This is a genomic window from Amphritea pacifica (genome assembly GCF_016924145.1).
Lineage (GTDB): Bacteria > Pseudomonadota > Gammaproteobacteria > Pseudomonadales > Balneatricaceae > Amphritea > Amphritea pacifica.
Genome location: NZ_JAFFZO010000042.1, coordinates 1 through 42,479, shown reverse-complemented (window position 1 = coordinate 42,479; position 42,479 = coordinate 1). Strand labels below are relative to the sequence as shown.

Sequence of the window (42,479 nt, the reverse complement as noted above, 5' to 3'; positions counted from 1 at the left end):
CCAGCACGGCGGCAGCCACCGCCCGGCATACATCAACGTCCAGACCTTTCCAGTTACCTTGATCATCAGGCACCGAGAAGCCAGGGACACCACTCGTTACACCACACTGAAGTGCGTCACGCTCCTTTACTGTTTCCAAAGTACCCGCCATGGCGGTACCTGTCATTGCAACCATCAGGACGGCAGCAGATATCAGGGTTTTCTTCATTGGATGCTTCCTCTTTGTAACGAATTAATGAATAACAAAAGCGGGCTGTGTTCAGCAGCACAGCTACAGTGCTATGCAAAGCAAAGAGCGTTCCACTTCTTTATTCTTTTAATCCATATAGTTAACTTTCAGTCTATTAGTGTAGCAACTGTTTTCCGACTGTACAGAAAGCAGCTAATTAACTAACTCTTTTCATGAAACTTTTAAATAATGTTGTAATAAAATTACAATTAAACTGTCAAAATAGATCAAAATAACTGACATTTTCGATCACAAAAAAATAGTGCGCACCAAAAAAAACCACCCGAATGGGTGGTTTTCAATGTGCGGTTTATATTCAGTGCGTTATTCGGATGGGTTAATATCCAGTAACTCAACCTCAAACACCAGCGTCTCATTGGGTCCGATCGCGTCACCCATCCCGCCGGGGCCGTATGCCAGATCAGCCGGAAGTACAAGGCGGGCTTTCCCCCCCACTTTCATCAGCTGAAGTCCTTCAGTCCAGCCCGGAATCACACCATTCAGAGGGAAGGAAACCGGTTCACCACGACTATAGGAACTATCAAAGTCGGTACCGCTGATCAGCGAACCACGATAATGTACTTTTACAGTATCTTCAGGCTTAGGACTGGCTCCCTCACCGGCGGTCAACTCTTCATACTGCAGCCCGGATTCGGTGGTGATAACGCCCTCTTTTTTGCCATTTTCAGCCAGGAACGCCTCACCTTTCTTCAGGTTTTCATCTGCCAGCTTATTAAACTCGGCCTGCTTCTCTTCCATTTTTTTCTTCTGGAAGGCCATCATTGTGGCTTCAACCTCATCCGGTTTCAGCAGCGGCTCTTCACCAGAGTACACCGTTTCTACAGCACGTCGCAGCGCATCAACATCAAGCTCAGCCACATCGGCTTTCAGCCGTTCGCCCAACATCAGACCCAGACTGTATCCCAGTTTCTGCTGATCAGTCTCCAGGGTGTACGGTTTTTCAGCCTTTGCGACGGCTTTATCATCTTTGTCAGGGCCACATCCCACCAACACAATACTTGCTACGGCCACGGCCACCAGCGTTTTCTTCATTGTCATTCCTTAATCCCTAGGGGTCAGTTATCTGCTGTTAGTAAACCATTAAACTGAAAAGTTCAGTTAATTACCACCGCACCCGATTGCTTTCTCAACTAATTGTTGTAAATGAGCCTGCAGATCTCCAGTCATAACAGGGTCGGTCCCCGCCGCAGTACACAGATTAACATAGCCCAGTTGATTCACATCACCTGCTGAACCAGAAACATCAGGACAGCGATCTCTCAGATCATAGAGCAAACCTGATTCCACTATTTCTGCGGCCAGTTCTGCTTTTTTCAACCGCTGATAACACTCCTCTTCTGCGGTTGAACGCCTTGACTGACGCAGCTGATAGCGCAGCAGACGCAGGGGTTCAAGCATCTTGATACGCCACTCCCGGACACCCGCATCATCCAGAGTCTCAGGCAGTTGCCGCCCCAGATGCGCCAGCCATAAGGCAAACAACAGATCGTTTACGCTCAATTGATAACGGTTTTGCAACCGCAAACACAGCTGCTCTATAGCCGGGTTAGAATAGATCGCTACGGCATAGCTCCAAAAGGCATTATTTTCTGACATCTGTGATAAAATCCGCCGCCATGATTCAGTTAAACCAGCTTAGCTTACAACGAGGACCCCTGCGCCTGCTAGACAGAGCGCAGTTGACGATTCACGCCAATCAGAAAGTCGGCATTGTGGGTGCCAACGGCGTTGGTAAGTCCTCACTCTTTAAATTGATTCTCGGTCAGCTGCAGCCCGATGAAGGCGACCTGCAGCTGCCGGGCAATCTGACCATCGCCCATATGGCTCAGGAGGTCGCCGACAGTGATCAGCGCGCCATCGATTATGTACTCGATGGCGACCAGCGACTGCGTGCCATTCAACAGGCGCTGACCGAGGCAGAGCACAGCGATAATCATCACCGCATCGGTGAGCTGCACGCTCAACTCGATGCCATTAATGGCTACAGTGCAGAAGCCCGCGGGCATCAGTTACTAAGTGGCCTGAGTTTTGCTCCCCGAGATGCCGAACGCCCCGTCAACACGTTTTCCGGAGGCTGGCGTATCCGCCTCAACCTGGCACAGGCTCTGATGAGTCATTCCGATATCCTGCTGTTGGATGAGCCAACCAACCACCTGGATCTGGATGCTACGATCTGGCTGGAGCAGTGGCTGCGTAACTATCAGGGTACCCTGCTGCTGATCTCCCACGACCGCGACTTTCTCGATGCGGTCAGCACCCATATTGTGCATATGCATCAGCAGAAAACCGAGCTGTATAAAGGCGGCTATAGCGACTTTGAAAAGCGTCGGGCTGAACGACTGGCCCAGCAGCAGTCACAATTTGAAAAACAGCAGGTCAGAATCGCCGAGATAGAAAGCTTTGTCCGTCGTTTTAAAGCCAAGGCGACCAAAGCCAAGCAGGCGCAAAGCCGGGTTAAAGAACTTGAGCGGATGGAGCTGATCGCGCCCGCCCATGTGGACAGCCCGTTCAGTTTTACCTTTCAGTCATCGGATAAGATATCTTTTCCACTGATGAGTCTGAATCACTGTCAGCTCGGCTATAGCCAGCCGATTCTTAGCGACGTAAAGCTGACGCTCTCTCCGGGAGACCGGATCGGCCTGCTGGGGCCGAATGGCGCGGGTAAATCCACCCTGATTAAAACCCTCACCCGGGACCTGCCGCTGATTGATGGTCTGTATCAGGCCGGGGAACATCTGAAGATTGGCTATTTTGCCCAGCATCAGCTCGAAGCCCTGGATCTGGAAGCCTCTCCCGCCCTGCATATCCAGCGAATATCACCAAAAGCCAGTGATCAGGAGATTCGTAACTACCTGGGCAGCTTTGACTTTAATGGCGACCGGGCACTGGAACCGGTGAAACGCTTTTCCGGCGGTGAAAAAGCCCGGGTTGCGCTGGCACTGATCGCCTGGCAACGGCCCAACCTGCTGTTACTGGATGAACCGACCAACCATCTGGACCTGGAGGTTCGCCATGCGCTGACGCTGGCGTTGCAAAACTTTGATGGCGCTCTGATTCTGGTGTCTCATGACCGCCACCTGCTGCGCAATACTGTTGATCAGTTCCTGCTGGTAGCCAACGGTCAGGTATCCCCCTTTAACGGTGATATGGACGACTACCAGCAGTGGCTGACAGCCCAGCGCCGGACTCAGAATCAGATCATTGAGGAGCCGAAAGAAAACCGCTCCCTCAGTGCTGCAGAGAAGAAAGAGCAGAAACGACTCGATGCTGAACGTCGTAACGCCCTGCGTCCGCTGCGAAAAGCGATTGAAAAGCTGGAGGCGGATTTAGACAACGTGACTCAGACGTTGCAGCAGATTGAAACCACCCTGGCAGATGTTTCGCTGTATGAAGAGAGTAATAAAGAGCAGCTGAAACAGCAGTTGCAGCGCCAGGGCGAGCTGCAGCAGAAGGCCGATGCGATTGAATCCGAATGGATGGAAAAGGTTGAACAACTGGAACAGCTGGAGAGCGAGACCGCAATCTGAAACGCAATGATTAGCGGATCAATATTGTAGTCTCACTCGTCTTATCGGAATTAGTACATCTTAGCCCGGCTTAATGGGCGTGCATAATGGTATGCACCAGGGCATCCAGTTCACCACGGCTCGCCACAATGTGGTCGAGGACCTCATCCACGTCCTCCTGCGTTATCCGTAACTCACTGAGCACCGAATCAGGAATGGCCTCAACCGGACCATCCGCCAGTTCCTTGCTGCGCAGCGCCCGGCTAACTACATAGATCAGCTTCGCCTCATGGCTCGCCAGCCCCTCATAGTCCAGATCATTATGGTAGCGTACCGCCTCAACCACCACCTCGGGTAATCCCCAGTTATCCAATAGCCAGCCGCCAATCTGTTCGCGGGTGACATTCAACACCTGTTTCTCAATAAACTCCAGCGCCATATGGGGGTTCGCTTCGATATAGCGGGACAACAAAGAGAAATGGGGAGGAAACAGGTACGCCAATATCAGGTAACCAAAGTTTTGTAACAACCCGGCCAGATAAACCAGCCCCGGTTTTGGCCTGATCTCGACAGGCATCTTTTTACACATCAGTTCAGAGGCAGCGGCAATGTAGACTGACTGTTTCCAGTAGGGAATGCCATCACGCGGCGTATCATCAGGTACCTTGAGGGTTTTACCCATCGCGACCCCCAACGCCAGATTCACCACGAGATCAAACCCTAATACCCGGATGACGGCATCTTCAACCGAATGCACCTCGCCCGGAGCGGCATAATAGGGTGATGCTGCCCAGCTCATGACCTGTGCCGCCAGACTGGCATCCCCCCGCACCAAAGGCACCAGATCATCAATCCCCGCAGAGGGATCGGAACGCAGCTCTACCAGACGCTTCATTGACGGCGGTAACGGCGGTAACCCAAGCGTATCCTCCAGACGCTGCTGAATCCGCAGCGTGGTAAAACGTTCAACCGCCCGGGTAATCACCTGTTCATCACTGCCGTCCTGCTGATGCTGAGCAATCGTCTGGGAGGTCAGCCCTAACGAGCAGAGGGACATGTGATCCCCGAACCACTCACTCCGGGCCTCAAAAGCGAGCCCGGTATAAGACTCCACCACATCAAACCGCTCATAATCCGCCAGCGACTGATCGATAAATACCGGCAGCCGGAAAAGCTTTTCCTGGCCAGCCTGCGACTTCAGGGCGGCCTGATTGAAAAATTTTGAAGCGTCTTTACATCTGACTGGTTGCAGATGTCGACCGGAATGCTTCCAGATACTCACCAGATTTAACAGCATATTCGCCGGTAACAGCACCAGAGCCTTGCCTTCATGATCATTCAATAACACCATGCGGATCACTCTGGAATCTTTATCCGAGCTGTAGATAGATTTAACTGCTATAGACAAAGGGCATTCTCCAAATCACAGGCCATCGAAGAGCTATCGGCCTGAAAAATACTATCTTTAATAGGTTCCAGTATAGTTAGCGCCCAGTCAGCCGGCAGCAATAAGCTCACCATTTCGGGTTACTCTGAACAGAGAAACCGCTGCTGTCTGTGCACCGACAGCCAACTAATTGAGTTATATGATATTTTTTAAAAAGAGAGCCCCTTTTATTGAATATCTGCTTTAATTACAGCTCAGCCCCTTTCTGACGGATAAACCAGAATCAGGAATTCAGTTATGCGCAACGTGCTTCTCACTGTTATTTTAACGACTACCGCCCTGTTCCCATCGTTTCTTTATGCGGTTAATGAAGATCTGGCCCCGGAGTCAGCCACAGGGGTTCAGACGCAGGCAACGGTCAGAGCCCGCCAGCAGTTGGTTGTCACCGCCCATCCTCTCGCAACACAGGCGGGATACAACATACTGCAACAGGGCGGCAGTGCAGCGGATGCCGCCGTAGCGGTCCAGGCGATGCTAACACTGGTTGAGCCCCAGTCGTCTGGTATAGGCGGCGGTGCGTTTATGCTCTACTGGGATAACAGTGCGAAAAAGGTCACCGCGTTTGATGGCCGGGAGACAGCCCCTGCTGCTGCCACTGAAGATCTGTTTCTCACAACCAGCGGCACCCCCATGAATTGGTGGGATGCCATGGTGGGAGGACGCTCAGTCGGTACGCCCGGGGTTCTGGCAATGCTGGAGCTGAGCCAGAAAAATTATGGCAAGCTACCCTGGGGAAAGCTGTTTGATGATGCAATTTCGACCTCAGAAGCCGGTTTTAACGTGACCCCTAGATTACATCAGCTGCTGGCCTCAAAGATCAATCCAGGGCTTGGACGCTATCCGCAAGCACGCCAATACTTCTTTACTGCAGATGGGGAGCCTCTGCCCGAAGGGTATCTGTTAACCAATCCGGCACAGGCGGACTCTCTGCGGCAGATTGCACAGCAAGGTGCTACGGCACTCTATCGGGGACCACTGGCTGACAAAATCATCACAGCGATAAAACAGGCAAAAGATAACCCGGGCAAACTAACCCTGAGCGATCTGCAGAATTATCAGGCGGTTGAACGCCAGGCGATCTGCCAGCCGTTCAGACAGTATCGGGTCTGTGGTTTTCCGCCACCGACCTCAGGCGGAGTCACCATCCTGCAGATCCTTCTACTGATGGCGTTAGCTGAACCGCAACCGTTGCCACCGGATAGCCTCGAGTTCTATCACCTGTTTACACAGGCAAGCCGGCTGGCCTATGCCGACCGGGCCCGTTATCTGGCGGACAGTGATTTTGTCGGGGTACCCGTCGATCAGTTGCTGGATGCCGACTATCTGCAACAACGCAGTCAACTGATTAACCCACATAGAGATATGGGCCAGGCCCACCCGGGTGAGTTGCCAGTTGCGATCAGCCAGGCGGACGACCAATCGCCGGAACTCCCCTGCACCAGCCACTTTGTGATCGTTGATCGCTGGGGCAACGCGGTTTCGATGACCACCAGTATAGAGATGGCCTTTGGCTCCACCCTGATGGCAGGCGGCTTTCTGCTGAACAATCAGTTAACTGACTTCTCATTTGTTGCCGAGGTTGACGGGAAGCCGGTGGCAAACCGGGTTCAACCCGGCAAGCGTCCCCGCAGTTCGATGTCGCCGATGATGGTATTTGATGAAAATAATCAGTTAATCGCTGCACTGGGCTCCCCCGGTGGCAGCCGGATCATCAGCTATGTCGCTGAAAACCTCTATCGTAAACTCAGCTCTGATATTTCGCTGCAACAGGCGTTTAACAGTCCCCATGTGGTTAATCGCAATGGTGTTACAGAACTGGAAGCAGGCACTACTGCAGAACGGTTTGCCGAACCACTCAAAGCGCTGGGTCATGAGATTAAGATCCGGGATCAGAACAGCGGATTACATGGATTTTTCCGCCAGAGTGATGGCTCATGGGGCAGCGCGGCAGACCCCCGTAGAGAGGGCACCGCACTGGGCAACTAACCCCCTCTCAGCCGATCTGGCCTGAGCGGTCGGCCAGATCGAGCCCCCCAATAAACTGTCAAAGCGTTTACGGCGCAGGTAGATACTCATTTTAAGGGGAATTCCCCTCTACATATTTAGACTTTAGTCGTTATAATAACTTCAGCAATTGTGCATAGCACAAACTCTCGAAGCGACACAGATTCAACTAATAAAAATAGCCTTTCATAATTCTGAAATCAGCCTCGTATAACCTAACTTATTGATTTTTTTAAAAAGGGTGAGCCAAGATGTCTAACTTATTGATGGCTGGGAAAAAAGTACTAATTGTCGGAATCGCCAACGACAAAAGCATCGCTTACGGCGTTGCAAAAAAATTGCATGAACAGGGTGCTGAACTCGCTATAACCTACCTGAATGACAAAGCAGAGCGTTTTGTCCGCCCGCTGGCTGAAGAGTTGCAAGCGTCGATTATCATGCCTCTGGATGTGACTCAGGAACAACAGATGGTTGATCTGTTTAATGCGATCAAAGAGGCCTGGGGCTCTCTGGACGGTCTGGTTCACTCGCTGGCATTTTGCCCGCTGGAAGACCTGCATGCGCCCATATCTGAGTGTTCCCGCGAAGGTTTTGCCCAGGCTATGGATGTCTCCTGCTACTCCTTTATCCATATGGCTTCGTTTGCCAGGGAGCTGATGAAAGATGGCGGTTCGATGATCAATTTCTCCTATCTGGGCAGTGCGCTGACCACCGGGGATTACAACATCATGGGCTGCGCCAAAGCCGCACTGGAAGCGGCTACCCGTTATCTGGCCCGGGATCTGGGTCCATTACATATCCGGGTCAACTGTATCTCTCCCGGCACCATTGCAACCCGGGCTGCTGGCGGTATTAAAGATTTCGCCACCATGCTGGAATACAACCAGCACAAAGCCGTTGACCATCAGCTACCCACCATCGAAGAGGTTGGTGATGCGGCGATGTTCTTCCTCAGCGATCTGTCCAAAGGGACTTCAGGCAGCATCCACTATGTTGACCATGGGGTGGGTATTGTCGGCTAAGCCAAATACTGACGCTAAAAAACACCGCACTGCGGTGTTTTTTATATCCAGCCTTCGCTATCAGTATGTTTTGTAAGGTAAAAACTTACCCGAGAAAACAACATTCACCCGGTCACCGTTGGGGTTGGGTTCCCGCTGAATGTCCATTGAGAAGTCGATCGCACTCATAATGCCATCGCCAAACTCTTCATGAATTAACTCTTTGATTGTGCTTCCATAAACATTGACTAGCTCATACCAGCGATAGATCAGAGGGTCGGTTGGCACCGCTGTCGGCAGTGAGCCTTTATATGGCGCGATCTGCAGCCAGGCTACCGCTTCGTCAGCTAATTCAAAGATCTCACCTATTCGGGTGGCCTGCTCTTTATCAAGGGCCATCTGTCCGAGGCACGCGGCAGTTGTCCACTCTTTTGATAAACCGACGGTTTCAGCGACAGCGCTCCACTTGATACCTTTGGCAACTTTCTGTGCAAGGATCTGAGCAGTTACTTCTTCACGGCTACTTATCATAGTAGTGACTCCTTATATGATCGTTTTATTGAGTAAGATTGTGGATTTGAACCAGAAGCGCAGCGACCGTCACCGCTAGCATCAGTGAAATACTTTTCCAGAACAGCAACGGGTTGCGATCCAGCAGTGGTGGACGGGTTTCGCTAAGAAACGTTTGGTTCGGATACCTAAGGTCATAAAGAAACTCCGAGAGTTCTTCATAACGCTTATACGGGTTAGGATTGAGCGCTTTGCGCAAGGTATAGTCGATCCACCCGGGGATCTCACGCTCATCATCAAGCACACTGTGGTACCGCAGTCGTTTCTGAGCAGAAACTGTGCGCGACTTCGCAACCTGAGTATCGTAGGGGAAGCGCCCTGAGAGCATATGGTAAGTGAGTACAGCCAATGAAAACTGATCCGAGCGTCTGGAAATGATCTCTCCAACAAAATATTCGGGCGCCATATACAGCGCTGTACCCTGCATTTCATCCTGTTCCAGTGTATTCTCTGCTTCGACAATACCGGCGATTCTGACACCACCAAAATCGATGATCTTCACCGTACCGCTGGTGTCGATCATGACGTTATCAGGTTTAAGATCCTGATGCAGAATCTCCATGCGATGCATCGCCTGTAAGCCTTTCGCCACCTGTTCGATGATACCTCGCACGGTTTCAATATCCGGGTTCGGGTTATCTATCAGCCACTGTTTAAGGGTAATTCCCTCGATATATTCCGTAACACTGTAAAGATAGTGACGCTGGCGGTTCTGCAAGCCTGCCTTCATCACGTGGGCGCTATTGATCCGCCGCGCAACCCACTCTTCCATCAAAAACCGTTCCAGGTACGCGGGATTGTTGCGCAGTTCAACAGAGGGAATTTTGATGACAACACGTGCCCCGTCCTCAAGATCCTCAGCCAGATAAACATGGCTGCGACTGTTGGCATGCATCTCTCGCAGGATCAGATAACCATCAAACGCCTGGCGGGCATGCAAAACCGGTGGTAACTCCAACTCTTCGACCTGCTGCTGCAGCGTACTTGCTTCCATAGAAGGCAACTGATCGACCCTGGCAATCTGCAACGTCAGGTTATCATCACTCCCTTGTGCCAGGGCTCGCTGAACCAGGGTTTCGGCAGCCAGGTTCAGATCATCTGCATGTTCACTGAGGACTTCCAGAACATCCTCAGTGTCAATAAACTCATAAACTCCGTCCGTACAAAGCAGGAAATAATCACCCTGTTTTAGTGCAACCGCCTGATAATCAAACTCAACGTCCAGTGCAACACCCATCGCCCGGCTGAGGTAACTTTTCTCTTTCGAAATCCAGCTGCGGTGGTCTTTGGTTAACTGCTCCAGTCCCTGACCTCGCAACCGATAAACCCGGCTATCACCGGCATGAAACAGGTGCACCGTCGCTGCTTTAAAAACGGCCGCACTCAATGTGCAGACATAACCTTGATCTTTGTTATAACGAAACTCACTACGTTGCGTCTGTGAGCATAACCAACCATTAACCGCTTCAAGTACTTTCAGGCCAGACGTGTAAACCGTCCAGGTATCTGAAGTACAGAAATAGTCATTCAGAAAGCTTTTTACCGCGGCTTCACTGGCAACCTGGCTGACACTACTGGTACTAATACCATCTGCCAGGACCAATGCGGCACCTTTGAGACTAAGCTGCGGTTCGCGTGGAATAACTGCGCCATGAAAATCCTGATTGATCTCTTTGACGCCTTTATCACTGAACTGTCCCAGACTGAGCTTAAGCTGGCTACTCATACGACCTACGATTCTTCCAGAAATCAGGAGTTAACTTAGAAGACAACGACATAGTTATCTGCACTGAATAAGAAATCCCGGTGATCGAAACAATCACCGGGATTTCTACTGGTCATTCAACTTTTTAAATACCCGGATTACAGAGCAGCGACTGTATGACCAGACGCTTTACTGCTCTTGCTTTCCTTAACATGAGTCAGGTACAAAGGCAGCCCCACCAGCAGGAAACCACCTGCCAGGTTACCCAGAGCCGTTGGCAGCTCGTTCCAGATGATGTAATCCATAAGAGTGAAGTCCCCCCCCATGATCATAGAGAACGGGAACAGGAACATGTTAACAATTGAGTGCTCAAAGCCCATGAAGAAGAACAGCATGATCGGCATCCACATCGCAGCCATTTTAGCCCCCGCAGACGTAGAGATCATCGCACCAACAACCCCCATGGACACCATCCAGTTACACAGCATGCCGCGAATGAAGATAGTAAACCACCCACCAACACCCTGAGCCTGATAACCCAGTGTACGGGCTTCACCGATCTTGCTTACTTTTTCAGCAATCACACCTCCATCGGTCTGGTAGCCATAAGTCAGAATAAACGAAGCAAAGAAAGCAACCATCAGTGCGCCGGACAGGTTACCGAGGAATACCAGCCCCCAGTTACGCATCAGACCACTCATGGTACAGCCAGGTCGTTTATCAATCAGTGCCAGCGGAACCAGTGTAAATACACCGGTAAGCAGATCAAATTTACACAGGTAAAGCATGATAAATCCAACGGGGAAAAGCAGCGCACCGACCAAAGGGATACCGGTTTTAACGGCGACAGTGATGGCAAAAAAAGCTGCCAACGCCAGAATCGCTCCCGCCATAAATGCACGGACATAGGTGTCTTTGGTGGACATGAAGATTTTCTGCTCACCTGAATCGACCATTTTGGTCGCAAATTCACTCGGTTCTAAGTAAGCCATAGTTTTGCCTCATTTAATTAAGTAAAGTTTCTCATCTGTTTGCCGCTTTCTGCAGGGCAAAAAAAAAGCGCCCACCCCTCTATCACCTGGTAGTGATAAGGGATGGACGCCTTTGTCCGAATTTTTTAAGTTGTATGCGCCGCATATCTGCGACGGCTAATTAACATGCTGCAGAATCAGTACCATAATTTCAAAAAACCCATTTAAACAACAAGTTAAGAAGAATGTATTCGAAAAGTAGCACTCCTCTTGCCATTCAATGGTGCAGGCGCACAATCGCTGTGCACTAAAATACCGGTGCAGGGCACCGATGCGACACTTGCCTGATGAGCAACAAGCTATACTGCCTTTTTCCCTCCTGAAAAGAGCCCGGTTAATCTCTGAGACAGAGATTAACCGGGTGCCATCGCTTATTCGTCGATCGATTCTTCAGGCAGCACCAGGCTGAGAATAATCGCCGCCAGACCGCCGGTGGTAATCGGCGAGCCAAAGACGCTCTGAACCATCTTCGGCAGTTGATCAAGCAGCCCGGGAGTCATGGTCACGCCGAGTCCCATACCAAAGGCAACCGCCATAATCAGCAGCTTTCGACGATCGAGATGTTCTGAGGCAATAATCTTAATCCCGGCAGCAGCTACGGTGCCAAACATGACCAGTGTTGCGCCACCCAGTACCGGTTTTGGAATCTGCTGCAGCACTCCACCAATCACCGGAAAAAGCCCCAGCAGAATAAGAATGCCACCAATATAGAGAGCCACATGCTTGCTCGCCACACCGGTTAGCTGGATGACTCCGTTGTTCTGACTGAAGGTGGTGTTGGGGAAGGTATTGAATACCGCCGCCAGAAATGAGTTGAAACCATCGGCAAACACGCCGCCCCGAACCCGGGAAATATACTCCTCACCCGCAATCGGTTGCTTTGACACCATACAGTTCGCGGTGATATCGCCGGTCGATTCGATTGCGGTGATCATATAGATCAGTGCAATCGGCAGGAATGCGCTCCAGTCAAACGAGAAACCATATTTAAAGGGTACCGGAAGACTGATCGCTGGCAGGCTGACCAGATGATCGAAACTGATCTTGCCCATAAAGCTGGCGATGATCATACCGATCACCAGGCCGATCACAATTGATGACAGGCGGATCCAGCTGTTGCTGGAACGGTTAAGGGCAATAATACTCACCAGCACAATGCCCCCCAGCATCAGATTTGCCGGAGCACCAAAATCTTTTGCTTTAAAGCCCCCCGCCAGATCAGTCATACCCACTTTGATCAGGCTCGCCCCAATAATGGTAATCACGATACCGGTGACCAGAGGGGTTATTACCCGCTTCAGCTTATGAATAAACTGACTCAGAAAGATCTCAATAAAAGCGCCCAGCATACACACGCCAAAAATAAGGGAGAGAATTTCGTCTGGGCCTCCGCCCTGCCCTTTCGCAATAAAGCCTGCGGCCAGTACCGAGCTGAGGAACGCAAAGCTGGTGCCCTGCACGCAGATCATCCCGGCCCCCATGCCCAGAGGTCGCTTAGCCTGAATAATAGTGCCCACTCCCGATACCATCAGCGCCATGCTGATCAGATAGGGAACATGCTCACCCAACCCCAGCACCCCGCCAATAATCAGTGTCGGGGTGATAATACCGATAAAACTTGCCAGAACATGCTGTAGAGCTGCAAAGCCTGATTCTAAAGCCCCGGGTTTTGAATCCAGCGCATAGAGCAGGTCGTTAGAGTGCTGTGTCGACATAAGGCCTCCTTGTTTCGTGGCAGGGTTAACAACCCCGCCTGTGCACGGTCAGTTTCAGAAGTGCCATTTCAACAGCAGAGAAGCACAACGCTCATCGGTTGTACTGCCGTACTTATTGTTCCAGTAGGCGTACTCGATACCCACATACAGAGGCGATTTCAGCCCCAGATTCTTACCGGCATTCCATTTGATCTGAGGGGTAAAATTCATCTCAGACTCATGGGTTTTACTGCTGGTACTCCAGTCGAGAAAGCCATCGATGAGAAACTCCTGACTACCCGCTTCAATCGGATAGGCCCAGGTCAGCGTCAGTTGTTCATCATTATCAGCAAGATCGTTATAGGCTTTATATACACTGGCATTGAAGTAGCGGAAGCCCGGCACATCCAGGCTGACGCTCACCCCATAGAGATAGTTATCGAAACCATCGCCAGCTTCCCAGGTGCCGGTCAGAAACAGATCCTTGACCGGCCCAAAGGCGAGATCACTACCGGTCACATAGCCAAGACTCAGACGCGGGGAAAACTCACCGTAATAGCTGCTGTCACCGTCCTCAGGCATGGTGCGATCGATAAACAGAAAGGTATCCCCCCAGTTATGCCCGGTTGCATTTTCCAGCGTCACAACATCCATATTGCCGGTTGGTGTGAATTTATAGTCATCACCTTTCAGGTAGCTCAGACTGGTATTGGTCCAGAGCATCTCAGCGGCAGCAGGTGTAGCAACAAAAACGCTTGTTAATAGCGTGGCCAGTGCGAGTGTTCGTTTCATAGTGGTCATCATCCCATTACATCGTTAAAGAAATTAAAACCGTCCGACAGGACTTACGAACTACTTCAGCAAAAAGCTGGCCAAGTGGTCAGAAAAACAAACATTGCCATTAATACCATTAATAAACAAATAGTTACGAAGGAGCCTATGCAGACAGTCTACTTTTACACCGTTTTCCGCAGTGCATCATTCTAAGGCGGTCACTCCGTATTCAGCCCAAAAATGTTTACTTATAGTGCAAATATCACATACAAAATTAATAATTTTATGTATACAAAACTCTGAATTCAGACAGAAAATTTCTGCTTTTATTTTTCGTGACCAGCGGTCACAATATGACCCTTGGTTTTCTGGACTGATAAAGATGCAACCTAATCGGAAAATGAGAGAGTTTGAACGCCGCGAGCGGGACATTCTCGACACTACGCTGACACTATTAACCGGCGAACAATGGCAAACGATCAGCGTCGATAAAATTGCCCAATGCACCGGCATTGGTAAAGGTACCGTTTACAAACATTTTGGCTGCAAAAATGATATTTATGCGCACCTGCTGCTGGATAATTACCGGCAGATGCTGACACAGCTTAAACGCTTAGCAGCGGATGACCATTTAACCGGAGTGCAACAGATACGCGGCATGCTGTTATACACGCTTGAGTATCACCGTGAAAACGTTGCTCACCAGCATATGCATCTTCATTTCAGACAAAAAGCGTTCCGCGAACAGATCAGCAGCAGCTATCTGCAACAGTTAGATGACACTGAAGAGCAGTTTATCGAAGCATTTGAACAGGCCGTTTATAAAGGGATTACCGAGGGCGATGTAAATCCGGATATCCCCCGTGAAACAATGATGGCAGGGGTGAGCGCGACATTCGAAGGCGCCATTGTGATGTTGCAGGAGGGTGGCTGTTGTAAACAGCAGATGATGCAAACGGCCGAACAAAAAGATGCCTATATTAATCACGTGGTTGACTACATGATCGCAGCACTTATCCGTCAGCCAGCAGAGAAACAGGAAGAACGATGAACAGATCCGTAATAATGGCGGTTATGGTGGCTTTGCTAATGACAGCCTGGATGGCTTCAGGCATGCAGGATGACAAGCCTTCCGTCCAGGCATCAGAGCCTTCCGCTCAGACTAAGCCCTTAATGAAAGTCAAAATCATCGATTCCAGCGCCCGGAAAGTTCAGCAATTTGTGCGGATACAGGGGCAGGTGGAAGCTAACCGCACCATCGAGCTCAGAGCAGAAATTGATGGCCGCGTCGAAGCCCTCTCCGCAGATGAAGGACAGCGGCTGCAGGCTGGCGACCCACTATTGCAGATATCCGCTGATTTTCGTGCCGCCCAGCTGGCTGAAGCACAGGCGCTGCTGAAGCAGCGCAAAAGTGATCTGACCGCCAGCATTAATCTGAAGAATAAAGGTTTGCAATCGGAAAATAAGGTATTTGCCGATCAGGCCGGAGTCGAAGCGGCACAAGCTCAACTGGCTCGTATAGAGCATGAGCTGCGAGAGACTCAGGTCACCGCCCCCTTTACCGGTGTACTGAACCAACGCATGGTTAAGCTGGGTGATTACCTGCAAGCCGGTGATGTACTGGGACAGCTGGTCGATGACGAAACCGTGAAAGTCACCGGTCAGGTACCACAGCACAGCGTCGGCCGGCTGGAGGAGAGCCAGCCGGTCGATGTGACGCTGAGTAATGGTTCGACACTGACCGGGCGCTTAAATTTTATCGCCCCCGTTGCAGACCCGGTCACCCGCAGTTATCGGGTTGAGGTACAGATACCCAACCCTCAGCACTCGCGGATTATCGGCTTGTCAGCAACATTAAAACTCCCCGCTGGCGAACAATCCGGGCACCTGCTGCCAGGTTCGGTACTGGGATTGAATGAAGCAGGAAACCTGCAGGTCAGGCTGGTCGATGCTCAGAACCGTGTCAGCGAGACCGTCGTCGAGATCATCCGTACCGACAGTAACGGCTTCTGGCTCAGTGGTCTTAACGACGAAGCCCGCGTGATCACCATTGGCCAGGATTTTGTGGCGGTGGGTGAAGAGGTGGAACCGGTCAGCGATACCGGGCTGATGTCAAAGCAGGTCAGCAACCTGTCACTGCAGGAGAACTGATCAATGATTGCCGCTCTTGTTGCCGCCGCGATAGACCGCAGCCGCACCAGCATACTTATCTTACTGTTCTTTCTCGTGGGGGGAATGTCAGCCTTTCTGAATATTCCCAAAGAGGCGGATCCCGATGTTGCGATCCCGATCATCTATGTCTCAATCCCCTTTGAAGGGATTTCACCGGATGATGCGGTACGTCTGTTAGTGCGGCCGATGGAAAAAGAGCTGAAATCAATCGAGGGTGTCAAAGAGATGCGTTCGGTGGGCTCAGAGGGCCATGCATCGGTGACCCTTGAATTTGATGCCGGCTTCGATAGCGATACAGCGCTACAGGATGTTCGTGAACGGGTCGATATCGCTAAAGGAAAGCTGCCTGCAGATGCAGATGAACCACAGATTCACGAAGTTAACGTCGCGCTGTTCCCGGTACTGAACATCGCCATCTCCGGCGAGGTCTCAGAACGGATTAAACTGAAAGTCGCCAAAGACCTTCAGGATGAGATCGAAGGGGTTGCGGGGGTCCTGGAAGTTGATATTGGCGGCGAACGTGAAGAGCTGATGGAGATAGAGATCGAGCCTCAGTTGCTGGAAAGCTATCAACTGGACTTCGAAACCGTACTCGATAGCGTCGCGCGGAATAATCAACTGGTTGCAGCCGGAGCGGTCGATACCGGCAGTGGCCGTCAGGTATTGAAGGTACCCGGGGTGGTTTCCGAGTTGAGCGATATGCTCAATATGCCAGTCAAATCAGTTGATGGCACCGTGGTCACCGTTGGCGATATTGCCAAAATCCGCAAAACCTACAAAGACCCTGAGGGTTTCGCCCGTGTCGATGGTGGCGCTGCCATGGTATTAGAGGTGAAGAAAAAGGTTGGCGCAAATATTATCGATACCATTGAAGCGGTCCAGCGAATCGTTGCCGAGCGCAGCCAGCTATGGCCCCAGGGGCTGAAATACTCCTATATTCTCGATCAGTCCACCCAGATCAGAAGCATGCTCAGAGATCTGATGAATAATGTTCTCAGTGGCATCATTCTGGTAATGGTGGTGGTATTAGCGGCGATGGGCTTACGCACCTCTTTGCTGGTTGGCCTGGCTATTCCTGGCTCTTTCCTTGCCAGTATGATGGTCCTGAAGTTAATGGGGTTCACCCTCAATATCGTCGTGCTATTCAGTCTGATTCTGGTCGTCGGAATGCTGGTCGACGGGGCTATTGTCGTTGCCGAACTGGCGGAAAGGCGCATGAGTCAGGGACTGAGTGGCCGGGAAGCCTTCCGTTATGCAGCGTCACGGATGGCCTGGCCGGTGATTGCCGGAACCGCCACTACCCTGGTGGTGTTCATGCCACTGATGTTCTGGCCCGGCGTGATTGGTGAGTTCATGAAATACCTGCCCGCCACCGTTGTCGTCTGCCTGACCGCATCCCTGTTTATGGCACTGATCTTCATGCCCGTAGTGGGCGCCGTCAGCGCCAGAAAGCGATACGTAAAACAAAATGACAGCGATGAATATACCCTGCCGCAAACAGCCCTGAACCGCGCCTATACCCGCCTGATGTCGAAGTTACTGCACTACCCGGTCCGGGTGTTTATTGTGGTCTTAATAGCGATTGGCAGTAGTTACGGAGCCTACGCTGTTTTTGGTAAAGGGATTGAGTTTTTCCCCGATATCGAGCCGGAAATGGTGCTGATCAACCTGCATGCCAGAGGCGATCTGTCTATTTATGAAAAAGACCGGTTACTGCGACAGGTCGAGCAACGGGTGATGGATATCCCCGGACTGAAATCAGTCTATGCCCGTAGTTTCAACCAACCCTCCAATGATGCCGCTGAAGATGTGGTCGGGGTGATACAGTTCCAGCTGGATGACTGGGATAAGCGTGACAAAGCCGCCCACATTCTGGCGCAGATGCGGCAAAAGACCGCCGACCTGCCCGGCGTCATCATAGAAACCCGCAAAGCGGAAAACGGTCCCAGTGAGGGTAAACCTATCAAACTGTTTGTCAGCGGCTACGACAGTGAGGTGATCTATAAAACAGTCGCCGATATCCGCCGGATGATGGACGATATTGGTGGTTTCTCCGGGGCCGAAGATGACCGGCCACTGCCGGGCATCGAGTGGCGCATCATCGTCAACCGGGAGGAAGCCAGCCGCTATGGTGCCAGTATTGCCCTGGTTGGCCAGGCGGTCCGGCTGATCACCAACGGCATCAAAGTCACCGATTACCGCCCGGAAACCTCCGATGATGAAGTCGATATTATGATCCGTTTCCCCGAGGATAAACGCAATCTCGATCAGTTGATGCAGATGCAACTCAGCACCCGTTATGGAATGATGCCTATATCCAACTTTATCGAGCTTAAGCCCGCCCCGAAAACCGGGGTATTGAAACGGGTCGATAGCCGCCGGGTCATTACCATTCAGGCCGATGCTGAAGAGGGGCATCTGGTGAACGATCTGGTGGTCGCAATGCAGCAGCGTCTGGCGCAGCATCAATTCGACCCACAGATCCGCCTCACCTTTAAAGGCGAGGATGAACAGCAGAAAGAGACCGGCGCCTTTCTGATCCAGGCCTTTGGCACAGCCCTGTTTCTGATGGCACTGATTCTGGTCACCCAGTTCAACAGCTTATATCAGGCGGGATTAGTACTTTCAGCAATTGTCTTTTCCACCGCCGGAGTCTTAATTGGTTTAATGGTAGCGGGCCAGCCTTTTGGTATCGTCATGGTCGGTGTAGGGATCATCGCCCTCGCCGGTATCGTTGTGAATAATAACATCGTGCTTATCGACTGCTATAACGACCTGCGCAGGCAGGGCCGCTCCCCCTACGATGCGGCACTGCAAACCGGCAGCTTACGTCTGCGGCCCGTCGTACTCACCGCAGTAACCACGGTGCTCGGCCTGATGCCGATGGTACTGTCGATGAATATCGACCTGATCAACCGCGATATCAGCTTCGGAGCCCCCTCCACCCAGTGGTGGACCCAACTCGCCAGTGCCATCGCCGGAGGCTTGTCGTTTGCAACGATCCTGACTCTGTTCTTAACGCCCTGCCTGTTAGTGCTGGGAGAACGCAAGTGGTTTCGCCGTCAACAACCACAACCTGAAACCGCTGAACTAATCTAAAACAGACAGCCCTGCATGGGCAGCAGGGTTGCCTGTCAGAGAAAAAACGGAGAATGGAAGTGGTAGGCCATTACAACATCGTCGCTCTTGGGCGATGGCCCCCCGGGATAAGCAGAAAACGCAAATAATCGAACCAGGTTCGAGGACGCCCTGCGATAATCCAGATACGAAAAAGCCCCGACTCTCTATCAAGAGATGAGCGAGGCTCTATCAAAATAAGTGGTGCCCGGAGGCGGAGCAATGGCCGAAGGCCATTACAACATCGCCTGCTCTTCGGCGATGGCCCGAAGGGGAGGAGCGAAGCGACGAATAATCGAACCGGTTCGTGTTCCGCCCTGCGGTGTTGCGGATACAAAAAAGCCTCACTACGTAGCGAGGCTTTAATGATACCTGAAGTGGTGCCCGGAGGCGGAATCGAACCACCGACACGAGGATTTTCAATCCTCTGCTCTACCGACTGAGCTATCCGGGCAACGGGCGCCTATTAAACACGGCCCCCCAATAAAAATCAACTTAATTTCCAGACTGTCCTGTGAAATATTATGTTATTGATCAATAAGTAACCGATCAGATGCCATATTGTGCCCGATATGCAGAAATTGCTTCGATCTGAGCATCCATGCCGCCCTTTTCTGTCAGATATTCAAGCAGGTCGTTCAGCGATACAATGCTGGCAACCGGCATAGTGTAATCGCGCTCCACCTCCTGAATCGCCGACAGCTCTCCTTTGCCCTTCTCTTGTCGATTCAGCGCAATCACGGTGCCAGCCGGGGTCGCTCCCGCCTTATCGATAATATCCATCACTTCACGGATCGCAGTCCCTGCGGTTATGACATCATCGATAATCAATACCCGGCCTTCCAGCGGCGCCCCAACCAGGTTGCCCCCTTCACCGTGGTCTTTTGCCTCTTTGCGGTTGAACACGTAGGGAACATCCTGATCAAACTCAGTCGCCAGCGCCACACAGGTTGCTGCGGCCAGCGGAATCCCTTTGTAGGCAGGCCCCAGAATCACATCATACTCGATACCGGACTGCTGAATAGCGGCGGCATAGCACTTCCCCAGACGCGCCAGCGCAGCACCGCTGTTAAACAGACCCGCATTGAAGAAGTATGGGCTGGTACGGCCCGATTTCAGGGTGAACTCGCCGAATCGCAACACCTCTTTATCAATAGCGAACTCGATAAACTCTCTCTGATAATCCTGCATCCGGGGTCTCCGCAAAGCTGTGTAAAAAGTAGCGCGTATAATACAGGGTTTCTTCCTGCGCCTCCATTGTGAACAATGCTTAAGCTCTGAATTGTTCACAAAGCGATTAATAGTCGGTGCTTTAGATTCAATTTTCCTTAAACACCCAGTACAATGCGCCTTTCGCCTCAAATTGTGTTTCTCACAGGTTTATACGTTATGCGCGTCATTACATTCAATACGCAGGGTATTGAACAGGCAACAGACAACGGGTTCTTCCAGTGGATGGTGAAGCAGGATGCTGATGTGGTATGTCTGCAGGATCTGCGTGCCAAAGATTATCAACTGGATGATAAACGCTATCGTCCGGATGGCTATGAAGCTTATTTCTTCGATGCCTTTGAAGATGGCTATAGTGGCGTGGCGATCTACACCCGGGTAATGCCAAAAGCGATTATGACCGGTCTTGGATTTGAACAGTGTGACTTCAATGGACGCTTCATTCAGGCTGATTTTGACAATGTCAGTGTGGCATCCTTCAGTGTCCCTTCAGGTCTCAAGGGTGCAGAAGCCCAACAGGCCAAAGATGAATACCTTCACCTGCTCAAGGGGCACTTTACCAAAACCCTGCGCAAACGACGCGAGTTTATCTTCTGCGGGCCTCTGCTGATCGCCCACAAACCAAAGGACCTGAGCAACTGGTATGTTAACCAGAAGGTGTCCGGTTTTCTGCCTCAGGAACGGGAATGGATGGAAGAGCTGTTTGGCGAAATGGGGTATGTCGATGCTTTCAGGCAGGTTAACCATGTGGATCAGCAATACACCTGGTGGCCGGACTACAACAAAGCACGGGACCTGAACGAGGGAGCTCGCCTGGATTATCAGATCACCACCGCCAACCTGCGTAAAACGATCAAATCAGCCTCAATCTACCGGGGCGAGGTGTTTTCCGCCCACGCACCGCTGATTATTGATTATGATCTCTAAGATCCGCCTGCACGCATAAAAAAGGGAGCCGCGGCTCCTTTTTTTATACTCGATGAGACTCAGGCTAAAACTTTCTCCTGCAGCTCACACAGCTCTGCAATGCCCTTTTTCGCCAGCTCCAGCATCGCATTCAGCTCTTCCTGTGAATAGGGTTCACCCTCTGCGGTGCCCTGAACCTCAACGAAACCACCTTTATCGGTCATAATCACGTTCATATCGGTTTCGGCTGCAGAATCTTCAGCATAATCCAGATCCAGCACCGGTTCACCTTTATAAACACCGACAGAGATTGCCGCCAGGCCATACTTGATCGGATCCCCTTTCATCGCCCCATGCTTATCTTTCTTGAGAAAGCTGACCGCATCTCGCAAGGCGACATAGGCACCGGTAATCGAGGCCGTGCGGGTGCCACCATCCGCCTGAATAACATCACAGTCGATGGTAATGGTGTTCTCACCCAGTTTCTTCAGATCCATACAGGCCCGCAGTGAGCGACCAATCAGCCGCTGAATCTCAACGGTACGACCGCCCTGCTGTCCACGGGCGGCTTCGCGACCGTTACGGCTGCCTGTTGCCCGCGGCAGCATGCCATACTCTGCGGTAACCCAGCCCGAACCCGAGCCACGCAGAAAACGTGGAACACCCCGCTCAACCGACGCGGTACAGATCACTTTGGTATCGCCAAACTCCACCAGCACGGAGCCCTCAGCATGCTTAGTGAAGTTCCGGGTGATACGCACCTCACGCATCTGGTCCGCCCTGCGATTACTCGGCCGGAAAGTTGTGACGCCAAGGTTTTGTAGCTGATCTGAAATTGTTGAGCTCATGTACTTAAGAATCCTGTTCGGAACCCCAACCGAACGCATAGAGGAAGCGGTCGAGGACTGTTAGAATAAAGCGCAAATCCGCCAACACCCGTTCAGTGTCGGCAACGAAAACAGCATTCTAAACGAGAACCGACAATATGACACGTAGCATGACCGCTTTTGCCCGCCAGGAAGTGCAACATGAATGGGGCAGCCTGATCTGGGAAGTCCGTTCAGTCAATCACCGCTATCTGGAGCCCCACCTGCGTCTGCCAGAAAGTCTGCGTGATCTCGAAGGTCCGCTGCGGGAAACGCTGCGTAACAAGCTCAGCCGCGGCAAAGTAGAATGCACACTGCGTTTTGTACCCGAGGCCCAGTCTCAGACCCTCACCGTTAACGAAGCCTTTGCCCGGGAGCTGTTGGAAGCCGCGCAACAGGTGGAAAATCTGCTCCCGGTATCCAAACCGATTGATACCATGGATCTGCTGCGCTGGCCGGGCGTTCTGCAGGATACCAGGCTGGACATGGATGCCGTCAAAAAAGCCGCCCTGACCCTGTTTCACAAAGCGCTCGATGAACTGATCGACAACCGCGGCCGCGAAGGTGTAGAGCTGGCCGCCCTGATTGATCAGCGCCTCGACACCATTACTGAGATTGTGACTGAAGTCCGCACGAAATTGCCAGGAATCCTGCAGGCACAGCGCGAAAATCTGAGAGCCCGTTTGAAAGAGCTCAAAGCGGAGCTGGACGAAGGACGTCTGGAGCAGGAAATGGTCATCCTGGCCCAGAAAGCCGATGTCGACGAAGAGATGGATCGCCTCAACACCCATGTTCAGGAAGTAAAACGGGTACTCAAATCCAAAGGCCCGATCGGCCGCCGTCTGGACTTCCTGATGCAGGAACTCAACCGCGAAGCCAACACCCTGTCATCCAAATCGATCGTCTCAGACACCACTCAGAGCGCAGTGGAACTTAAGGTTTTGATTGAGCAGATGAGAGAGCAGATCCAAAACATCGAATAGTTTTTTTACCCGTCCAAGAATGTCTTAGAAGCCCTGTTATTTGCTTGTAAATACAGGGCTTTTTTATTTTTCCCGTCCAAATCGGTTTGCAGATGTCCGTTACCAACTACCTGTTTAGTGGTGGGCAGAATGGTGGGCAGCCCCCTCATTTTTGCTCAATAAGCATTTTGCGGTGAGCAAATTGGTGGGCAGTAAGTTACCCAATTTTCGCATTTAACTCGCCACCACAACAGGTTAGCTGCTGATTCAATAAGCAAATCGGTGGTGGGCAGCCATTATTGCCCCCTCCATTATTTCAGCAACTATGGAGTAAACATGGGAAAACTCACAGCAAAACAGGTTATTGCATACAGCAAAGCCGACCCCAAAAAATATTCAGATGGTGAAGGTCTATATTTTTGCGTCCGCAAACAAGGCTCGCCTTACTGGATGATCCGCTACACCACAGCCAAAGGACGACGAGAAGCAACCTTGGGGCAATTTCCTTTAATGTCGTTGGCAGACGCTCGAATTGCCGCCGCATACTTTCGAAAGGAAGTACGTGACGGCATAGATCCTCTTCTAGAAAAACAGAAAATCGAGTTACCTGACATTGAAACCGTGGATCAACTGTTCCATGACTGGTATCGAACCGATCTTAGTCGACGACTTAAGCATCCCAAGATTCCGTATCGGGTTTACACCAAAGACATAAGCCCAGTCATTGGCATTAAGTGTATTGCTGAGGTGACCGCACGTGACGTGCGGGAGGTGCTAGAGCGCATTAGAGAAAGTAACCGCCCTACCATTGCCAACGATACCTTGATGTACATGAAGCAGCTGTTTCGGCATGCGATAAAGCTCGACTTAACGCTGAACAACCCAGCCGCAGCATTTACCGTAGACGATGCCGGTGGCGTGGAGTCCAGTAAAGACAGGATGCTTAGCAAAGAGGAAATTCACTACGCCTTTAGCGTGTTTCATACCCATATCAATAGCTTTGGCCGCGACAACTACCTCGCTTGCTGCCTGTTTTTGGTATTGGGTGTACGCAAAAGCGAACTGTGCGAAGCCATGTGGCGTGAAATGGATTTAACCACAGGCGTGTGGGATCTGCCCAAAGAACGCAGCAAAACCGGCGTGCCAATCAGCATTCCCTTACCACGCTAAGCCATTGCTTGGTTTAACGAGTTGCAAATCCGCGCTTGTGGCTCGCCTTATGTTTTCCCAGCCAGACGAGCAAGCCATCGTCCACATATGGGGCCAGATACGCTAAACCGTGCCATTTCTAAGCTCTTTGGTCGCGAGCCTGGGCGCAAAAAACAGCCTCCCAATAAAATGGGCAAACTTGAACACTTCACCGTACACGATTTGCGCCGCACCTTTCGCAGCCTTGCCGCCTCTTTGGGTATTGCAGGCAACGTAGCCGAACGCTGTCTTAACCATAAGCTAAAAGGCGTTGAGGGTATCTACGACCGCCACGATTACTTTGAAGAGCGCCGAATTGCCCATCAAACCGTGGCTGATGTGGTTGAACCATTGGTGAACTTTGAGCCCGCTTCACAACACCACACAGGAGGGCGCTAACATGCAATTTATGATGCGACTTGCCCCCATTACCTTTCCAATCACCATGCTGGCAGGGCTTGGTTGGTGTATTGGCATTGCCTTACTCGAACAACCTCATGGTATAGGCTACGCACTTACTCGGCATTGCCTGATGGTATTCGTGGTACTCGCTCCTTGGTTGATGCTAAAGCTCATGTTCTACGTGATTGTCAGTTTAGGACGCAAACTGGGGCTCATCCCGCCTGCACGTCCAACGCACAGCTTGGGGTATGAAGAATCACTCTATTGGTTCAGAGTATTGGCCTTTTTCGATGGCAAACGCAGCCGCATGCCGAAAAGGCCCATCAGGCGAAACTAACAAGCCCCCATTTGCTCACTTACCGTGGGCAGTTGGGACAATGGGGCAACACTTGATACACCAAGCTTTAGAGGGAGAATAAGAGGAAAGCAAACTGCCCCAAGGAATGGGGCAATTGGGGATGCGGTAAAAACTCCTAACCGCATCAAAAATGCCAAACTTGCAAAAGTCCCAAATTGGGACTAACATCTATTCATGAGAATTATCGCATTATCAACCTTAAAAACATTTTGGGAAGACAGCCCAGAATACATTGACGCTAAAGAGCCAACTTTAGCGTGGTATAGGCATGCATTAAACGCTGATTGGGGATCACCGGCGGATGTGAAACAGGACTTTAGAAATGCCAGCATCCTCAAAGATGGGCGTGTCGTATTTAACATTGCCGGTAATAAATACCGATTAGTCGTTTGGATCAATTATGCCTACAAGGTGGTTTACATACGGTTTATCGGCAGCCATGCACAATACAATCAAATTGATGTGCAAACGATTTGAAGCCAAAAGGTAGTAACAAGAGGTATATATAATGGACATCAGACCTATTAAAACAGATGCCGACTACCGCGCGGCATTAAACGATATCGAAAACCTAATGATGGCGGAGCCTGATACCGTCGAAGGCGAAAAGCTGGATATTTTGGTTACGTTAGTTGAAGCCTACGAAGCAAAGCATTTTCCAATGGATTTGCCAGATCCTGTTGAGGCAATAAAGTTTGAGATGGAGCGCAAAGGATTAACAGTTAAAGATCTTGAACCCATGATAGGTAAAAGCAATCGTGTTTATGAAATCCTAAACCATAAGCGATCACTCACGCTAAAAATGATTTGGAAACTTCATGAAGGGCTAGGTATCCCAGCAGAGTCGCTGATCAAGCCACCGCAAGTTCGCGCTTCATAGCAATGCGAATCAAAATTAGCTTGTTATGAATGACGCTCGCTACCCAAATATTTCGGCTATTGATAACAGGTTAGCTGAGCTTGAAAACGAAAAGCAGCGGCTTCTCGCATTAAGAGAGGCTTTGCGTAGCGCTCAAAACCAGCGTTCAATACAGACATTCACCCCAGAACAAAAAGTCGCCCTATTCAGACAACGATTTCGTGGACGAGAGGATATCTTTGCCAATCGTTGGCAAAACCAACAGGGCCGCAGTGGCTATTCCGTAGCCTGTGATAATGAATGGGTAAACGGGGTTTGCAACAAACCCCGCATTAAATGCCAAGACTGTTCACACCGAAAGTTTAGCGAACTAAACGAGCGCATTATTTACAGGCACCTTGCCGGTCATCAAGTGGTGGGGCTGTATCCCTTACTGAAAGATAATACGTGCTATTTGTTGGCAGCCGATTTTGACAAAGGCTGTTGGCAAGAAGAAGTCAAAGCAATGTCTAAAGCGTGCCAAGAGTTTGATATTCCGCACGCGATAGAAATCTCGCGCTCTGGCAACGGGGCGCACTTATGGATCTTTTTTGAAACCAATATCCCCGCTAACCAGGCTCGGGCACTGGGTTTCGCTTTGCTTGATAAAGCCATGGAAATATTTCCAAATCTTTCGTTTGACTCCTATGACAGGCTCTTTCCTAACCAAGATGTCCTTCCTGAAGGCGGGTTTGGCAATCTCATTGCGCTACCACTTCAAAAGGAGGCTCGCCTTTCAGGCCGCAGTTGCTTTGTTGACAGTGACCTGAATGCGATTGACGATCAATGGCAGTACCTTGCTGAGCTTAAAACGCTCACGCAATCGAGTATTGATCAACTCATAACAACCATTTCACCCAATACCCTATTACTATCCGAACAGGGGATAACAGACAACCGCCCACCTTGGGAAATCACAGCCAAAGCCGCACCAATAACATTAGAGTCTTTGCCAAAAAACGTGACCATTACCTTGGCCAACCATATCTACTTTTTGATGAGCGAGTTACCTGGGCCACTACTGGCAGGACTAAAGCGATTAGCTAGTTTTTCTAATCCTGTGTTTTTTAAGACACAAGCGTTGCGTTTTTCAACCCATGGCATTCCAAGGTTTATTTCCTGTGCTCGTATTGAAAACGCTTATCTTGCACTACCGCGTGGCTGTCTCGATGATGCGATTGCTTTGCTACAAGAGCACAATATTTCGCCACTGCTTGACGATAAGCGTGAAACCGGCAAACCATTATTAAAACTTACCCCTGCGTTCACCTTGCGAAAGAACCAGCGAGACGCAGTGGCCTCAATAACTAAACACGACTTCGGTATTTTGCATGCGCCGACTGCATTTGGAAAAACGGTTACTGCCATTGGCATGATCGTAAAACGCAAAGTAAATACCCTAATACTGGTTCATAGCCGACAACTGCTTGAACAGTGGCAAGAGCGATTACGCACGTTCCTACCAGAAGTAAACATTGGCAGTATAGGCGGGGGTAAAAGAAAGCCGAGTGGCATTATCGACATTGCCACCTACCAAAGCTTGGTCAATAAAAAAGACAATTCCATCACGCCTCTCATCCAAGACTACGGCCATATTATTGTTGATGAATGCCACCATCTGTCTGCGCCAAGGTTTGAAATGGTACTCAACGAGGTAAGAGCAAAATATGTATTGGGCCTAACAGCAACGCCAGAGCGACAAGATGGCCATCAGAAGATCATTTTTATGGCGGCAGGGCCCATTCGCTATAAAGTGAAACAAAGTCCTGATGAGCAATTTACTCAAACCGTGATGATTCATCAGCTCTACTATATACCGCCAGCTGAGCTAATAAAAACAGATGAGCGACCCAAAATAAGCGATGCTTACCGCTGGCTCGTCGATAACCAACAGCGCACTTCAAAAATTGTCTCTGACGCCTCTCAGTGTGTTCAAAATGGCGGACACCCCTTAGTCCTTACAGAGCGTAGAGAGCACGCAGAGGAAATACACTCACAACTTACCAAGATGGGTATAAGCACTGTCGTACTCAAAGGCGCCATGAAATCTGCCGAACGCAAGAACGCTGACAATCATCTGCAATCGGCTCAAATTGTCGTCGCAACAGGAAAATATGTGGGTGAAGGGTTTGACCTACCAAGACTGGATACGTTGTTTTTGGCCATGCCAATCGCATGGAAAGGTACATTGGCCCAATATGCCGGTCGAATTCATCGTGAATCGGAAGGAAAAACACAAGTCACCATTCACGACTATGTAGACTGCGCCCTCCCTATGCTGCAACGCATGTTTAAAAAACGCGAGAAAAGCTACAAGGCTATGGGGTACGCCCTTGAGTACATTGATGACAACAGTAACAAGCAACCTTCACTGAAGTTAGAAAACGTCCCTTCATCAAATACCAAGCCAAAATAAACAGCAGCACTTCATTAAACACTTCCCCATGCCTTTACCCCCATACGCCAAAACCACTATCCGTTTGGCTTTTGGATCGAAACGCCAAACAGGGAAATTAGCCCATTTACTGTTTGGCTTCTCGATTGAAATCCAACGCTGCTAAGCCTTGCCAGTACTGGCTCAAAGCAAGATTTGGCACTTTTTTCCCCCTAAACCAACCTCGGCATCAAAGTACAAACCGTTTGATTTTTTAAACCCAGAATGCAAACGATCGTTTGGCGTCTCGATTTTTTTGCACTAGTTGAATGCCGCCAAACAGAGCCGCATTGGACGATATATTTCAATCAGTTAGCCGCGCACAGATCAACATAAAAAACCGATTTGACTGGTGAGTTTGATGGCCATTTCTTTCATCTAATTCACCACCGCGTCTGCACTCGACGACTGAAAATAGACGGCATGACGAACCAACAAGGTGATAAGTGACGTGTTATGGGCAAGTGCTAACGATTGGGATAGAGAATGGATACAGCAGGTGGTCGCTTTACTGGTTGGGCATGGCGCGTTTACCCTCTACCCAGCATTAAGCCAGTGCGATAATGCAGCCGAACGCCTAACCCGCTGGCTGACCTATCAGTTACCGCGCGTTAAACAAGCGCACCCAGGCTGCCCGATTCACCAATGGCTGAATAGCATTGGCGCGCAAGTGATCGTAGAAAAATGGCAGAGCCCCTGGATGAACTCTGTGAACGCCTCACTGAGCAGGGATTAGATACCCGCGTTACTCTAAGCTGCGCCAGTATGACGGATCTGCCTTTTGCACCTGAAAGCTTTGATTGCATCTGGTCAGAAGGCTCAGCTTACATAATGGGGGTTGAGCAAGCGTTAACCCAGTGGAGTAAACTACTGACTAATCGCGGCTATATGGTCGTCAGTGATTTGATCTGGTTAACCGATAACCCAAGCCAGGAGGCGGTTGCATTCTGGGAAGGTGAATACCCAGATATGCAAACCATCGAAAAACGCTTAAGCCAAATGCGCCAAGCAGGCTTTGAAGTGATTGATCATTTCACCTTAAGGGAACAAGCATGGCACGATTACTATCAACCACTCAAAGCGCGAGTGGCAGAAGTAAAAGCAAGCATGCCAAATTCAAACGCCATCGCAGATATCGAGCGAGAAATTGCGATTTATGAACGTTACCTAGGCGAGTTTGGGTACCACATGTTTGTGCTGCGCAAAGGGGCTTAAAACAGGAGCGTAAAAACGCCCCTGCCACAAACACCGTTTAACTGAGCATTAGGATGAGCCTTAGCGATAATAAAGCGCTGCATTTTCCTGTTTGCGCTGATCCAATGTCTTAGCAATCGTAGACACTGTTGTTTTACTGATCCCTTGCTGCTGTGCCAGATACGTAAATTGGCTTATGGCTTCTGCGACTTCTTCAATGACTTGCTTTGCATCATGCCAGCTCCCATAGCCAGCACTGGTCGCTAGTTTTTGCATCACCTTAATCGGTGGCGCTTTGCCATAACCTCCGAACGCAGTGGCATGTTCGTTGAATGGATGTGGGCTGTAAGTAACATCGTAAAAAGGTGCAGGATCCCATTGACCGTCATCCGCTTGCAAAAACGCCCAGTTTTTACTGTGGTCGTCTTGATTAGACGACAGCAGGTTAAAAACGGCACGGCGAAATTGCAGCTGTCCAGCCGCTGGAGATTTACACAACTGACGGCTGGCTTTAATTAAATCAATGTAATCTAAACTTGGCGTTCTAAAGTCTGCATCCAGCAGCCCGCAAGCGCTGTGCATATGCAGGCGACCTGAACTGCGATTGCCGCTTAAATTGGTCTGTTGAGTGACATAATCAAAACGCTTAAGCGCCAACCAGGCAGACGCACCGCTTGTAGTTGGTGCTTCAATGAGTTGCCATTGCGGCGGTTGACACTTAGCTTGCTCAGCCATTTGCAAATAAACCGCCTCACACAAACCTTCTTCATGGCCGAGCGCTAGATTCTTCGAGGTAAATTTAATCAGCCAAGCCTCATCTCCAGGCTGAGCGAAGGTTCGACAATGCTGAGTTTCCCCAGCAGGCATATAAATCTGCGCCTTGGGCCTTGCTCCACCCGAACTACCACCGGCGACTAATGCGGCCAACACCTGCTGAGTATGTCCATCTAACTCATCTTGATTATCATCCATATAATCTGACATTGAAGCATCGAACAGCGTTTGCGCTTCTAAGCCTAAAGTAGCTAAATCAATGTCAGCGTTCGTCGTGGCTGAAAACTCAGACACCGGAGAAAAAGACAGCGCTCCCATGCCTTTATCACCGACAAAGGCCAGCCTATCCATCGCCGTTAATTGATTAGGCAAAATGCCCTGTTGCCGGAAAATACGATCTTGTAACAGCATGCCCCAACCATCGGGCAAACAATCTCCAAATACGCCATGTACACCTTGATGTGGCGCTTTAGGTGCGGCTTGAACTTGTGTGCTCGCTCGCAAGGTAAACGGTGATAAATTGCCAAACTGCTGCAAATAGCTGTCTGCATACTGGAAAAAAACGCCTTGCCGATTCTGAGCCAAGACTCCAACAGAGATCTGTTCACCTGAGCTTAACGTGCGAGTTACGGCGAGTTTTTGAATAGGTTTAAAACTCATCTTTTAGCACCTCATCAATGCTAGTGGGCATAGTGGTGCGCTCTTTGTTAGGTTGTGTGAGCTGATAAAGCCTCTCTAGCGAATCAAGTGTTTGCCAAAGCAACAGCAATTGGCGAAATGAAATTTGCCCAGTCAACTCAAATTTCTTAATGGTGGCCGCAGGTACACAGCTTCGCTCAGCAAGCGCAGCTCGTGACAACTTTGCTCGTTGACGTAACTCACGTAAATAAGCCGCATAGGCTTGGCTTACATCGGTATCATCAAGTAAGGTAAAATTCATCTGCAAAAACCAAGTGGATACAGTTATATCCATTATAGCGAAATTAAATAGAAAGTGGACATTATTGTATCCATTGCTGGATAAAGTGTTGAGAAAATTACTCGATAAAGCCTTTCAAAACTGCTATTTTTAGACCCTGACAGCAGCATAAAAACGGTACTGTTTTTCCGTACTAATAGCCGAGAAGCACCACTAAGATTTAGTAAATGCCAAAGGCAAGTGGTGGGCAGTTTGGTGGGCAAACTGCTATTGTTGAGCAGCTCCTTGTCGTTAACCAATTGAATCAACCGGGGTCTTACCTGCCACTCAATGTGGCAAAACAAGAGCATTGAGAACACCACTACACCTGATCGGTAATGATCAACAGCGCACGTCCGGAGTCCGTTTTGCAAAAAAGCAGGGTTGTACAATATATGGTCTGGGTGATGGAAATTTTCACTGAAGCCAAATCATTTGAAGCCAACCCGATTCTGGGAAACCGGCTGCTGAACCGCCTGGGATTACATGTTATCCGGCTCATTATGGCGCGTTTAATTACCGCTTTTCGCCGCTGGATTCTTAGCTGGAACATCAGTTCAGCACACCGCCGCGAGTTTCGTCAAAAAGGCTATCTGCGTATCAGCAATGTTCTGCCGCCTGAACTGTTTAAACGCTTACAGGATGAAGGCGAGCACTGCTGGCCAGAGATTCGGGCGTTTATTCAGGGCGATACTACCACCCGGATCGCTTTCCTTGATCAGGAGGCTCTGAAGCAGCTTCCTGCAGCCAGAATGCTGTGCGAGTCATCCTCAATAAGAGATCTTCTGACTTACGTGGCTTCAACCGCTATCCGTCCCTGGCCCCACTTCCTGCGTGTCTGCAACCGCGGCGGTGAAGTTAACGACGACCCGCAGAAACACTTCCATTCAGATACCTTTCATCCAACGATGAAAGCCTGGTTGTTTCTTGAGGATGTCACGGCCGACAAAGGCCCCTTCCAGTATGTCGAAGGTTCTCACCGGTTAACGCTGAAACGGCTTTGCTGGGAGTACCGACAAAGCATTCAGGGGCGGCAGCTGAATGAACGCTATGCGGCGCGAGGATCATTGCGCATTGCAGAGAGTGAACTGGCCTCACTGGATCTTTTGCATATTCAGACATTTGACGTTCCCGCCAATACGCTGGTGATTGCCGACACCTCCGGCTTTCACCGCAGGGGGGAAGCTGCGGCAGGCTCCTCCCGCCTGTCGGTCTATTTCTCTTCGCGATTAAACCCATATATCCCCTTCCCCCTGCCTGATTTTGAGCCGATAAACCGGTTTGCCGAAAAGCAGGTAGCGAAGCAGGTTGCCAGCACAACCACAAGAGCAACATCCAATGAATAATCAAACCATCTGATCGCACCATTTTTGCCCACAACAATGATTCACCGGTAGTTAAGGGGGCAAAAATAGCTGTCGCTAAACACATTTTTGCCAAAAGTACTGATTATTCAGCTATTCCCATAAAGCGGCTCACTTTTTGCTTTCTATTTCTGGCAAAGTTTTGGTATGGCAATGAAGCCTCCTTTAGTCCTCTCTCTGATGACTAATAGGGGCTTTTTTTGTTTCAGAGGGAGAGAGTTCAATGCAGTGGTTAACCTATCCGGTATTTTTATTGTTATATCAGGTTGGAATCAAAGGAGTGATCGTGCTACTTTCAGCCACCACGCTGTCCGGCTTAGGTTTATTCCTGATACTACCCAATCCCCCTGTCTGGCCCTTACTATTAACCGGATACCTTGGCTGCGCGACACTCGGATTGCTTCTGACAGAAGTTGATCACCTCAGTGATAGAACGTCCGCAGAACAATCTGACTGTACGGGTGGGTTACTGATACAGCCACTGTTTCGTCAGTTTCAGCAGTTGCTGAGAGCATCAGGCCGAAAACAACAGCTACTGCAACAGCGGCTGGATGAGATCTCCCACTCTTCACAGGAACTGGAACAAAGCGCCGTCAGCGTCACTCGCAGCGCGGAACAACAAAGTGACGCCGCCGGCACAGCGGCAGCGGCGGTTGAAGAACTGAATGTCAGCATCAATGAGGTTACCCAACTGGCAGATGCCTCCCGGCACACCAGTCTGGATGCCAGTACCCAGCTTGAAGAAAGTATTCAGCAGTTAAATGAGCTGGTTGCCACTGTTGCCGATATAGCAGAACAGGCACTTGCCACCAATGCGCTGATGCGCGAACTGAGTGCAAACTCCGAAGCGATCAACAAAATGTCGGGGGTGATTCAGGGTATTGCCGATCAGACCAACCTGCTCTCCCTGAATGCCGCCATCGAAGCGGCACGGGCCGGAGCCAGTGGAAAAGGTTTCGCCGTCGTCGCAGATGAGGTCCGCAACCTGGCTCGTCACAGCCAGGAATCGGCGGCAGAAATCACCCGCAAGATTGAGTCTGTACAGCACCATATCGCCTCTACCGGTGAAAAAATGTCCCGCCTGTCTGCCAGCGCCAACCAGAGCCTGCAGCGTTCGGAGCGGGTTCGCTCACAACTCGATAGCGTTTGTGGTCGTACGCAGGCGTTAACTGAACAGGTTATACAGGTTGCCGTCAGCACAGAACAACAAAGCCTGGCGGTTGCCGAAATAGCTGCTCTGGCTGAACGGGTCTCTCAGGGCAACAGGGATAATCTCAAGGCTGCGGCCCAGGCACGAACCATCGCTCACCATCTGACACAGCTGACGGGGTAATCAGGATGACCGGATTTTTCTATCCAGAGTGGCCAGGATTAACCGGTATCCTGCTACTAACGGGCCTTGCTGCCATCTTTTTTATCTTGCACCTGCGGATGCGAAAACAGCAACGCCGCCAGTTGACCTCAGGCATTAAGCAACTGGCGTTACTCCGGCTTCTGCTGGCGGACTTTCAGCGGCATCGGGGACTAAGCACCGGTCTGCTTTCAGGAGACCACAGCCTCCAGACTGATCTGGATATCACCAGAAAACAGCTCGAAACCCATATATCCAAAGCCCGACGACAGAGCACACGATATCAGACGCAATGGCATAGACTGACTACTCAGTGGCAACAGATTTGCCAGAGCACAACGTCTGCAGCCGCCAATCTGCTCAATCATCATGACCTGATCCGCAACACCATCTTTCTGATCGAGGATATAGCCAGTGAACTGGATCTGAGCTCCTGCCCCAAAGAGATGAACTATCTGCAGAGCATCTGGCGGGAAGTGGTGCAAACCGCAGAATGGACCGGCCAGGCACGGGCTCTTGGCACCGGCATCGCAGCAGCAGGATCCAGCAGCGCTGCTCAGAGAGTACGTCTGAGATTTCTGCATGCGAAAATCAGACAGCTATCGTTAACCGCTTTTACCGCGCTGAAACAAAGCAAAACAGACCACCTTAATCTGCAACAATCACAGGCAACCGTGAATAGTTTCCTGTTATGCCTGGAGCAGGATCTGCTAAACTGCGATCGCCCTCAAATAGACGCCAAACTCTACTTCGAACAGGCAACCATCGCGATTAATGACCTTCTGGGGCTGATGGATGCTGCGTTAAAGGATTTACAGCATGTTACCAAAGCGATCTGACACGCCATACGAAGCGGTAACCCGCTCGGCGGGTCAGTCAGAAAAAAATCAGATAGCGGAGTGCCTCGTTTCCTCCGGCCAGTATCGGAACTACTCGCTTTCAAGCTTTTTTCAGCCGATCTACAGCGTCGCGCATCGACGCCCTATCGGCTATGAGGGGCTGATCCGAGCCCGATCTGCGCAGGGCTTATCAATCCCGCCAGTAGAGCTGCTGTCATTACCTCAGAACAGCTCTCAGATGCTGACACTTGACCGGCTTTGCCGCACGCTGCATGTGCAAAATTTCATCCCTCAGAGTGTCAACAATGAGTGGCTGTTCGTAAACCTCAACGCGCAATCGCTGATCTGTGAGAACCCGCAAAATGGGTTCACCCAGCAACTGTTAGAAGACTCGGGGTTAGCCGCGCACCGGCTGGTTATTGAAATTCTGGAAAACGAAGTCAAAGACACCGGGCGCCTTAAAAACTATATCGATTATATTCATCAGCTAAACTGCCTGATCGCCATTGACGACTTCGGCGCTGGCCACTCAAACTTTGATCGTATCTGGCAACTGCAACCCGATATCGTCAAACTCGACCGAAACCTGATCCGCGAAGCCGCGCAAAGCAAACGGGCGGCCAGTATTCTCTCGGGAATAATCTCTTTGCTGCACCAAACCGGGAGTCTGGTGGTGGTTGAGGGGGTTGAAACGGAAGCAGAAGCAACCGCAGCAATCGCCGCAAATGCGGATATGATGCAGGGCTTTTATTTCGCCCGCCCTGCCCCCTGGCTGTTAACAGAGAACACCGCTTACGACATCATCGACCAACTGCTGTTCAGACAGCGGGATCAGCGCTCGATGCAGTTTAAAGCTCAGTCAGACAATATGGGGCATATCAAGCACCTTTTTCAACAGGCACTGGATGACTTCATCCTCCATGAAAGCCTGCCGCAAAGCGGTACTCCACTTTTTCAAGACCCCCGCGCGGTGCGCTGCTTTCTGCTGGATGAAAACGGCCATCAGACCAGCAGTACACTGAATCCGTTCCATCCAAGGCAACAGATAGAGCTGCGCTTTGCGCCGCTTCTGTGCGGTGACAAGGGCAATTGGTCTCACCGTCCCTATCACTACCTGGCCATTGATCAGCCCGGCACCACCATTATTAGTGACCCCTACCTTTCCGTTGCCGACTCGCGCATGTGTGTCACCCTGTCACAGGCGATTCAAGCGGGTAACCACGTGCAGGTTTACTGCTGTGATCTTGACTGGCAGTAAAGCCTCGCCACTGACACAGTCCCCTTAATTGAGGTCTATGACCGATACCCGGCATATGCCCTAATTGTTTGTTTCAAAGCGGTATACAACAGTTTCTGTTAGCTTGTGGCCTGCATATTGCTAAATTTTCATAGCAAGTGTTTTCAACCATTCCAGATAATTTTTAGTGCTATATTGCACTGTTATATGGCATGGTTGAATTGGCCGCTCAAGGGCGCACAAGAAAAGTGCAACAAGGTTCCTGGAACCGAGGGTATCTACATGAGTATCGACTGGACAGAGTATTCCACCGGCAACTTTTATGATGAACTGATCGCAGAAGACTGCTCCCCAAGGGAGCCGGCGACCCGGCTGGTAAACTACCTTGGCTCTTTAAGCACAGCTGAGATAAATAAACGCAAAGAGATGGCCGAATCAACCATTCAGGAGATGGGTGTCAGCTTTACCGTTTACACCGAAGAGGGCAATATTGACCGCGCCTGGCCTTTTGACATCATTCCACGCACCATTTCAGCGTCACACTGGGAGAAAACCGCCAAAGGTCTGAAACAACGACTCAAAGCGCTGAATATGTTTATCAACGATCTCTACCATGAGCAAGAGATCATCAAAGACGGCGTCATTCCTGCTGAAATCGTCCTGAAATCCAAAAATTTTCGCCCTGAGTGTGTCGGGGTTACCCCGCCTCATGGTGTCTGGGCAAATATCTGCGGTACTGATCTGGTCCGCGATCTGGATGGCCAGTTTTATGTACTGGAAGATAACCTTCGGGTGCCCTCCGGCGTGTCTTACATGATTGAAAACCGGGAGATCACCAAACGGGTTCTGCCGGAGCTGTTCTCCAAAGACTCTATTCTGCCGGTGAATAACTACCCGGCTCACCTGTTTGATATGCTGGCGTCACTTTCACCACGGGATATCCCCCAGCCTGAGATCGTCGTCCTGACCCCGGGAATATTCAACTCTGCCTATTTTGAGCATGCCTTTCTGGCGCAACAAATGGGCGCAGAACTGGTCGAAGGCAGCGACCTTGTGGTGGAAGATGACGATTGTGTCTATATGAAAACCATCAGCGGTCTGGAACAGGTTGATGTGATCTATCGCCGTATCGATGACGAGTTTCTTGATCCCGAGACCTTCAGAGAAGACTCAATGCTGGGTGTTCCCGGCCTGATGCGGGCATGGAAAGCGGGCAATGTAGCGCTGGCCAATGCGCCCGGTGCTGGGGTTGCCGATGATAAGGTGGTCTATGCTTATGTCCCCGATATCATCCGTTACTACCTGCAGGAAGAGCCTCTGCTGCCAAACGTAGAGACCTTCCTCTGCTCCGACCCGGAGCAGCGTCAGTACGTGCTGGAAAATCTGGATAAGCTGGTGGTCAAGCCCGCGAATGAATCCGGCGGTTACGGCATGCTGGTCGGCCCCCACTCAACCAAAAAAGAGCAGGAACAGTTCGCCACACTGATCAGTAAAAATCCACGTAACTACATCGCTCAGCCAACCCTGAGCCTGTCAACCGCCCCCACCCTGTGCGGTTCGACACCGGAACCCCGCCATCTGGATCTGCGGCCCTTTATTCTTCAGGGTAAAAACCTGTTTGTCACCACCGGCGGCCTTACCCGGGTAGCGATGAAAAAAGGTTCTCTGGTGGTTAACTCATCTCAGGGTGGCGGTAGTAAAGATACCTGGATTGTTGAGGAGAAACGCTAATGCTATCTAAAGTTGCTGAACGGATGTACTGGTTCTCCCGCTATATCGAGCGAGCTGAAAATACTGCCCGGATGGTCGGAGTGTACGACAACCTCCTGTTTGACCTGCCCCGCTCAATCAATATCAGTTGGTTCAATCTGGTGGTCATCAACTCATCGGAAGATGTATTTAATGCACGTTATACCGTCAAGGATGAGAAAAATGTTGTCAAACTGCTGTTAGCGGACAGCACCAACCCAAACTCAATGTCATCCAGCCTGCTGATGGCCCGGGAGAACGTGCGCACCAGCCGGGATGTCTTACCCCTGCCACTGTGGGAACTGATCAATGAGCTGTGCATGTATGTATCAGAACATATTCGCGATGGTATCAACCGTACCAATCGTCACGGCTTCCTTGATAATGTGATTAAGGGCTGTCAACAGATCAACGGTCTTCTGGCCGACAACATGAGCAAAGATGCAGCCTGGCAGTTTATCCGCCTGGGCCGCAACCTGGAGAGAGCCGATATGGCCAGCCGTATCCTTGATGCAGGTATTACCGCGCAGCTGAGCAGTAGCGATGTAGAACAGGATCTTGATCCCTCGCAAATCATCTGGGGGAATGTATTACGGTCATGCGATGGCGCCATGAACTACCGGCGCACCATGCGGGCCACGGTTGAGGGAACCCGGGTGTGCCAGTTTCTGTTACACGATAAACATTTCCCCCGCTCAATCACCTTCTGTGCTGATCAGATAGCAGCGGCCGTCGATCTGCTGCCGGCCTGTGAAATAAAGGAACTGGCGAAGCTCAAAACCTTACTGGCCGGGGAACCCGGCGAGCTGGATGAAAGCTTCAGCGATTACCTCAATGACCTGCAGCTAAGCTTTGCGAACCTGCATATGCAGTTTGGTCAGTGCTGGTTTGCCCTGAATGGGTAGACTAGCTCAACCAGACATCTGATGCATTCAGGTCTGAGGCGACTCTCTCTGGCAGACCCCAATATCGCCGATGACCTGAAACCACGCAACTGATCAGCAATCACAACGCTGACCACTCCGGTGGCCCTAAACAGACACCTCTGAACAGCGCTGAAAAACCGCTACCAGTGCAACGTAAAAATCCCCGATAAGCGGCTATTTTCCACCCAGCGAATACTCTATCGTGGGCGAAAGCGCTATACTCTCCCCCTCAGATTTTATGCCGTCATTAACGGTGAAATAACAGCCCGGAAAAGCGACCAGACTTATGACCCAGTTAGGAACCCTGTATGTTATCTCAGCCCCCTCCGGCGCCGGTAAAACCAGCTTGGTAAAAGCCCTGCTAGCGCAGGACACTCAGGTTCGCGTCTCGGTATCCCACACAACCCGCCCGATACGTCCAGGCGAAACCGATGGTAAAGATTATAACTTTGTCACCATGGAAACCTTTGACGCTAAAATTCAGAAAGGTCAGTTTCTGGAATACGCCAACGTCTTCACCAATAAATATGGCACCTCCAGGATATGGGTTGAGGAACAGCTATCACAGGGAATGGATGTCATTCTGGAGATCGACTGGCAGGGCGCGCAACAGGTTCGCCAACAGATGCCTGACTGCGTCTCCCTGTTTATCCTGCCCCCCTCCATTACCGAATTGCGTAAACGCCTCATCGGTCGTGGCACCGATTCTGAAGAGACCATTAATCACCGCATGTCAGAAGCCCTTAATGAGATACGTCACTACCGTGAATATCAATATCTGCTGGTCAATGACAATTTTGATACCGCATTGCAGGAACTGCAGTCCGTCTTCACTGCCCGCCGGCTGGAACTCAGACGGCAACAACAAAAGCATGCCGCAATGCTAACCGGACTCTTGTCAGAATAGATCGGCTCAGGTAGACTGGCCGGCTCTCCGAATCAGGTCTTAAACTTGTTGGCCTGAATGACTGAATCCTATATCCGAGGTCGCTAAATGGCTCGCGTAACTGTTGAAGATTGTCTTGAACATGTAGACAACCGTTTTGAATTGGTAATGATCGCTTCTAAGCGTGCTCGTCAGATCGCCACGGGTGGTAAAGACCCAAAAGTTGAATGGGAAAATGACAAGCCTACAGTCGTTGCTCTGCGTGAAATCGCAGAACAGTATATCGACGTAAGCATTTTGGATGAACGGGAAGAAGATTAACTCTTTTTCAATCCGTCCGAATAAGGCATCATCACTATAGTTTCTGTTTTTTGTAGTCCTGAGAAATCTGACTACGCTAGAGGCATAGGAGTAATTGATGCCAACTGTTGATGCGCTTTCTGATCGTCTGACCGGCTACCTTGATCTGCAACAGATCAAGCTGGTCAGACGTGCGTATTATTATGCTGAACAAGCCCATGACGGGCAGCGCCGTAAAAGCGGTGAACCCTACGTTACCCACCCCCTTGCAGTAGCCTCAATTCTTGCCGGAATGCATATGGATCATCAGAGTCTGATGGCGGCCATGCTGCATGATGTGATCGAAGATACGGCGGTTTCCCGGGATGGCCTCGAAGGCCAGTTTGGCACAGTTGTCGCTGATATCGTTGATGGTGTCAGTAAACTGACCCATCTGGAGTTTGAAACCCGCGCCGAAGCGCAGGCGGAGAACTTTCAAAAGATGGTACTGGCGATGGCGGTTGATATCCGGGTAATACTGGTCAAACTCGCTGACCGCCTGCATAACATGCGCACCCTCGGCGCTATGCCGCCAGAAAAACAGCGACGTATCGCCCGTGAAACCCTCGATATATACGCTCCGGTTGCCGCCCGTTTAGGCATGCGTGATCTGCAACTCGAACTCGAAGACCTGGCATTTCAGTCATACCACCCGATGCGGGCCAAATATATCCGCCGGGCTGTGGTACAGGCGCGGGGGCAGCGCAAAGATGTCATCACCTCCATAGAGGAAGCGATCCGTAACCGGCTTAAACAGGAGGGCCTCCCCGGTACGGTTTCTGGCAGGGAAAAACACCTCTACAGCATCTACAGCAAGATGAAAACCAAGGGTAAATCCTTTGCCGAGATCATGGATGTATTTGCTTTCCGGATTGTCACTGAATCCGTAGACGACTGTTATCGTGCCCTGGGAATTGTACACAACCTGTATAAGCCAGTGCCGGGACGCTTCAAGGATTACGTTGCCATTCCCAAAGCCAACGGTTATCAGTCACTGCACACCGACCTGTTTGGTGCCAGGGATATCACCATTGAAGTACAGATCCGTACTAAAGAGATGGATGCCGTGGCCAGTCAGGGGATCGCCGAACACAGTCATTATAAAATCTACGGTGACTCAAGTTCAGCAATTGATGGCTACAACCGGGCGCGTAAATGGGTGCAGGGACTGTTGGAGATGCAGAAACGGGCCGGTAACTCGATGGAGTTCATCGAAACCGTTAAAACCGACCTGTTCCCTGATGAAGTCTACGTCTTCTCACCTAAGGGGCGGATCTTTGAACTACCCCAGGGTGCCACTGCCGTTGATTTTGCCTATGCAGTCCATACGGATATCGGCAACTCCTGTGTATCCTGTCGCATCAATCGCCGCTTAGCCCCCCTGTCACAGCCTCTGCACAGCGGCCAGACAGTCGAGATAATTACCACCCCCAGCGCCCAGCCCAATATGGCCTGGCTTAACTTTGTTATCACCGGCAAAGCCCGTTCCGCTATCCGCCACTTTATCAAGGTGCAGCATCGCGGAGAATCGATTGAACTCGGCCGGCGACTGTTAACTCAGTTCCTGTCTAACTACGGTTCAAGCATAGAAGAGATCGATCCAGCAGCTCTGGCTACTGTGTTACAGGAAGCGGAACTGAAATCACTGGACGAACTGCTTCAGGATATCGGCATGGGTAACCGTATGGCCTATGTCGTAGCCCGACGGCTACGCCCGGTTGAGCATGAAGAGGATGAGCCTCAGGAGCTCCCTGACAGCAATAAGGCAACTCTGGCTATCCGTGGTACCGAAGGGATGGTACTGCACTACGCGCGCTGCTGCGGCCCTATTCCGGGCGATAGCATTACCGGGCATATCAGTACCGGCCGCGGCCTGGTTATCCACCGCACCGACTGCCGTAATATCGCTTTTATGAAAGACGATGCTGAGAAGTGTGTCTATCTGGAATGGTCTAACAGCATCGATGAAGAATTCATCGTCAATCTGGACCTCAAAGTCGAGCCTAAGCGCGGCCTTATCGCCACGCTGGCAACCACCGCATCCGGTGCCAGTGCAAACGTTCTGAAAATAGATATCACCGAAACAGACGATGCCCTCAATACCGTCCACATAGACCTGACGGTTAAAGACAGAGTCCACTTAGCGAAAGTGATGCGCAAGCTCAAAGCGCTCAAAGCGGTATACAAAGTCACCCGGGTTTAGCTTTTATCCGCATAAATAGAGTTATTGTCAAATCTGGTGTATGGGATCAGGCGGCATTCCTATCTGATTGATCCCTTACCTGTTCTCCATCCTTGAACTCAACATTATTGACTACCAGGGTCAGTAAGTTGAAACCTTTGATCC

Annotated in this window: 37 protein-coding genes, 1 tRNA gene and 1 pseudogene; 25 read left to right on the top strand and 14 right to left on the bottom strand. The window is 50.7% G+C overall.

What is annotated here, in order from left to right:
* From JW499_RS19375 to JW499_RS19365, 3 genes and pseudogenes are all read right to left on the bottom strand, one after another.
* Nucleotides 1-208: pseudogene (locus JW499_RS19375) on the bottom strand (amino acid ABC transporter substrate-binding protein); the annotation flags it as partial.
* A 345-nt stretch (nt 209-553) separates the two neighbouring features.
* Nucleotides 554-1,282, bottom strand: a complete 729-nt coding sequence (locus tag JW499_RS19370) for an FKBP-type peptidyl-prolyl cis-trans isomerase (protein WP_205212133.1) — start codon at nt 1,280-1,282, stop codon at nt 554-556.
* 66 nt (nt 1,283-1,348) lie between these two features.
* On the bottom strand, nt 1,349-1,846 hold the full coding sequence (locus JW499_RS19365; RefSeq protein WP_205212132.1) for a TIGR02444 family protein: 498 nt from the start codon (nt 1,844-1,846) through the stop codon (nt 1,349-1,351).
* Between the two features lie 20 nt (nt 1,847-1,866).
* On the opposite strand from JW499_RS19365, the gene JW499_RS19360 reads away from it, so the two are divergent.
* Nucleotides 1,867-3,777: an ATP-binding cassette domain-containing protein gene (locus JW499_RS19360; protein ID WP_205212131.1), complete on the top strand. Its 1,911-nt coding sequence runs from the start codon at nt 1,867-1,869 to the stop codon at nt 3,775-3,777.
* 70 nt (nt 3,778-3,847) lie between these two features.
* Here the strand turns inward: JW499_RS19360 and JW499_RS19355 are convergent, their stop codons facing one another.
* Nucleotides 3,848-5,164: an HDOD domain-containing protein gene (locus tag JW499_RS19355; RefSeq protein ID WP_205212130.1), complete on the bottom strand. Its 1,317-nt coding sequence runs from the start codon at nt 5,162-5,164 to the stop codon at nt 3,848-3,850.
* A gap of 276 nt (nt 5,165-5,440) precedes the next feature.
* Between JW499_RS19355 and ggt the strand changes: the two genes are divergently transcribed.
* Complete coding sequence (gene ggt, locus JW499_RS19350; protein ID WP_205212129.1) at nt 5,441-7,189, top strand: gamma-glutamyltransferase; 1,749 nt, start codon at nt 5,441-5,443, stop codon at nt 7,187-7,189.
* A 269-nt stretch (nt 7,190-7,458) separates the two neighbouring features.
* Nucleotides 7,459-8,229 carry an enoyl-ACP reductase FabI gene (gene fabI / locus JW499_RS19345; RefSeq protein ID WP_205212128.1) on the top strand — a complete coding sequence of 257 codons (771 nt, stop codon included), beginning with the start codon at nt 7,459-7,461 and terminating at the stop codon, nt 8,227-8,229.
* Nucleotides 8,230-8,289: 60 nt separating this feature from the next.
* Here fabI and cynS read toward each other — a convergent pair whose 3' ends face one another.
* From cynS to JW499_RS19320, 5 genes are all read right to left on the bottom strand, one after another.
* Nucleotides 8,290-8,739: a cyanase gene (gene cynS, locus JW499_RS19340; RefSeq protein WP_205212127.1), complete on the bottom strand. Its 450-nt coding sequence runs from the start codon at nt 8,737-8,739 to the stop codon at nt 8,290-8,292.
* 25 nt (nt 8,740-8,764) lie between these two features.
* Nucleotides 8,765-10,504: a bifunctional protein-serine/threonine kinase/phosphatase gene (locus JW499_RS19335; protein WP_205212126.1), complete on the bottom strand. Its 1,740-nt coding sequence runs from the start codon at nt 10,502-10,504 to the stop codon at nt 8,765-8,767.
* 137 nt (nt 10,505-10,641) lie between these two features.
* Nucleotides 10,642-11,475 (bottom strand): formate/nitrite transporter family protein, encoded by an 834-nt coding sequence (locus tag JW499_RS19330; protein ID WP_205212125.1) that lies wholly within the window; start codon nt 11,473-11,475, stop codon nt 10,642-10,644.
* 410 nt (nt 11,476-11,885) lie between these two features.
* Nucleotides 11,886-13,229, bottom strand: a complete 1,344-nt coding sequence (locus JW499_RS19325) for a uracil-xanthine permease family protein (protein ID WP_205212124.1) — start codon at nt 13,227-13,229, stop codon at nt 11,886-11,888.
* 54 nt (nt 13,230-13,283) lie between these two features.
* On the bottom strand, nt 13,284-14,000 hold the full coding sequence (locus tag JW499_RS19320) for an outer membrane protein OmpK (RefSeq protein WP_205212123.1): 717 nt from the start codon (nt 13,998-14,000) through the stop codon (nt 13,284-13,286).
* Between the two features lie 364 nt (nt 14,001-14,364).
* Between JW499_RS19320 and JW499_RS19315 the strand changes: the two genes are divergently transcribed.
* Genes JW499_RS19315 through JW499_RS19305 form a run of 3 tightly spaced genes read left to right on the top strand, consistent with a single transcriptional unit; the run spans nt 14,365 to nt 19,253 of the window.
* Complete coding sequence (locus JW499_RS19315) at nt 14,365-15,033, top strand: TetR/AcrR family transcriptional regulator (RefSeq protein WP_205212122.1); 669 nt, start codon at nt 14,365-14,367, stop codon at nt 15,031-15,033.
* Nucleotides 15,030-16,133: an efflux RND transporter periplasmic adaptor subunit gene (locus JW499_RS19310; RefSeq protein ID WP_205212121.1), complete on the top strand. Its 1,104-nt coding sequence runs from the start codon at nt 15,030-15,032 to the stop codon at nt 16,131-16,133. The genes JW499_RS19315 and JW499_RS19310 overlap by 4 nt, the downstream gene beginning before the upstream one ends.
* A gap of 3 nt (nt 16,134-16,136) precedes the next feature.
* Entirely contained in the window at nt 16,137-19,253 is a 3,117-nt protein-coding gene (locus tag JW499_RS19305) for an efflux RND transporter permease subunit (RefSeq protein WP_205212120.1), read from the top strand.
* Nucleotides 19,254-19,649: 396 nt separating this feature from the next.
* Here JW499_RS19305 and JW499_RS19300 read toward each other — a convergent pair.
* Both JW499_RS19300 and pyrE read right to left on the bottom strand, forming a co-directional pair.
* Nucleotides 19,650-19,725: transfer RNA gene (locus JW499_RS19300), tRNA-Phe, on the bottom strand.
* A gap of 95 nt (nt 19,726-19,820) precedes the next feature.
* Complete coding sequence (pyrE, locus tag JW499_RS19295; protein WP_205212119.1) at nt 19,821-20,462, bottom strand: orotate phosphoribosyltransferase; 642 nt, start codon at nt 20,460-20,462, stop codon at nt 19,821-19,823.
* 198 nt (nt 20,463-20,660) lie between these two features.
* On the opposite strand from pyrE, the gene JW499_RS19290 reads away from it, so the two are divergent.
* Complete coding sequence (locus JW499_RS19290) at nt 20,661-21,428, top strand: exodeoxyribonuclease III (protein WP_091362128.1); 768 nt, start codon at nt 20,661-20,663, stop codon at nt 21,426-21,428.
* A 59-nt stretch (nt 21,429-21,487) separates the two neighbouring features.
* Here JW499_RS19290 and rph read toward each other — a convergent pair whose 3' ends face one another.
* On the bottom strand, nt 21,488-22,255 hold the full coding sequence (gene rph / locus JW499_RS19285) for a ribonuclease PH (RefSeq protein WP_091362127.1): 768 nt from the start codon (nt 22,253-22,255) through the stop codon (nt 21,488-21,490).
* Nucleotides 22,256-22,392: 137 nt separating this feature from the next.
* Here rph and JW499_RS19280 point away from each other — a divergent pair, with 137 nt between their 5' ends.
* The 9 genes from JW499_RS19280 (at nt 22,393) to JW499_RS19245 (ending at nt 29,730) form a co-directional block, all read left to right on the top strand.
* Nucleotides 22,393-23,256: a YicC/YloC family endoribonuclease gene (locus tag JW499_RS19280; protein WP_205212118.1), complete on the top strand. Its 864-nt coding sequence runs from the start codon at nt 22,393-22,395 to the stop codon at nt 23,254-23,256.
* Between the two features lie 315 nt (nt 23,257-23,571).
* Nucleotides 23,572-24,405: an integrase arm-type DNA-binding domain-containing protein gene (locus tag JW499_RS19275; protein WP_232846526.1), complete on the top strand. Its 834-nt coding sequence runs from the start codon at nt 23,572-23,574 to the stop codon at nt 24,403-24,405.
* A gap of 168 nt (nt 24,406-24,573) precedes the next feature.
* Nucleotides 24,574-24,822 carry a site-specific integrase gene (locus JW499_RS23140; protein ID WP_232846525.1) on the top strand — a complete coding sequence of 83 codons (249 nt, stop codon included), beginning with the start codon at nt 24,574-24,576 and terminating at the stop codon, nt 24,820-24,822.
* A gap of 1 nt (nt 24,823) precedes the next feature.
* A complete protein-coding gene (locus tag JW499_RS19270) occupies nt 24,824-25,162 on the top strand; it encodes a hypothetical protein (protein ID WP_001160163.1) in 339 nt (112 codons plus the stop codon).
* A 195-nt stretch (nt 25,163-25,357) separates the two neighbouring features.
* Nucleotides 25,358-25,660 (top strand): type II toxin-antitoxin system HigB family toxin, encoded by a 303-nt coding sequence (locus JW499_RS19265; protein WP_205212117.1) that lies wholly within the window; start codon nt 25,358-25,360, stop codon nt 25,658-25,660.
* Between the two features lie 31 nt (nt 25,661-25,691).
* The gene (locus JW499_RS19260) at nt 25,692-26,063 is read left to right on the top strand and encodes a helix-turn-helix domain-containing protein (protein ID WP_000354815.1); all 372 of its coding nucleotides are present in this window, start codon (nt 25,692-25,694) and stop codon (nt 26,061-26,063) included.
* A gap of 25 nt (nt 26,064-26,088) precedes the next feature.
* Entirely contained in the window at nt 26,089-28,497 is a 2,409-nt protein-coding gene (locus JW499_RS19255; protein ID WP_205212116.1) for a TOTE conflict system archaeo-eukaryotic primase domain-containing protein, read from the top strand.
* A 469-nt stretch (nt 28,498-28,966) separates the two neighbouring features.
* Complete coding sequence (locus JW499_RS19250) at nt 28,967-29,251, top strand: hypothetical protein (RefSeq protein WP_232846524.1); 285 nt, start codon at nt 28,967-28,969, stop codon at nt 29,249-29,251.
* 29 nt (nt 29,252-29,280) lie between these two features.
* The gene (locus JW499_RS19245; protein WP_232846523.1) at nt 29,281-29,730 is read left to right on the top strand and encodes a class I SAM-dependent methyltransferase; all 450 of its coding nucleotides are present in this window, start codon (nt 29,281-29,283) and stop codon (nt 29,728-29,730) included.
* 60 nt (nt 29,731-29,790) lie between these two features.
* On the opposite strand, the gene JW499_RS19240 is transcribed toward JW499_RS19245, so the two are convergent.
* The gene (locus tag JW499_RS19240; protein WP_205212115.1) at nt 29,791-31,143 is read right to left on the bottom strand and encodes a type II toxin-antitoxin system HipA family toxin; all 1,353 of its coding nucleotides are present in this window, start codon (nt 31,141-31,143) and stop codon (nt 29,791-29,793) included.
* Nucleotides 31,133-31,456 carry a helix-turn-helix domain-containing protein gene (locus JW499_RS19235; protein WP_463427522.1) on the bottom strand — a complete coding sequence of 108 codons (324 nt, stop codon included), beginning with the start codon at nt 31,454-31,456 and terminating at the stop codon, nt 31,133-31,135. Before JW499_RS19235 ends, JW499_RS19240 begins: the two co-directional genes overlap by 11 nt.
* A 392-nt stretch (nt 31,457-31,848) precedes the next feature.
* On the opposite strand from JW499_RS19235, the gene JW499_RS19230 reads away from it, so the two are divergent.
* The 9 genes from JW499_RS19230 to JW499_RS19190 all read left to right on the top strand — a co-directional run bounded on the left by JW499_RS19230 (nt 31,849) and on the right by JW499_RS19190 (nt 42,335).
* Nucleotides 31,849-32,787 carry a phytanoyl-CoA dioxygenase family protein gene (locus tag JW499_RS19230; RefSeq protein ID WP_205212113.1) on the top strand — a complete coding sequence of 313 codons (939 nt, stop codon included), beginning with the start codon at nt 31,849-31,851 and terminating at the stop codon, nt 32,785-32,787.
* 241 nt (nt 32,788-33,028) lie between these two features.
* A complete protein-coding gene (locus JW499_RS19225) occupies nt 33,029-34,138 on the top strand; it encodes a methyl-accepting chemotaxis protein (protein WP_205212112.1) in 1,110 nt (369 codons plus the stop codon).
* A 5-nt stretch (nt 34,139-34,143) separates the two neighbouring features.
* Complete coding sequence (locus tag JW499_RS19220) at nt 34,144-34,995, top strand: nitrate- and nitrite sensing domain-containing protein (RefSeq protein ID WP_205212111.1); 852 nt, start codon at nt 34,144-34,146, stop codon at nt 34,993-34,995.
* Nucleotides 34,976-36,253, top strand: a complete 1,278-nt coding sequence (locus JW499_RS19215; RefSeq protein ID WP_205212110.1) for a sensor domain-containing phosphodiesterase — start codon at nt 34,976-34,978, stop codon at nt 36,251-36,253. Before JW499_RS19220 ends, JW499_RS19215 begins: the two co-directional genes overlap by 20 nt.
* Nucleotides 36,254-36,514: 261 nt before the next feature.
* Entirely contained in the window at nt 36,515-37,963 is a 1,449-nt protein-coding gene (locus JW499_RS19210) for a circularly permuted type 2 ATP-grasp protein (protein ID WP_205212109.1), read from the top strand.
* Nucleotides 37,963-38,886 carry an alpha-E domain-containing protein gene (locus JW499_RS19205; RefSeq protein WP_205212108.1) on the top strand — a complete coding sequence of 308 codons (924 nt, stop codon included), beginning with the start codon at nt 37,963-37,965 and terminating at the stop codon, nt 38,884-38,886. The genes JW499_RS19210 and JW499_RS19205 overlap by 1 nt, the downstream gene beginning before the upstream one ends.
* A gap of 307 nt (nt 38,887-39,193) precedes the next feature.
* Entirely contained in the window at nt 39,194-39,814 is a 621-nt protein-coding gene (gene gmk, locus JW499_RS19200; RefSeq protein WP_205212107.1) for a guanylate kinase, read from the top strand.
* A gap of 87 nt (nt 39,815-39,901) precedes the next feature.
* Nucleotides 39,902-40,114, top strand: coding sequence for a DNA-directed RNA polymerase subunit omega (gene rpoZ, locus JW499_RS19195; RefSeq protein WP_091362117.1), 213 nt, complete (start codon nt 39,902-39,904; stop codon nt 40,112-40,114).
* Between the two features lie 97 nt (nt 40,115-40,211).
* Complete coding sequence (locus tag JW499_RS19190; RefSeq protein ID WP_091362116.1) at nt 40,212-42,335, top strand: RelA/SpoT family protein; 2,124 nt, start codon at nt 40,212-40,214, stop codon at nt 42,333-42,335.
* The last annotated feature ends 144 nt before the right edge of the window (nt 42,336-42,479 follow it).

What these genes read in the sequence shown, in the direction of transcription:
- JW499_RS19370 (WP_205212133.1), bottom strand. Translation starts at nt 1,282, where the DNA reads ATGAAGAAAACGCTGGTGGCCGTGGCCGTAGCAAGTATTGTGTTGGTG.
- JW499_RS19365 (WP_205212132.1), bottom strand. Translation starts at nt 1,846, where the DNA reads ATGTCAGAAAATAATGCCTTTTGGAGCTATGCCGTAGCGATCTATTCT.
- JW499_RS19360 (WP_205212131.1), top strand. Translation starts at nt 1,867, where the DNA reads ATGATTCAGTTAAACCAGCTTAGCTTACAACGAGGACCCCTGCGCCTG.
- ggt (WP_205212129.1), top strand. Translation starts at nt 5,441, where the DNA reads ATGCGCAACGTGCTTCTCACTGTTATTTTAACGACTACCGCCCTGTTC.
- fabI (WP_205212128.1), top strand. Translation starts at nt 7,459, where the DNA reads ATGTCTAACTTATTGATGGCTGGGAAAAAAGTACTAATTGTCGGAATC.
- cynS (WP_205212127.1), bottom strand. Translation starts at nt 8,739, where the DNA reads ATGATAAGTAGCCGTGAAGAAGTAACTGCTCAGATCCTTGCACAGAAA.
- JW499_RS19335 (WP_205212126.1), bottom strand. Translation starts at nt 10,504, where the DNA reads ATGAGTAGCCAGCTTAAGCTCAGTCTGGGACAGTTCAGTGATAAAGGC.
- JW499_RS19330 (WP_205212125.1), bottom strand. Translation starts at nt 11,475, where the DNA reads ATGGCTTACTTAGAACCGAGTGAATTTGCGACCAAAATGGTCGATTCA.
- JW499_RS19325 (WP_205212124.1), bottom strand. Translation starts at nt 13,229, where the DNA reads ATGTCGACACAGCACTCTAACGACCTGCTCTATGCGCTGGATTCAAAA.
- JW499_RS19320 (WP_205212123.1), bottom strand. Translation starts at nt 14,000, where the DNA reads ATGAAACGAACACTCGCACTGGCCACGCTATTAACAAGCGTTTTTGTT.
- JW499_RS19315 (WP_205212122.1), top strand. Translation starts at nt 14,365, where the DNA reads ATGCAACCTAATCGGAAAATGAGAGAGTTTGAACGCCGCGAGCGGGAC.
- JW499_RS19310 (WP_205212121.1), top strand. Translation starts at nt 15,030, where the DNA reads ATGAACAGATCCGTAATAATGGCGGTTATGGTGGCTTTGCTAATGACA.
- JW499_RS19305 (WP_205212120.1), top strand. Translation starts at nt 16,137, where the DNA reads ATGATTGCCGCTCTTGTTGCCGCCGCGATAGACCGCAGCCGCACCAGC.
- pyrE (WP_205212119.1), bottom strand. Translation starts at nt 20,462, where the DNA reads ATGCAGGATTATCAGAGAGAGTTTATCGAGTTCGCTATTGATAAAGAG.
- JW499_RS19290 (WP_091362128.1), top strand. Translation starts at nt 20,661, where the DNA reads ATGCGCGTCATTACATTCAATACGCAGGGTATTGAACAGGCAACAGAC.
- rph (WP_091362127.1), bottom strand. Translation starts at nt 22,255, where the DNA reads ATGAGCTCAACAATTTCAGATCAGCTACAAAACCTTGGCGTCACAACT.
- JW499_RS19280 (WP_205212118.1), top strand. Translation starts at nt 22,393, where the DNA reads ATGACACGTAGCATGACCGCTTTTGCCCGCCAGGAAGTGCAACATGAA.
- JW499_RS19275 (WP_232846526.1), top strand. Translation starts at nt 23,572, where the DNA reads ATGGGAAAACTCACAGCAAAACAGGTTATTGCATACAGCAAAGCCGAC.
- JW499_RS23140 (WP_232846525.1), top strand. Translation starts at nt 24,574, where the DNA reads ATGGGCAAACTTGAACACTTCACCGTACACGATTTGCGCCGCACCTTT.
- JW499_RS19270 (WP_001160163.1), top strand. Translation starts at nt 24,824, where the DNA reads ATGCAATTTATGATGCGACTTGCCCCCATTACCTTTCCAATCACCATG.
- JW499_RS19265 (WP_205212117.1), top strand. Translation starts at nt 25,358, where the DNA reads ATGAGAATTATCGCATTATCAACCTTAAAAACATTTTGGGAAGACAGC.
- JW499_RS19260 (WP_000354815.1), top strand. Translation starts at nt 25,692, where the DNA reads ATGGACATCAGACCTATTAAAACAGATGCCGACTACCGCGCGGCATTA.
- JW499_RS19255 (WP_205212116.1), top strand. Translation starts at nt 26,089, where the DNA reads ATGAATGACGCTCGCTACCCAAATATTTCGGCTATTGATAACAGGTTA.
- JW499_RS19245 (WP_232846523.1), top strand. Translation starts at nt 29,281, where the DNA reads ATGACGGATCTGCCTTTTGCACCTGAAAGCTTTGATTGCATCTGGTCA.
- JW499_RS19240 (WP_205212115.1), bottom strand. Translation starts at nt 31,143, where the DNA reads ATGAGTTTTAAACCTATTCAAAAACTCGCCGTAACTCGCACGTTAAGC.
- JW499_RS19235 (WP_463427522.1), bottom strand. Translation starts at nt 31,456, where the DNA reads ATGGATATAACTGTATCCACTTGGTTTTTGCAGATGAATTTTACCTTA.
- JW499_RS19230 (WP_205212113.1), top strand. Translation starts at nt 31,849, where the DNA reads ATGGAAATTTTCACTGAAGCCAAATCATTTGAAGCCAACCCGATTCTG.
- JW499_RS19225 (WP_205212112.1), top strand. Translation starts at nt 33,029, where the DNA reads ATGCAGTGGTTAACCTATCCGGTATTTTTATTGTTATATCAGGTTGGA.
- JW499_RS19220 (WP_205212111.1), top strand. Translation starts at nt 34,144, where the DNA reads ATGACCGGATTTTTCTATCCAGAGTGGCCAGGATTAACCGGTATCCTG.
- JW499_RS19215 (WP_205212110.1), top strand. Translation starts at nt 34,976, where the DNA reads ATGTTACCAAAGCGATCTGACACGCCATACGAAGCGGTAACCCGCTCG.
- JW499_RS19210 (WP_205212109.1), top strand. Translation starts at nt 36,515, where the DNA reads ATGAGTATCGACTGGACAGAGTATTCCACCGGCAACTTTTATGATGAA.
- JW499_RS19205 (WP_205212108.1), top strand. Translation starts at nt 37,963, where the DNA reads ATGCTATCTAAAGTTGCTGAACGGATGTACTGGTTCTCCCGCTATATC.
- gmk (WP_205212107.1), top strand. Translation starts at nt 39,194, where the DNA reads ATGACCCAGTTAGGAACCCTGTATGTTATCTCAGCCCCCTCCGGCGCC.
- rpoZ (WP_091362117.1), top strand. Translation starts at nt 39,902, where the DNA reads ATGGCTCGCGTAACTGTTGAAGATTGTCTTGAACATGTAGACAACCGT.
- JW499_RS19190 (WP_091362116.1), top strand. Translation starts at nt 40,212, where the DNA reads ATGCCAACTGTTGATGCGCTTTCTGATCGTCTGACCGGCTACCTTGAT.